Origin of the sequence: Paenalcaligenes niemegkensis (assembly GCF_022230885.1) — a bacterium.
In the GTDB taxonomy this organism is placed as follows: domain Bacteria; phylum Pseudomonadota; class Gammaproteobacteria; order Burkholderiales; family Burkholderiaceae_B; genus Paenalcaligenes; species Paenalcaligenes niemegkensis.
Genome location: NZ_JAKGCT010000004.1, coordinates 858,007 through 915,677, shown reverse-complemented (window position 1 = coordinate 915,677; position 57,671 = coordinate 858,007). Strand labels below are relative to the sequence as shown.

45 protein-coding genes and 8 pseudogenes (2 of these 53 only partly in view) are annotated in these 57,671 nt (G+C 52.3%); 43 read left to right on the top strand and 10 right to left on the bottom strand.

Annotated elements, in window-relative coordinates; all coding sequences use genetic code 11:
- From L1889_RS08425 to L1889_RS08395, 7 genes are all read left to right on the top strand, one after another.
- Positions 1-517 carry the 3' portion of a hypothetical protein gene (locus L1889_RS08425; protein WP_238664768.1) on the top strand. The gene continues 164 nt to the left of window position 1, outside the view, so the window shows 517 of its 681 coding nt (coding positions 165-681); its start codon lies off the left edge, out of view; it ends in the stop codon at positions 515-517.
- Positions 514-957 carry a hypothetical protein gene (locus tag L1889_RS08420; protein WP_238664767.1) on the top strand — a complete coding sequence of 148 codons (444 nt, stop codon included), beginning with the start codon at positions 514-516 and terminating at the stop codon, positions 955-957. The genes L1889_RS08425 and L1889_RS08420 overlap by 4 nt, the downstream gene beginning before the upstream one ends.
- Positions 958-969: 12 nt before the next feature.
- Positions 970-2,703: an ATPase, T2SS/T4P/T4SS family gene (locus L1889_RS08415; protein WP_238664766.1), complete on the top strand. Its 1,734-nt coding sequence runs from the start codon at positions 970-972 to the stop codon at positions 2,701-2,703.
- A 378-nt stretch (positions 2,704-3,081) separates the two neighbouring features.
- Entirely contained in the window at positions 3,082-3,846 is a 765-nt protein-coding gene (locus L1889_RS08410; protein WP_238664765.1) for a hypothetical protein, read from the top strand.
- Between the two features lie 36 nt (positions 3,847-3,882).
- Positions 3,883-4,293, top strand: a complete 411-nt coding sequence (locus L1889_RS08405; RefSeq protein ID WP_238664764.1) for a prepilin-type N-terminal cleavage/methylation domain-containing protein — start codon at positions 3,883-3,885, stop codon at positions 4,291-4,293.
- Positions 4,284-4,523 carry a hypothetical protein gene (locus L1889_RS08400; protein WP_238664763.1) on the top strand — a complete coding sequence of 80 codons (240 nt, stop codon included), beginning with the start codon at positions 4,284-4,286 and terminating at the stop codon, positions 4,521-4,523. The genes L1889_RS08405 and L1889_RS08400 overlap by 10 nt, the downstream gene beginning before the upstream one ends.
- A gap of 5 nt (positions 4,524-4,528) precedes the next feature.
- A complete protein-coding gene (locus L1889_RS08395) occupies positions 4,529-5,623 on the top strand; it encodes a type II secretion system protein (RefSeq protein ID WP_238664762.1) in 1,095 nt (364 codons plus the stop codon).
- 21 nt (positions 5,624-5,644) lie between these two features.
- Here the strand turns inward: L1889_RS08395 and L1889_RS08390 are convergent, their stop codons facing one another.
- Both L1889_RS08390 and uraH read right to left on the bottom strand, forming a co-directional pair.
- The gene (locus L1889_RS08390) at positions 5,645-6,859 is read right to left on the bottom strand and encodes a urate hydroxylase PuuD (protein WP_238664761.1); all 1,215 of its coding nucleotides are present in this window, start codon (positions 6,857-6,859) and stop codon (positions 5,645-5,647) included.
- Positions 6,860-6,922: 63 nt separating this feature from the next.
- Positions 6,923-7,276 carry a hydroxyisourate hydrolase gene (gene uraH / locus L1889_RS08385; RefSeq protein WP_238664760.1) on the bottom strand — a complete coding sequence of 118 codons (354 nt, stop codon included), beginning with the start codon at positions 7,274-7,276 and terminating at the stop codon, positions 6,923-6,925.
- A gap of 192 nt (positions 7,277-7,468) precedes the next feature.
- Here uraH and L1889_RS08380 point away from each other — a divergent pair, with 192 nt between their 5' ends.
- From L1889_RS08380 to trmD, 7 genes and pseudogenes are all read left to right on the top strand, one after another.
- Positions 7,469-8,224: a GntR family transcriptional regulator gene (locus L1889_RS08380; protein WP_238664759.1), complete on the top strand. Its 756-nt coding sequence runs from the start codon at positions 7,469-7,471 to the stop codon at positions 8,222-8,224.
- An 8-nt stretch (positions 8,225-8,232) separates the two neighbouring features.
- Positions 8,233-9,168: an allantoinase PuuE gene (gene puuE / locus L1889_RS08375; RefSeq protein WP_238664758.1), complete on the top strand. Its 936-nt coding sequence runs from the start codon at positions 8,233-8,235 to the stop codon at positions 9,166-9,168.
- 155 nt (positions 9,169-9,323) lie between these two features.
- Positions 9,324-11,948, top strand: a complete 2,625-nt coding sequence (alaS, locus tag L1889_RS08370; RefSeq protein WP_238664757.1) for an alanine--tRNA ligase — start codon at positions 9,324-9,326, stop codon at positions 11,946-11,948.
- A 7-nt stretch (positions 11,949-11,955) separates the two neighbouring features.
- Positions 11,956-12,201 carry a sulfurtransferase TusA family protein gene (locus tag L1889_RS08365; RefSeq protein WP_238664756.1) on the top strand — a complete coding sequence of 82 codons (246 nt, stop codon included), beginning with the start codon at positions 11,956-11,958 and terminating at the stop codon, positions 12,199-12,201.
- Positions 12,202-12,332: 131 nt separating this feature from the next.
- Positions 12,333-12,593, top strand: coding sequence for a 30S ribosomal protein S16 (gene rpsP, locus L1889_RS08360; protein ID WP_238664755.1), 261 nt, complete (start codon positions 12,333-12,335; stop codon positions 12,591-12,593).
- 46 nt (positions 12,594-12,639) lie between these two features.
- A complete protein-coding gene (rimM, locus tag L1889_RS08355) occupies positions 12,640-13,242 on the top strand; it encodes a ribosome maturation factor RimM (protein WP_238664754.1) in 603 nt (200 codons plus the stop codon).
- An 87-nt stretch (positions 13,243-13,329) separates the two neighbouring features.
- Positions 13,330-14,087: pseudogene (gene trmD / locus L1889_RS08350) on the top strand (tRNA (guanosine(37)-N1)-methyltransferase TrmD).
- A gap of 175 nt (positions 14,088-14,262) precedes the next feature.
- Here trmD and L1889_RS08345 read toward each other — a convergent pair.
- The gene (locus tag L1889_RS08345) at positions 14,263-17,118 is read right to left on the bottom strand and encodes a valine--tRNA ligase (RefSeq protein ID WP_238664753.1); all 2,856 of its coding nucleotides are present in this window, start codon (positions 17,116-17,118) and stop codon (positions 14,263-14,265) included.
- A 244-nt stretch (positions 17,119-17,362) separates the two neighbouring features.
- On the opposite strand from L1889_RS08345, the gene ndk reads away from it, so the two are divergent.
- The 19 genes and pseudogenes from ndk to rpoD all read left to right on the top strand — a co-directional run bounded on the left by ndk (position 17,363) and on the right by rpoD (position 38,729).
- On the top strand, positions 17,363-17,788 hold the full coding sequence (ndk, locus tag L1889_RS08340) for a nucleoside-diphosphate kinase (RefSeq protein WP_238664752.1): 426 nt from the start codon (positions 17,363-17,365) through the stop codon (positions 17,786-17,788).
- 44 nt (positions 17,789-17,832) lie between these two features.
- Positions 17,833-18,995: pseudogene (gene rlmN, locus L1889_RS08335) on the top strand (dual-specificity RNA methyltransferase RlmN).
- On the top strand, positions 18,995-19,483 hold the full coding sequence (locus tag L1889_RS08330) for a helix-turn-helix domain-containing protein (protein WP_238664751.1): 489 nt from the start codon (positions 18,995-18,997) through the stop codon (positions 19,481-19,483). The pseudogene rlmN and the gene L1889_RS08330 overlap by 1 nt, the downstream one beginning before the upstream one ends.
- Positions 19,480-20,763 carry a flavodoxin-dependent (E)-4-hydroxy-3-methylbut-2-enyl-diphosphate synthase gene (ispG, locus tag L1889_RS08325; RefSeq protein WP_238664750.1) on the top strand — a complete coding sequence of 428 codons (1,284 nt, stop codon included), beginning with the start codon at positions 19,480-19,482 and terminating at the stop codon, positions 20,761-20,763. Before L1889_RS08330 ends, ispG begins: the two co-directional genes overlap by 4 nt.
- A 38-nt stretch (positions 20,764-20,801) precedes the next feature.
- Positions 20,802-22,091 carry a histidine--tRNA ligase gene (gene hisS / locus L1889_RS08320; protein ID WP_238664749.1) on the top strand — a complete coding sequence of 430 codons (1,290 nt, stop codon included), beginning with the start codon at positions 20,802-20,804 and terminating at the stop codon, positions 22,089-22,091.
- 3 nt (positions 22,092-22,094) lie between these two features.
- Entirely contained in the window at positions 22,095-22,730 is a 636-nt protein-coding gene (locus L1889_RS08315; protein WP_238664748.1) for a YfgM family protein, read from the top strand.
- 2 nt (positions 22,731-22,732) lie between these two features.
- A pseudogene (bamB, locus tag L1889_RS08310) lies at positions 22,733-23,889 on the top strand (outer membrane protein assembly factor BamB).
- A gap of 5 nt (positions 23,890-23,894) precedes the next feature.
- The gene (gene der, locus L1889_RS08305) at positions 23,895-25,277 is read left to right on the top strand and encodes a ribosome biogenesis GTPase Der (RefSeq protein ID WP_238665888.1); all 1,383 of its coding nucleotides are present in this window, start codon (positions 23,895-23,897) and stop codon (positions 25,275-25,277) included.
- A pseudogene (gene hisC / locus L1889_RS08300) lies at positions 25,274-26,364 on the top strand (histidinol-phosphate transaminase). Before der ends, hisC begins: the two are co-directional and overlap by 4 nt.
- Positions 26,365-26,474: 110 nt before the next feature.
- Complete coding sequence (hfq, locus tag L1889_RS08295) at positions 26,475-26,711, top strand: RNA chaperone Hfq (RefSeq protein WP_238664747.1); 237 nt, start codon at positions 26,475-26,477, stop codon at positions 26,709-26,711.
- 72 nt (positions 26,712-26,783) lie between these two features.
- The gene (hflX, locus tag L1889_RS08290; RefSeq protein ID WP_238664746.1) at positions 26,784-27,878 is read left to right on the top strand and encodes a GTPase HflX; all 1,095 of its coding nucleotides are present in this window, start codon (positions 26,784-26,786) and stop codon (positions 27,876-27,878) included.
- The gene (gene hflK, locus L1889_RS08285) at positions 27,853-29,175 is read left to right on the top strand and encodes an FtsH protease activity modulator HflK (RefSeq protein WP_238664745.1); all 1,323 of its coding nucleotides are present in this window, start codon (positions 27,853-27,855) and stop codon (positions 29,173-29,175) included. The genes hflX and hflK overlap by 26 nt, the downstream gene beginning before the upstream one ends.
- A gap of 9 nt (positions 29,176-29,184) precedes the next feature.
- Positions 29,185-30,069, top strand: a complete 885-nt coding sequence (gene hflC / locus L1889_RS08280; RefSeq protein WP_238664744.1) for a protease modulator HflC — start codon at positions 29,185-29,187, stop codon at positions 30,067-30,069.
- Between the two features lie 157 nt (positions 30,070-30,226).
- Positions 30,227-31,396, top strand: a complete 1,170-nt coding sequence (locus L1889_RS08275) for an ATP phosphoribosyltransferase regulatory subunit (RefSeq protein WP_238664743.1) — start codon at positions 30,227-30,229, stop codon at positions 31,394-31,396.
- A 77-nt stretch (positions 31,397-31,473) separates the two neighbouring features.
- Positions 31,474-32,769 carry an adenylosuccinate synthase gene (locus L1889_RS08270; protein WP_238664742.1) on the top strand — a complete coding sequence of 432 codons (1,296 nt, stop codon included), beginning with the start codon at positions 31,474-31,476 and terminating at the stop codon, positions 32,767-32,769.
- Between the two features lie 281 nt (positions 32,770-33,050).
- On the top strand, positions 33,051-33,602 hold the full coding sequence (locus tag L1889_RS08265; protein ID WP_238664741.1) for a phosphoribosyltransferase: 552 nt from the start codon (positions 33,051-33,053) through the stop codon (positions 33,600-33,602).
- 395 nt (positions 33,603-33,997) lie between these two features.
- Positions 33,998-34,210: a 30S ribosomal protein S21 gene (rpsU, locus tag L1889_RS08260; protein WP_238664740.1), complete on the top strand. Its 213-nt coding sequence runs from the start codon at positions 33,998-34,000 to the stop codon at positions 34,208-34,210.
- Positions 34,207-36,177, top strand: coding sequence for a DNA primase (gene dnaG, locus L1889_RS08255; protein ID WP_238664739.1), 1,971 nt, complete (start codon positions 34,207-34,209; stop codon positions 36,175-36,177). The genes rpsU and dnaG overlap by 4 nt, the downstream gene beginning before the upstream one ends.
- Positions 36,178-36,517: 340 nt before the next feature.
- Positions 36,518-38,729, top strand: a pseudogene (gene rpoD, locus L1889_RS08250) (RNA polymerase sigma factor RpoD).
- Between the two features lie 145 nt (positions 38,730-38,874).
- Here rpoD and guaD read toward each other — a convergent pair.
- From guaD to xdhA, 4 genes and pseudogenes are all read right to left on the bottom strand, one after another.
- On the bottom strand, positions 38,875-40,260 hold the full coding sequence (gene guaD, locus L1889_RS08245; protein ID WP_238664738.1) for a guanine deaminase: 1,386 nt from the start codon (positions 40,258-40,260) through the stop codon (positions 38,875-38,877).
- 13 nt (positions 40,261-40,273) lie between these two features.
- Complete coding sequence (gene xdhC / locus L1889_RS08240) at positions 40,274-41,254, bottom strand: xanthine dehydrogenase accessory protein XdhC (RefSeq protein ID WP_238664737.1); 981 nt, start codon at positions 41,252-41,254, stop codon at positions 40,274-40,276.
- Positions 41,254-43,607: pseudogene (gene xdhB / locus L1889_RS08235) on the bottom strand (xanthine dehydrogenase molybdopterin binding subunit). Before xdhB ends, xdhC begins: the two are co-directional and overlap by 1 nt.
- Positions 43,604-45,103, bottom strand: a complete 1,500-nt coding sequence (gene xdhA, locus L1889_RS08230; RefSeq protein ID WP_238664736.1) for a xanthine dehydrogenase small subunit — start codon at positions 45,101-45,103, stop codon at positions 43,604-43,606. The pseudogene xdhB and the gene xdhA overlap by 4 nt, the downstream one beginning before the upstream one ends.
- Positions 45,104-45,259: 156 nt before the next feature.
- Between xdhA and L1889_RS08225 the strand changes: the two genes are divergently transcribed.
- The 3 genes from L1889_RS08225 to L1889_RS08215 all read left to right on the top strand — a co-directional run bounded on the left by L1889_RS08225 (position 45,260) and on the right by L1889_RS08215 (position 48,760).
- Entirely contained in the window at positions 45,260-46,219 is a 960-nt protein-coding gene (locus L1889_RS08225; RefSeq protein WP_238664735.1) for a LysR family transcriptional regulator, read from the top strand.
- Positions 46,220-46,617: 398 nt separating this feature from the next.
- Entirely contained in the window at positions 46,618-47,928 is a 1,311-nt protein-coding gene (locus L1889_RS08220) for an NCS2 family permease (RefSeq protein ID WP_238665887.1), read from the top strand.
- 70 nt (positions 47,929-47,998) lie between these two features.
- The gene (locus tag L1889_RS08215; RefSeq protein ID WP_238664734.1) at positions 47,999-48,760 is read left to right on the top strand and encodes a LamB/YcsF family protein; all 762 of its coding nucleotides are present in this window, start codon (positions 47,999-48,001) and stop codon (positions 48,758-48,760) included.
- A gap of 4 nt (positions 48,761-48,764) precedes the next feature.
- Here the strand turns inward: L1889_RS08215 and L1889_RS08210 are convergent, their stop codons facing one another.
- The 3 genes and pseudogenes from L1889_RS08210 to L1889_RS08200 all read right to left on the bottom strand — a co-directional run bounded on the left by L1889_RS08210 (position 48,765) and on the right by L1889_RS08200 (position 50,567).
- Positions 48,765-48,947: a DUF3008 family protein gene (locus L1889_RS08210; protein WP_238664733.1), complete on the bottom strand. Its 183-nt coding sequence runs from the start codon at positions 48,945-48,947 to the stop codon at positions 48,765-48,767.
- 99 nt (positions 48,948-49,046) lie between these two features.
- A pseudogene (locus L1889_RS08205) lies at positions 49,047-50,257 on the bottom strand (benzoate/H(+) symporter BenE family transporter).
- An 88-nt stretch (positions 50,258-50,345) separates the two neighbouring features.
- Positions 50,346-50,567 carry a DUF3820 family protein gene (locus tag L1889_RS08200; protein WP_238664732.1) on the bottom strand — a complete coding sequence of 74 codons (222 nt, stop codon included), beginning with the start codon at positions 50,565-50,567 and terminating at the stop codon, positions 50,346-50,348.
- Between the two features lie 244 nt (positions 50,568-50,811).
- Between L1889_RS08200 and L1889_RS08195 the strand changes: the two genes are divergently transcribed.
- The 7 genes and pseudogenes from L1889_RS08195 to L1889_RS08160 form a co-directional block, all read left to right on the top strand.
- Positions 50,812-51,189, top strand: coding sequence for a DUF4168 domain-containing protein (locus L1889_RS08195; RefSeq protein ID WP_238664731.1), 378 nt, complete (start codon positions 50,812-50,814; stop codon positions 51,187-51,189).
- A gap of 249 nt (positions 51,190-51,438) precedes the next feature.
- A complete protein-coding gene (locus tag L1889_RS08190; RefSeq protein ID WP_238664730.1) occupies positions 51,439-52,212 on the top strand; it encodes a DeoR/GlpR family DNA-binding transcription regulator in 774 nt (257 codons plus the stop codon).
- A complete protein-coding gene (locus tag L1889_RS08185; RefSeq protein ID WP_238664729.1) occupies positions 52,209-53,309 on the top strand; it encodes an ABC transporter ATP-binding protein in 1,101 nt (366 codons plus the stop codon). Before L1889_RS08190 ends, L1889_RS08185 begins: the two co-directional genes overlap by 4 nt.
- A pseudogene (locus L1889_RS08180) lies at positions 53,212-54,578 on the top strand (ABC transporter substrate-binding protein). The gene L1889_RS08185 and the pseudogene L1889_RS08180 overlap by 98 nt, the downstream one beginning before the upstream one ends.
- Before the next feature lie 12 nt (positions 54,579-54,590).
- Positions 54,591-55,481 (top strand): carbohydrate ABC transporter permease, encoded by an 891-nt coding sequence (locus L1889_RS08170; RefSeq protein WP_238664727.1) that lies wholly within the window; start codon positions 54,591-54,593, stop codon positions 55,479-55,481.
- A 9-nt stretch (positions 55,482-55,490) separates the two neighbouring features.
- Entirely contained in the window at positions 55,491-56,336 is an 846-nt protein-coding gene (locus tag L1889_RS08165; protein WP_238664726.1) for a carbohydrate ABC transporter permease, read from the top strand.
- 106 nt (positions 56,337-56,442) lie between these two features.
- A protein-coding gene (locus L1889_RS08160; protein WP_238664725.1) for a PhoX family protein crosses the window boundary here: on the top strand, positions 56,443-57,671 show its 5' portion. It continues 835 nt past the right edge of the window; 1,229 of the gene's 2,064 nt are visible here — the first part of the coding sequence; its start codon is at positions 56,443-56,445; its stop codon lies off the right edge, out of view.

The following is a 57,671-nucleotide window of genomic DNA, read 5'->3' as shown; positions in this document are numbered from 1 at the left end:
TCAGGTCGACCAATGGCAATTGTCATCCGTAAATTGTGAGTTGAGACACTCGAGGTTATGGACGTGTGCGCTGCAAATGCTTCGTCCGGGGAAGCCGCTAAAAGGCGATGTGCCAGGAATCAAGGGATGGGAGCTTATTTCTCAAAGCGAGACCGAACTCAACTATCGGCGCACCGTGGCTTACTCAGAAGCCGGTCGTCAATCGCAAGCTCAGCCCAATCACGAAGCTGTGACGCTGCAATCACTGTGGCGTAATTATGCCCATGCCTTTAGCCGCTTCCATTCGTTACCGCCTTCCCCGGCTTTCGCCCCCGGGCCAGATACAAACCAGGAAGCTCCAATATGGCTACCCGGATCACAGGTGTTCATTGAGGGGCCCTTGCGTGCACTGGTCCTGGCTCGCGATGCTATTGGTGGCCTTAAGAATCTACAGCTTGAGCTCAGGGTGTCTGCCGAACCCGCTATGCCAAGTCCAAAAAGCCAGTTGATGTTCAGTTTAAGTGGGGTGCAGTTATGAGACGGTTTCACCTTAAGAGAAACAGTGCTGTTGGTTTCTTGTGTTTGGCGTTGCTGCTGATCCAGAAGGACGGGGCTGCTGACAGTATTGACTTTGAGTTGCAAGCCATGCAAGTGCGTGAGCTGTTGGCCTTAGAGCAGCGGCAATTGCGTGAACAGCTTGGCTACTCCGGTGAACCACATTTCCAAAGCACTTCCTTGCCGCCCGCCCCCAGTGAGAATCTACCCAGGCTGTCAGCCATTTATGGCGTCGGTAAACGCTTGCTTGCAGAGTTTTATCTAGACGGAAAAACCTATCTCTATCTACACGATCATGACTTTCCTATCGGATATAAGGCTGGCGCCGACGTATATCGATTAATCGCCCTCTCAGAGCAGTGTGTCACTCTTGGGCGGGAACAGTACGAGTTCACGCAATGCCTGCACGCTGCGCTCAATTAAAGGAATCCTTAAATGCTTAGCCGTCTTATGGTTCGTCGTCGACTATCCGAGCCTGAACTGTCGTTAGCCTTATTGTCTGATGATAGCGAGGCCATTGTTATTGATACACAGGCCGCCTTGCATAGCTTAAGTGCTCGTATCGAGCGGGGCCTTGGTTACGAGCTGGGGGTGCAGGAGATGCACAGCACCCTTTTTCCGGTCATGTTTGAAGACCAAAGTGCTGCAATCCTATGCACCGCCGACTATGCAGATAGCGCTTATGCAACAGAGCTTATACGGCTCATGGCCTCAAGTTATCGCCTGGCATCACCTGCCCGCTATGTATTGAATCTTGCCCAGCTCTTATCGGTGGTCAGATTGTTTCAGCCCTCCAGGCAGGGGGCAGACCTCATTGGCCTAAATCTGCACGAGGAAACAGCCTGGGATCAGGGCGAGTTGTTTATTGCTTTCCTGGCCTTGGTGGAGTGGGGTGTTAAGCAAAAAGCCAGTGATTTGCACATCAATGTGCTGTCCGGACAGACCTGCTCCGAAATCCGCTACACCATTGACGGTCGCTATATCTGCCCGGCCCATTTCCAAGGTATGAGCACTTCTATGGTAATGGCAATGCTTTCTGCCGCCTGGATGAATATAGAAGGAGGAAATGGCGCCGTATTTGATCCGCATGAAGAACAGCAAGGCAGCCTGCAATGCAGTATTCAAGGCATGAAGGTTGTGCTGCGCTGGGCCTCGTTGGCGGCCGAGGCAGGCCCCAGTGTTTGCTTACGCTTGCTGGTAGATGACGCGACCGCTCAGTTGCCTTGCATCTCGTCTTTAGGTTATAGCGCGGCCCAACAGCTGGAGATTGAGCAGGCCATGTTAGCGGACGGTGGAGCAGTGCTGTTTTCCGGTGTGGTCGGGTCAGGGAAGTCGACTTCCCTGGCTGCCTTGGTGGCCGCTCTTCCTCCTTGGCGCAAAGTAATAACAGTTGAAGATCCAGTCGAACAGCGTATCCCCAATGCTGTGCAGAATTCATTGTCGCGGAATTTGGCGGTAGACAGTCACAACGGCTTTGCCTCCAAGCTTCGGGCCTTGAAGCGTTCTGCCATGACCGACGTGCTTCTGGGTGAAATCCGGGATCACGAAACCGGTCGTGCATTTAGCGATTTAGCCTCAGCTGGAGTGCGTGTTTACTCTACGGTTCATGCAGGTTCCGCGGCTCTTATTCCCCAGCGGCTGGCTTCTGACTTTATCGGGGTATCACCGCAGCTGATGGCTGCTCCCGGAATTCTCCGTCTGCTGATCCATCAGATGCTGGTATCTACTTTATGCAAGGAATGTGCCCTGCCTTTGGCCAGGCTTAAAAGCTATCCTTCGTGGTTACCGGCCCGGGTCGCTCATAGTCCGGATTTACAGCAATGGCTATGCAATTTCGAAAGAGCGGGTGGTTCAATCAAAGATAATTTTGTCCGTAATACAGCGGGTTGTCCGCAATGTCGGCGCGAGAGTGTGCCAGACCTTAACGGCTATGCAGGCCGTACCGTTGTTGCGGAAGTCCTGGACCCAAATCAGAACAGAACTTGGCTAGAGCAAATCGGCAGACTACCCAGTGTGGCAACTTCTGTTCTTTCAGTAAAAGAAAGCGCTTATCAACTGCAGTACGGATCGGGCAGTCTCGTTGAGGTGGGCCTGCAAAAATGCAATACCGGGTTATTAGATGCATTCGACCTGGAGCAGCGCATTGGTGGCTGGGGGCAGCATGCTTAAGGGGGTCAAGGTCTGGCTGAGTCACTATAGCGGAGATCGCTATCAGCAACAGGACCGCTGGAGACAGAGCCCTGGCACCGACAGGCAACGGTTTGCTGCATTTCAAGTGGAGTATTTTTCTTACTTGCACCACATGTTGTCAGAACTGAAGGGTAGTCGTACGCTGCGAGACGTTTTTTTATAGACGCCGAACGTTATGGGGGAAACCATTGGCGCGGGCGTCTTGCACAGCGCTGGCTGCTGCGTTACGAGCACTCTGGTGGTGATCTTCATGCTACGTGGTTCGACTGTTGCGATATCGAAACCCTGTCGTTACTCAGGACAGCCCAGGCTCACGGTGAGCGGGCACTGATTATTGCCTTTAAGCAAGTTGCCGAAGTGCTTCGCACCAAACGCCAAATTCGCCGCGCTTTTTTGCAAATGGTAGGGCCGGGAGCATTCGCAGCCCTGATCCTGATGGGTATGCTGGCTGTAGTACCTCTATATACCGTACCTCAATTGTTTTCAGCATTTGGCGATCTGCCAGATATCTATCTGGGGCCATATAGCCTCGCCTTAAGGCGATTCTCCGAGCATCTGCTTAGTTACGGCGTTGCCATCATCGGGTCTTTTCTCTTCTTGATCGTTCTTATGCGTTTGAGCTTACCGAGGCTGATAGGGAAAATAAGAAATCGCCTGGAAGCCGTCCAGCCCTGGAGCAGCTACCGTCTTTATCATGGATTCCGGGTTTTTATACTGCTCAGTCTTTTGTTACGTGTGCACCCAGCGTCACAGCGTCTGAGTGTCTGTCTGGATTCTATAGAAACCGATAACAATGCCTGGCTGTTTTGGCGACTGAGTATCACCCGTCAGCGCCTACGCGATGGCTCATCATCCTATGCGGCTTTCGATCAAAACTTTCTACGCACCAAAGACGCCTGGTATTTCAGCGACATCGCCTCGGCACAGGGGCTGGAAGAGGGTTTTGCTGCCACAGCGAGCCACCTGCACGAGCAACTGCTGGCGATCTTTAACCGATATAGCCAGATCCTGAAATGGGGCTTGCTTATTGGCAGCGTCGGGGCGCTTGTTTCCTTAGGGCTTTGGCATTTCGTAGCCATCAATGAATTACGCACTGGCTTGCTCTTGTTCCATTCAAGTTAAGGTTTTTCTAAGTTTTTTATGATTACAGGAGAATGTATGTTTACGCACGAATCAAAATCAGTATCGAACCATTTCGGGGGATGCTCCGTAGCAGCCAGATCCGCAAATACAGCAGCGCAGGCAGTTGCACTTCAGCGTCAAGGTGGTTTTTCCTTAGTCGAAGTATCACTAGTGACAGCCATTGTTTTATTGCTAGCGGTCATCGCCGTTCCGGCGATCAATAATTATGTGATTGAGAACCGGGTGCCTAAAGTGGCGGAGGAGTTGGCGCGCTTTATGTTGAATAATGAAATCTCTGCACCGACTTCGGTCTCGAACCCCTATAACGGTATTAATCTCAACACGCTTGCTCACTACGTATCCGAAAGTGGAGTTCTGGATATTCGTGGCCAAGGGGGGCAACCCGAATTTTGCACGGTTTGGGAAGGGACGGCCAAGTGCTATTAGAATCCGCTGAACAGGGAGAGCGTTACAAATTGGTGCTCGATAAGGTGAACCATGCAGCATGTCCGGGAATCGCCTCCGTTTTGCAGCGAATCAGCCATCATATTGAAATTGTGGGAGACAGCGGTGCAGCAACTGTTGTTAAAGGCAACGGCATTGACTATAACGCCGTGGTGGCGCGTGCCGCCTGCTCTCGTGGCGATGTTAATTCTTTTAGCTTTGTAGCAGGTTAGAGAACGTGCGCAGACTTATCGCTACGCTGGGATCAGGCCTTGGGGCCGAGACTCTATCTGATTCGGGCTCCACGCATTCGAAAGTGCCTCATGCCGCACCTAAGGTCGCGCAGCAAGGGGCCTTATTAATAGAGTTAGCCCTTGTGCTGAGTGTCATTCTGTTAATGGCTGTGCTTGCCGTCTCGTCATTTAACCATCGGAATGCCGAATTACGCATGCAAAGCCTGGCATTATGGATGGGCTCTGTGCATCACGCCTTGCAGCGCTACATTAACGATCACGGGATCGAGCTTGCCGAAGCGGGCTATCTGATTCTCGGCGTAAACAACCCTCGTGAGCCCACCGTAGCCGAACTAAAGTCAACCGGATACCTGGCGGCAGATTTCCCTCTGGGAACAGCGCAGAAATACAGTGTGAAAACAAGCGTGTTTTCAGAGCCGGGCTGCAGTCAGCCTCCTTGCGGGATCTATGGCTTGATCTGGGCACCAGGAGTGGCGAAGAGCAATCACGATCTGGCCTATTGGCGTGTAAGTACCGCAGCCAAGGGCGCAATTATCACCCTGGAGCGTCCGGGCTATATAAGTGCAGCAACTTCTGAGCTGAACAATCCTCCACATCCGGACGTGGCTTTCATACCGGGAGGCAGTGTGGCTCTGGTAGTCACACCCGATACACTCGGCCTGGCTTACTTAAGGGTCGGTGACGAGCGCAATCCGGATTTTAAGAATAATGTGCATTTAGGAGGCGAGCTAAGGGTCAGGGGTATGGCTTATCTGCACAGCGGACTGCACATCGCTGCTGTGAATGTTGCACAAAGTTCGTGTGCAGCGCCAGGTTTGGTGAGTAAAAATAGCGAATCAAACGGACTGCTGATTTGTAGTGGACGGCACGAGTGGCAAGGCTTGGACTCCTTGGCCGGGGGCACTTTTACTATCTCCGGCAAGGGGCAGTGCGCCCATCCGGTATTGGGCAGTACAGTGCACCCTCTAACTAAAGCCTGCACTTGTCCTACCGGTTACCAAAACGTATTGATTTCTATCAGCGGTAATCACGCAGATGATATGTACAGCACATTCGCCTGTAGCCCATCAAATTATTAATGGACTACAGGCTTCGTGAAATTAATCTGCCGTACCGCTCCAGGCTTCAATAAGCTCACGTTCTTCTTCAGTCATTTGGGTGATGTTACCCAAGGGCATATAGTGATTTTGCACAACTTTTTTGACTTCTGCTGCGTGAAGCAAGGTCTGGTCCTCGCTGTCGAGCAGCATGCCAACGGGAGCTGTGGTGAAACCGTAGCCCTCGGGACTGACTGCGTGGCACTGGATGCACCGGGCGTCCATGATGCCCTGAACCTGTTGTAGCGTGACTGCCGCCTCGGCTGATACATCGCTACCGGCTGTTTTCTGTGCGGGGGCGGCCAGCCAGCCTATTACCAAAATGAGCAGGACGCCTGCCACCGGATAACCCAGCTTGTTCTGACCGGTATGCAGCAGAACGAAGTACTGACGAATCAGTGCGCCGGCAAAGATGAAGAGCGTCATAATAATCCAGGCGTACGGACTATTATAGGTAAATGAATAGTGATTGCTCAGCATCAGCAGTACGACAGGTAAGGTGAAATACGTGTTGTGCACTGAGCGCTGCGTACCACGTTTGCCATCAAGAGGGTTTGGCGTACGCCCAGCCTTCAGATCGGCAACCATGCGCCGCTGTCCGGGAATAATCCAGAAGAAGACATTCGCGGACATGCTAGTGGCCATTACGGCGCCCGTAATCAAAAATGCTGCGCGGCCAGAGAAAATATGCACGCTTAAGTAGGCAACCAGAACCATCATGATGGCTACAGCAACACTTAAGATGCCATCGCGGTCCATGTTGGGACTGATGCGCTTACAGAGCTCGTTGTAAACGACCCAGCCTGCAATCAGGAACAGAATGGCAGCGATATTCGCCTCGGTTCCGCTCATGCTCGCCGCCCACTCCCATGGGCTATTGGGATTGGCCAGGTAGAAGGTCGGCTTGGTCATATACAACAAGGCAAACAGCGCAAAGCCTGATAGCCAGGTGGTGTACGATTTCCAGAATGACCAATGCAGATCGTCGGGTAGCTCTGCAGGGTTGGTCAGGTACTTTTGATTATGATAGAAACCGCCGCCGTGAACCGCCCACATTTCGCCGAATACACCGCGTTTTTTGCTTTCTTCGCTGGTCGGTGCACGCAGACTGCGATCAAGCATGACGAAATAGACGGATTCACCGATCCAGGCAATGGCTGCTATGACATGCAGCCAGCGCAGCAGCAAGTTGGCAAATTCCAATAAATACGCTTCCATGATTATCCTTGTGTTCTGATATCAGTTCTTGTTTTAGCTTCTGTAGGCAGAGGCATATTGGAATTAGCTGCCGCGGTAAGTGGACCATGACCATGGTGTAACCACTAACGGTACATGATAGTTGCCACCATCTTCGGAAATTCCGAAGTGGATGGATACCTGGTCAACGAAGCGCGGGGAGGGCAGATCAAGCCCTTTTTCGGCGAAATAATCGCCTGCATGAAAGACCAGCTCATATGAGCCTTTAACGACATCGCTACCTTGTAAAAGAGGTTCATCACAACGGCCATCGCTATTGGTTTGGGCATTTTTAACGAGAGTGCGTGTGCCATCTTTTAGCGAGTAAAGTTCAATTTTTACGCCTTGTGCAGGACGACCGTGTGTCGTGTCAAGAACGTGGGTAGAGAGTTTTCCCATGTGTGTCTCCGGTTTTTGGTTTCCGTGAATACAAGAAAATTCCAGCGAGCCCAGTTTTGGGAACCGGCCGTGGGGCTAGCGGTGCAAGGATCAGTGCGCTGGGATTAGCCCCAAAAATTATTGTCAACAATTTGTGTTGACGATTTTGTTCGGATATCGAATAATTGTCAAGGTTTATGACGAGGATATTTCATGCTCCAGATTGGTCGGTATGGCAGCAGCCATTTAGATACTGATGCGCCATCAGCATCTTCGTTACTTGAGGGCGCTAAGCCAGACTCTGACATAGGGCGCGTATACAGCGAGATTTTTGACGCTGTTATGGACCGTCGCCTGTTACCCGGAGCCAAGCTTACTGAAACTACCTTGTGTGACATTTTTTCGTGTTCCCGAACGGTAGTCCGAGGTGCCTTGGCAGCTTTGGCGCATGACAAAATCGTCAGTATCGAAGCCAATCGCGGTGCCTTTGTCTGGAAGCCCGAAGCCAAGGAGACCATGGATATCTTTGAGCTTCGTCGCGATGTTGAATGCTTGATTATAGAAAAACTGCTTAAACTGCCTGATTTAAACGAAAAGCTGCAAACACTCTATGCCATGGTAGCCCGAGAGCGTGATGCGTTCGAGAGCGGAAAACGTATAAGCTGGATTCGTTTATCGAATGCTTTTCACGTGGAAATGGCAAGACTGTTAGACAATCAGGTGCTTACTGAGCTGATGCACATGCTTTGTGCACGGACATCGCTCATTATTGCCTACCATGACACACCCGGAGAACGAGCCTGTTCGTTCTTCGAGCATGAAGATATATTAAATTTGCTTAGCAACTATGACCGTGACGGGGCGTTGCGGGCAATGCAACATCATCTGGAAGCTTGTGAGCATCGAATGAGTGATGTAGACGAGGTTCAGCCGGACCCGTGGCAGGCTTTTAGCGTTCAGCGTACTTAGGAGATCTTATGTCCGACACCTCGCATTACCCGCGCGACCTTGTGGGTTATGGCCGCACTGTTCCCCATGCTAACTGGCCAGATAAAGCACGTATTGCAGTTCAGTTTGTGCTGAACTATGAAGAAGGTGGTGAAAACTGTGTGTTGCACGGCGATCCGGCGTCCGAGCAGTTTTTATCTGAAATAGTCGGCGCTGCGGCCTACCCGGATCGTCACAAATCAATGGAGTCCATATACGAATATGGTTCCCGCGCTGGCGTATGGCGTATTTTACGTGAGTTCGAACGCCGTAATTTACCACTCACGGTGTTTGGCGTGGGCATGGCTCTTGAGCGCCATCCCGAAGTGGCCCAGGCCTTTGTGGAGTTGGGCCACGAGATTGCCTGTCATGGCTACCGCTGGATTCATTATCAGGACAAGCCAGAGAGTCTGGAGCTTGAGCACATGGCGCGTTGTGTCGAGATCATCAAGAGCCTGACCGGACATCATCCTGAAGGATGGTATACCGGGCGGGACAGTCCCAATACGCGGCGTTTAGTCGCTGAGAATGGAAACTTCTTGTATGATTCCGATAACTACGGCGATGATTTACCGTTCTGGGACGAGGTCAGGGTTAGCGACGGCTCAATAAAGCCACAGCTGATAGTCCCTTATACCCTTGACACCAACGATATGCGTTTTGCTACGCCCCAGGGCTTTAACACCGGTGATCATTTCTTTCACTTTCTTAAAGATGCCTTCGATGTGCTGTATGAAGAGGGCGAAGAATTCCCGAAAATGTTGTCAGTGGGTCTGCACTGCCGTCTGATCGGACGTCCTTCACGCTTTAAGGGTTTGCAGAAATTCCTTGATTACGTTCAAAGCCACGAACGTGTCTGGGTAGCGCGTCGGGTTGATATTGCCAGACACTGGGCTGAGCATCACCCCTATCAGGCGAAGAAGTAGCTACAGTACTGAAGCGAAAATAGGCCTTTGGTGTTTGCCAAAGGCTTTTTTGTTTTTTAGATGTCGTAATCGCACATCGGGCGAGCCTACTGTTAGGCGTAGAGCTTATCTATCACTATAATGAGTGGTTAACTATTTTTATCTCGCTGCTTTCAATGAAGACATCCGAAATACGTCAGAAGTTTCTTTCTTTCTTTGAGTCCCGTGCTCATCAGATTGTACCTTCGTCCTCGCTGGTGCCGGGCAACGATCCAACTTTGCTGTTCACCAACGCCGGGATGGTGCAGTTCAAAGATGTCTTCACCGGCAAAGAAACACGCTCTTATAACAGGGCAGTGTCTTCGCAGCGCTGTGTACGCGCAGGCGGCAAGCACAATGACCTCGAAAACGTAGGCTATACCGCTCGCCACCACACCTTTTTCGAAATGCTGGGCAACTTCAGCTTCGGAGACTACTTCAAGCGCGACGCCATCCAGTTTTCATGGGAACTGCTCACCAGGGTCTACGGCTTGCCGGCTGAAAAGCTTTGGGTAACGGTCTACCAGGAAGATGACGAGGCTTTTGACATCTGGAATAATGAAATTGGCGTACCTGCCGAGCGCATCGTTCGCATTGGCGATAATCACGGTGCGCGTTATGCCTCGGATAATTTCTGGCAGATGGCAGATACCGGGCCCTGTGGTCCGTGTTCGGAAATCTTCTACGATCATGGCCCAGAGGTCTGGGGAGGGCCCCCGGGGTCGCCTGACGAAGACGGTGACCGCTATATCGAGATCTGGAACCTGGTCTTCATGCAGTTTGATCGCGCCGCTGACGGCACCATGAATCCTTTGCCGCGTCCGTGTGTAGACACCGGAATGGGCCTTGAGCGCATAGCCGCTGTACTGCAGCACGTGCATTCCAATTACGAAATTGACCTTTTTCAGGCGCTGATTGCAGGTGCGGCCCGAGAAACCGCCTGTACTGATCTCAGCAACAATTCATTAAAAGTTATAGCGGATCACATACGGGCCTGTAGTTTCCTTATCGTGGATGGGGTCATTCCAGGAAACGAAGGGCGTGGCTATGTGTTGCGCCGGATTATTCGCCGTGCCTTGCGCCATGGCCATAAGCTGGGTCAGACGCGCCCGTTTTTCTATAGGCTGACTGCTGATTTGGTGGCGCAAATGGGTGAAGCCTATCCCGAGCTTGCTACCCAACAGAGCCGCATCGAGCAGGTGCTAAAGCAGGAAGAAGAACGTTTTATCGAAACCCTCGAGCATGGCATCAAAATATTGGACAGTGCATTGTCAGCACTGTCCGAGGGCCAGGTGCTTGATGGCCAGACCTTGTTCACCTTGTACGACACCTACGGTTTTCCCGTCGATTTAACCGCTGACATTTGCCGCGAACGTGAGGTCGAAGTTGATCTGGAGGGCTTTGAGGTCGCAATGCAACGACAGCGTGAACAGGCTCGCGCTGCCGGTAAATTTAAAGCAACTGCCGATCTCGTTTACGAGGGCGTGCAAACACGCTTTGAAGGTTACGAAAAACTAGATATCGATGCGTCAGTAGTGGCGCTGTACGTAGACGGCCTCTCGGTGCCATCAATTCAGGCAGGACAGGAAGCGACTGTGGTGCTGGACGTCACTCCTTTTTATGCAGAGTCAGGTGGTCAGGTCGGAGACTCAGGGGTATTGCGCAGCGATGCGGCATTATTCACTGTCAATGACACCCAGAAAATTCAGGCGCAGGTTTTTGGCCATCAAGGTGAGCTCACGACCGGCACCCTGTCTGTGGGCGATACTGTTGCTGCCCAGGTCAATACCCGCCTGCGTCAGGACACCATACGCAACCACTCCGCTACGCACCTCATGCACAAGGCGTTAAGGCAGGTACTCGGTGAGCATGTTCAGCAACGGGGGTCGCTGGTCGACGCACAGAAAACCCGTTTTGATTTCGCTCACGATAGTGCGTTGACAAGCGAGCAAGTTGCTGAGGTTGAGCGTATAGTTAATAGCGAAGTGCTGGCTAACGAGCCGGTTGCTGCTCAGCTTATGTCATACGATGAAGCTGTAGAAGGCGGCGCTGTCGCCTTGTTTGGTGAAAAATATGGCGATCAGGTCCGTGTGCTTGATATCGGATTCTCTCGCGAGCTTTGCGGTGGGACTCATGTTTCCCGCACTGGCGATATCGGTTTGTTCAAGATTATCTCAGAAGGTGGTGTTGCAGCAGGAGTACGGCGGGTTGAGGCCATTACTGGCAATAATGCCGTGAACTGGGCTCTCAGCACCAATGCCATGCTGGTTAACGTTGCATCGGCATTAAAAACTCAGCCTGATGCTGTAGTGTCACGCGTTACTCAATTACAGACCCAGTTGCGCGAACTCGAGCGCGAGCGCGACCAGCTAAAAGATAAGCTGGCGAGTTCAGCCGGGCTTGATCTTGCTGCCAAGGCGATAACCCTGGCAGGCGGGGTGCAACTGCTGGTTGCCGATTTGCCCGGTGTTGAGGCGCGTTCCTTGCGTACAATGGTCGATCAGCTTAAAGACAAGTTGCAAACAGCTATTGTTTTACTCAGTACCAGTGCCGATGATAAAATCAGCCTTGTGGGTGGCGTAAGCAAGTCCTTGACTACGCAGCTGAAAGCTGGCGATCTGGTAGCTCATGTAGCCACTCAGGTGGGTGGCAAGGGTGGGGGGCGTCCAGATATGGCAATGGGTGGGGGTTCCGATCTATCAGCCCTGCAGCCAGCGCTGGCGTCGGTTCAAAAGTGGGTCGAGCAGCGTTTGGCGAACTGATTACATTATGGTTAATTCTACAATTCCAGAATTTCAGCTTGAGGTTGACGCCTCAGGCCTGAAGTGCCCACTTCCAATTTTACGTGCAAAAAAAGCACTTTCTCAAATTGAAAGTGGGCAAGTTTTAAAGGTGGTGACTACCGATACGCATGCAATTACTGATTTTCAGGCTTTTGCACGTCAAACCGGGAACACCTTGATTAAGCAAGAGGAAAGCAACGGCGTTACTGTGCATTTTTTACAAAGACGCTAAGCAGCTCATTTTTGCCTATGTTGTTTTTATTCGTGTTTATCACCTCTTGGCGGTAGTTAAATTACCGTTTCCATAAAGATGGTGGTAGAATCTTTCGTTTTACACATTTACCTAACAAAAAGGGATTATCAATGGTGGTAATTCGCCTGGCCCGTGGTGGCTCGAAGAAGCGTCCGTTTTACACTGTAGTAGCCGCCAACCGTACCGATCGTCGTGATGGTCGTTTTATTGAGCGTCTGGGCTTCTACAACCCCGTAGGTGGTGAGAACCAGGAAAACCTGCGTTTACAGCTAGACCGTATTGAATACTGGACAGGAAACGGGGCACAAATGTCGCCGGCCGTTAGCCGTTTGGTTAAAGAGTACGCCAAAGTCGTTAATACGGCTGCTTAATTATTAAAACCCGTAGCGCTTGCCACATCATTTTGTCAAATAACTAATGTCCGCTGTTCCAAACGATCTTGTTGAACTTGGACGTATAGTCTCCGCTTATGGTGTGCGTGGTTGGGTTAAAGTCCAGCCACACGCGGCTGGTGGCGATACGCTACGTGCAGTTAAGCAATGGTGGTTAAAAGCGCCCGAACCTAATTCTAAAAAGGTGGGCGTTTTTTCGTCTGCAGTGCCTTTTGCCGTTGACGAGTCCCGTTTGCACAGTGGTACGGTAGTGGCATTGTTTGATGGTTTCAATGATCGTGATCAGGCAGAGCGCCTCAAGGCACACACCGTGTGGGTGTCTAGGGCCAGCTTTCCTGCTACCGATACTGAAGAGTATTATTGGGTCGATCTTATAGGCTGCATGCTGTATGGCGAGCTTAACGATCAGCCTGCCTTATTGGGCCGCGTAGCAGGCGTGCTTGATAATGGTGCACACGCTGTGCTTGATGTCGAGTGCGGAACGCTCACTCCCGAAGGCGATTTTAAAGTTGCTTTGACCGCACAGGGAAAGGGTATCAGAGTTATGGTGCCATTTGTCGAGGCGCATGTGCATACGGTGGATATTAAACGCCAACGTCTAGAAAGTAACTGGCCAGTCGATTTTTAAATCGTTATCCTTTTTGCTTGCGTGCGTTATCACGTCCGTATGCTAATTAAGGATTTTTGGCGTTAACTCGTCAGAGGGCCGTGCATAATGCGTTTCGATGTCATTACTTTATTTCCAGATATGTTCTCTTTGCTCGCCGAGCAAGGGGTAACTGGCCGCGCCCATCTGAAAGAGCTATGGGCCCTGCGCACGTGGAATCCACGTGATTACACCAGTGACGTGCATCGTACGGTAGACGACCGTCCTTACGGCGGGGGCCTGGCATGGTCATGCTGGCTGCTCCGCTTGATGCCGCGCTTGATGAGGCGATTCTGACTAGAAGGCAGCAAGGTTATGCCGAGCCGCCCGAAGTTATATTGCTCAGCCCTGTGGGTGAAGTCTTTAATCAAGATTACGCCCAGGCGTTGTCTGAAAGCGAAGGCGCTATCTTTGTGTGCGGTCGCTATGAGGGTATTGACCAGCGATTTATTGATGCCCGTATAACTAAAGAGGTCTCCTTGGGGGACTTCGTTTTGTCGGGAGGGGAAATTGCTGCATCGGCGATTATCGATAGTGCTGTGCGTTTACTGCCCGGCGTCCTGAACGGGGCGCTGTCCGCGGCCCAGGATTCTTTTCACGAATCCATTGATGGCTTGCTGGATAGCCCGCATTACACTCGTCCTGAGTCTTATCATGATGTGACGGTGCCCGAGGTTCTGCTTTCCGGCAATCACAAGCACATTGAGCTATGGAGGCGCCAGCAGTCATTGCGTCTGACGGCGCAGCGCAGGCCCGATCTGCTACAGAAGGCACGAGGCTTGGGCTTGCTAAGCGTTGCTGACGAGGTCTTTTTGAAGCAGCTGTAAATCTGGACTGTGATCACAAAAGTAGACCTGTCTAAATTGCTGCGTTGCGGCTAATCCTGGTTTAGATGCTGAGCTGTATTCAGCCATGGAAAAACCCCAAGAAGTTGGATAGCTTTCCAGCCTTTTGGGGTTTTTTTATTGCGAACTGCTTGCTTTCCTCGAAAGCGTTAGAGGCTTAGGTGCTTAGACGCTCAAGCTGTGCTTGCACCTTGCTTAAGGTTTCACCGAACTGGGTCAAGCGCAGGCGTTCTTGCTCAACGACAGCGGCTGGCGCGCGTTCAACAAAGCTCGCGTTGGCCAGTTTGGCTTCGGCTTTAGCCATTTCACCACGCAGCCTTTCTATCTCTTTGCTTAAGCGGGCTGTTTCGGCCTCTACGTCGATTTCCACGTGCAACATTAATTGAGTGGTGCCTACAACCTGTACAGGTGCGCCCAGATCAGGCAGTCTTTCGTGAACCTCGACGCTGTCGAGCTTGGCCAGCGCCCGCAGGTAGGGACTGTTGCGAGTCAAGGTGCTTTCATCGCCCTGAGCCAGAAGGGGGACGCGTTCGGCAGGCGATAAATTCATTTCACCGCGTAGTGCACGTATAGCATCCACCTGTGCTTTCAGCTCTGTTATAGCTGCTTCTGCGGCCCCATCAATTTTCGAACTATTGGCAATGGGATAGGGCTGCAAGCTAATGCTGGTCTCTTCATCGGGACGGCGTTTACCAGCATCAACAGCGACTTTTTGCCATAGCTCTTCAGTGATGAAGGGGATGATCGGATGCGCAAGACGCAATACGGCTTCGAGTACGTTGATTAATGTACGTCGGGTGCCAAGTTGCTGTGCAGGGCTTCCTTGCTGAATTTGTACCTTAGCAAGCTCAAGGTACCAATCGCAATACTCATCCCATACGTAGTGATAGATCGCGTTGGCGATGTTGTCAAAGCGATATTCATTGAAGCCACGTTCTACATTGCTCTCAAGTCGCTGCAACTGGCTGATGATCCAGCGATCGGCGACGGATAGCTCGCTTTCGCCCTGCTGTTGATCGAGAGCATGCCCTTCGGTGTTCATCAGTACGAACCGCGTCGCATTCCAGAGCTTATTGCAGAAATTGCGATAACCTTCGCAGCGTTTCAGGTCGAAGTTGATGTTGCGGCCCAGTGTAGCGTAGGCTGCCATGGTGAACCGCAGGGCGTCGGTGCCGTAAGCGGGGAAACCGTCAGGATAGTCCTTGCGTGTGCGCTTCTCGATGCTTTTGGCTTGACGAGGGTTCATCAGGCCAGTCGTGCGTTTGCGAATGAGCGTCTCGATATCGACGCCGTCGATCAAATCAACAGGATCGATGGTGTTGCCACGCGATTTGCTCATTTTTTTGCCTTCCATGTCGCACACCAGGCCGTGTACGTAAACAGTATGGAAGGGGACTTTGCCTGTCATGTGCATAGACATCATGACCATTCTGGCAACCCAGAAGAAAATGATGTCAAAACCGGTGACCAGCACGCTTGATGGCAGGTATTTATCGAGATCGGCAGAGGGCGCAGGCCAGCCCAGGTCGGTAAAAGGCACCAGGGCCGATGAGAACCAGGTATCGAGCACATCTTCGTCTCGACGCAAATTTCCAGTGATGCCTGCAGCCGCTGCCTTTTCTTTGGCTTCGCTCTCGTTGCGTGCAACGATAATCTGGCCGTCGTCGCTGTACCAGGCGGGGATCTGATGTCCCCACCAGAGCTGGCGCGAAATGCACCAGTCTTGAATGTTGTTAAGCCATTGGTTGTAGGTGTTGGTCCAGTTTTCAGGGTAAAACTGAATACGTCCGTCGGCGACGACTTCTAATGCCACTTCAGTAATGCTTTTTCCGGGGTGCAAGCTGTCGGCAGGGGCGGGTTCGCTCATGGCGACAAACCACTGGTCGGTAAGCATGGGCTCAATGACAGTGTCAGTGCGGTCGCCACGAGGTACCATGAGTTTGTGCGGTTTGACCTGCTGGAGCAGGCCCATTGAGTCCAGGTCGTATACGATCTGCTCGCGGGCAGCAAAGCGATCCAGGCCGCGATAGGCTTCCGGCGCGTTATCGGAAATCTTGGCGTCCAGAGTTAAAATATTGATCAGCTCAAGATTGTGGCGCTGTCCTACCGCATAGTCATTGAAGTCATGCGCAGGGGTAACTTTTACGACACCGGTGCCAAAATCTTTTTCTACGTAGTCGTCAGCAATAATGGGTATTTCCCTGCCTACCAGCGGCAGAGTGACGGTTTTCCCGATAAGATGGGCGTAGCGCTCGTCGTCGGGGTGAATCATGACTGCTACGTCGCCCAGCATGGTTTCAGGGCGGGTAGTGGCAACGACCAGATGGCTTAAGCCTTCTACTGGCTGAGTCAGCGGGTAGCGGATCTCCCACATGTGGCCGTCTTCTTCTTCGCTGACCACCTCAAGATCGGAGACTGCAGTGCCCAGTACCGGATCCCAGTTAACCAGGCGTTTTCCGCGATAGATCAGGCCTTGTTCGTATAAGCGGACAAAGACTTCGGCAACCCCTGTTGAGAGATTGCTGTCCATGGTGAAGTATTCGCGTTCCCAGTCGCAGGAGGACCCGAGGCGACGAAATTGCTCGGTAATGGCACTACCGGATTTTTCTTTCCATTCCCAGACTTTCTCTACAAATTTTTCGCGACCCAGGTCATGACGTGAAACGTTTTGAGCATCCAGTTGCCGTTCAACCACAATTTGCGTTGCAATGCCAGCGTGGTCGGTGCCCGGAATGAATGCTGTATCGTCTCCTCGCATGCGGTGATAGCGAGTGAGACCGTCCATGACAGTTTGATTAAAAGCATGGCCCATGTGCAGGGAGCCGGTTACATTCGGAGGCGGAAACTGAATCACAAAAGGCTGGCTTTGATGCTCTGGGGCGGGTTCTACGTGCTGGCCACTATTAAAAAAGCCGCTACGCTCCCAGTGCGCATACCATCGAGCTTCGATCTCGCTGGGCTCGAAACTTTTTGCGAGTTGGTCTGGACTAAGGTTAGGAGATGTTTTCGTCATTGTGTTGCGAATAATAGCAGCACAGCTTTTCACGCCAGAGGGCGCTTATGTGTGCCGAAAAATAAGGTACAAAAGTGATCATTTTATGATGCTGCGGTACTTCGTGGGCGTGGTAAAATGTCCGGTTGTCGTAAAAGCATTAAAAGTGTTTGTTTTTATTGGTAAAAACAAACACTTATATTTAGTCGGTCGTTTTTCCACTCCGGATCAACGACTATACACTTAGTTTATTCTGGAATTTTACATGGCTATTGAACGCACACTGTCTATTATCAAGCCCGACGCTGTAGCAAAAAATGCAATTGGTCAAATTGTTGCCCGTTTTGAGCAAGCAGGTCTTAAGATTGCCGCTGCTCGCATGGTACATTTGTCACGTGCTGAAGCTGAGGGCTTCTACGCCGTGCACAAAGAGCGTCCTTTCTTCAACGACCTCGTCGAGTTCATGATTTCCGGTCCTGTATTCGTACAAGTGCTGGAAGGCGAAAACGCCATTCTTACAAACCGCGACCTCATGGGTGCTACCAACCCTAAAGAAGCGGCTGCAGGCACAATTCGTGCCGACTTCGCAGAAAGCATTGATGCCAACGCTGTTCACGGTTCTGATGCCGCTGAAACTGCTGCCGCTGAAATTGCCTACTTCTTCCCAGCTAGCCAGGTTTATAGCCGCTAATTGCTGAAAACGCGCTAGTTTTCCGCGCCTTTATTGTTTGTCTTATGTCTGATACTACTATCTCTCCTGTTAATTTGTTGGGTTATGCACCTGACCAGCTGGCCGAACTCGTCGCCCAGTGGGGTGGCAAGCCGTTTCGTGCCCGGCAGCTACAGCGTTGGATGCACCAGCGGGGGTGGATGATTTTGAGCAGATGACAGACTTGGCGCGGGACTTCCGCCGGCAGTTGTCAGAGCACTGCTCCATTCACACCTCCGAGGTCGTGCTTGAGCAGCGCTCTGCCGATGGCACCCGTAAATGGCTATTCGATGTGGGCAAGAACAATTCGGTCGAAACGGTGTTTATTCCCGAAGACGATCGCGGCACGCTATGTATTTCCAGCCAGGCGGGCTGTACCGTGGCGTGTCCTTTTTGCTCCACGGGATACCAGGGTTTTAACCGAAACCTTAGTGCCGCCGAAATTATCGGCCAGCTATGGCACGCCCGCCGCGCGCTCATGAGCGACCCTGCAAGTTCACGTATTGATGGCGAAGCCTCAAGTGGCAAGGCTCAGCCACATCGGGTGGTCAGCAATGTGGTCATGATGGGAATGGGCGAGCCCCTTCTTAATTACGATCAGTTGCTTATTGCCTTGCGCTTAATGCTCGACGACAACGCTTACGGGCTTTCGCGTCGCAGGGTAACCGTTTCTACTTCCGGAGTGGTCCCCATGATGGACAGGCTGGCGCAAGATTGCCCTGTTGCGCTGGCGGTCTCTTTGCATGCGCCTAATGACGAGCTACGAGACAAGCTTGTGCCACTGAACCGCAAGCATCCTTTGCGCGAGCTTCTTGATGCCTGCAATCGATACCTTGAGCATGCACCGCGTGACTTCATCACTTTCGAGTACATTATGCTCGATGGTATTAATGATAGCGACCTGCACGCCAGGCAACTGCTTGATATCGCAGCTCAGGTCAAGTGCAAGTTCAACCTGATCCCCTTTAATCCTTTTCCGCAGTCCGGGTTAAAGCGCTCTTCCAATCAGCGCATCCGCGATTTTTCGCAGCGTCTCATTGAAGGGGGCGTCATCACTACTGTCCGTAAAACCCGTGGTGACGACATCGATGCAGCTTGTGGCCAGCTGGCGGGCGATATCCGTGACCGTACCCGCATCGAACAGCGCTTGCCCGAACGTGGCACTATTATTCTCAAGCAGGAAGCCTAATGAGCCAGACTCCTATTGTTGATGTCGAGTCTCCTCCAACGTCAGCTTTTAGCAATGTGGGTGGTTTTATACGCCAATTACGTGAGTCGCGCGGCTTGTCTATCTCTGACGTGTCTGCGCGCCTGAAATATTCGGCTGCACAAATTAATGCACTTGAAGCCGACGATTTTTCTCGCCTGCCACAGGGCGCCGCATTACGGGGCATGGCACGTAACTATGCGCGATTGCTGGATGCCGACGAAAGCGCCGTGCTTTCCATGCTTGACCAGCAGGCGGGCACTGCACCGATGCCCGCTGTGGCTCGTAGCGCAGATGGTTCATGGGTTAGCGCCGACATGCCTCTGTATGCAGAACCTAAGCAGCGTCCATGGGGATGGATACTAATCATTGCTGTATTGCTGCTGGTCGTGGTGTTTTATGCACTCGACCGGGGCTGGATTCCCGATTCCTGGTTATTATTTGATTGGCTTAAAGACCTTAAACAATGACGCAATCCATCACACCTTTCGCTAATGACGCGCCTTTGCGTGTGGGGGCGAGCACTCCACGTCGAACCCGTCCGGTTACGGTGGCATGGGGCGACCATAAGGTATTGATAGGCGGAGACGCTCCGGTCGTCGTGCAGTCCATGACTAACACCGACACAACGCAAGCCATTGCCACGGCCATACAGGTCAAAGAGCTGGCTTTGGCGGGTTCCGAGCTCGTGCGTATCACGGTCAATACCCCTGAGGCGGCTAAAGAGGTACCGGCTATACGAGAGCAGCTTGATCGCATGGGTATCAATGTGCCGCTGGTCGGCGACTTCCATTACAACGGTCATAAGCTGCTTAGCGACTACCCTGATTGTGCCCAGGCATTGTCCAAGTACCGTATTAATCCGGGTAATATGGGCGGCGGCAAGCGCCGGGATGATAACTTCGCGCGCATGATTGAAGTCGCATGCCGTTATGAAAAGCCCGTCAGAATTGGCGTTAACTGGGGAAGTCTTGATCACGAGCTGATGGCCAGAATGATGGACGACAACAGCAAGCAGCCCAAGCCCTGGGATGCTCAGGCTGTAATGCGTGATGCCCTGGTTATCTCCGCTATTAGCAATGCGCAGCGTGCTGAAGAACTGGGCCTCTCACCCAATAGCATTATCCTGTCCTGCAAAGTCAGTCATGTGCAAGATCTCATCACCGTGTATCAGGACTTGTCTGCACGTTGTGACTATCCCTTGCATCTTGGGCTGACCGAAGCCGGCATGGGCAGCAAAGGCATTGTGGCGTCAACCGCGGCACTCTCGGTATTGTTGCAGCAAGGCATAGGCGATACGATACGCATCTCGCTTACGCCCGAACCCGGTGGTGATCGCACGCGTGAAGTCATCGTGGCCCAGGAAATTCTGCAGACCATGGGGCTGCGCGCATTTACGCCGATGGTGGTGGCCTGTCCTGGTTGTGGGCGCACAAGTAGTACGGTCTTTCAAGAGCTCGCGGACGATATTCAAAACTACTTGCGCGAGCAGATGCCTGTCTGGAAAAACCATTATCCTGGTGTTGAAAGCATGAATGTTGCCGTAATGGGCTGCGTGGTTAACGGGCCAGGCGAAAGCCGTCATGCCGACATAGGCATCAGCCTGCCAGGTACAGGCGAAGTGCCTTCTGCACCGGTTTATGTTGACGGCGAGCGGGTAGTTACATTAAAAGGCGATACTATCGCTAAAGAATTTCAAGACATCGTGCTTAACTACGTCGAACGTAGATACGGCAATCAGCAGGCGTAATCCTTGCATTACGTATTAAAAATACATAAAGAAGAGTTATGACGCAGTCGTTTCAAAAGCTTCGCGCCCTGACGGGCATGAAAGACATACTTCCAGACTCCAGTAGTCAATGGGAGCAGTTGGAAGAAACCGTACGCCAATGGCTGGCCAGTTATGGGTATCGCAATATGCGTACTCCGGTGCTCGAGCACACACAGCTTTTCGCACGTGGTATTGGTGAGGTTACTGATATCGTCGAAAAAGAGATGTACTCGTTTACTGATTCGCTAAACGGTGACAAGCTCACCATGAGGCCAGAGTTTACCGCCGGCATGGTGCGGGCTGCGATCGAGCACAACTTACTTTATGACCGTCCTCATCGGGTGTATGCAATGGGGCCTGTATTCCGGCACGAACGCCCCCAGCGCGGCCGTTATCGACAATTTCACCAGATTGACGTTGAAGCGTTGGGTTTGCCAGGTCCTGACGTAGACGCCGAACTCATAGTTATGTTGGGCCGGCTCTGGAAAATCCTTGGGCTAAATGACATACGTCTTGAAATCAACTCACTGGGCCAGGCAGAGGAACGTGCTGCCCACCGTGAGGCGCTGGTGACGTACCTTGAACAGCACAAGCATGTACTCGACGAGGAAGGCCAGCGCCGCATGTATTCCAACCCCTTGCGTGTACTGGATACAAAAAACCCTGCCATGCAGGACATGGCAAACAATGCGCCTAAGCTCTTCGAGTTTTTAGGCGAAGAATCGTTGGCTCATTATCGTGGCGTCTGCGACCGCCTTGACGACGCAGGTATTGCCTACACATTAAATACCCGTCTGGTGCGTGGGCTTGATTACTACAATCTGACGGTATTCGAGTGGGTAACAGACAGGCTCGGAGCCCAGGGTACCGTCTGCGGTGGCGGCCGCTACGACGGGCTCATCGAACTGCTGGGCGGTAAGTCTGCACCTGCTGTGGGATTCGCCATTGGCGTTGAGCGCCTCCTCGATCTGTGTTCGCAGCAGGATCAGGCCCAGAGTCTTCCTGAATGCCAGATTTACATGATTCATCAGGGCGATGCAGCGCAGCGTCAAGCCTCATTACTAGCCGAGCAGCTACGGGATCACGGTTTGCGTGTGCTCGTGCATGCGGGCTCTGCGGGCTTTAAATCGCAATTCAAGCGGGCCGATAATAGTGGGGCGGCCGCAGCGGTGATTCTTGGCGAGAACGAATTAAGCGCAAAGACTGCCAGTGTTAAATGGCTGCGTGCTGCCGATTTACCGGCAGAGCAGCAACAGCAAAGCATTGCATTTGATCAACTGGCTACAGAACTGAAAGCAAGGATTTAAAGCATGGCCTATGATTTAGAAGAGCAGGAAAAGATTGACGCCATACGCGACTGGTGGGGGCGTTATGGCACTCTATGTGTGATTCTCGCTTTTGTCGTGGTGGCTGGCGTTCTGGGCTGGCGTGGTTGGCAGTGGTATCAAAACCATCAGAACACGCAGGCAATGGGCTATTTTGAGGCTCTGGAAGGCGCCAGCCGCCAAGACTCACCTGAGGCCTACGCGCGCATCAAAGCGGCTAGCGAGACTTTACGAGCTGATTTCCCGCAATCCGGCTATACCAGTCGTGGTGTGTTGATCGCGGCATGGGCCCTCCAGGAGCGTGGCGAAACTGAAGAAGCCAGAGAGCAGCTCGAGTGGATAATCAGCAGTGGCGATGATCAAGCCTTGATACCGCTGGCACGACTGCGTTTGGCGGGGGTGTTGCTTGAACTTGGCGATCACGACCAGGCTCTTGCGCAGCTAAGCGACGCACCAGCTTCATTTGCGGGCTTATATGCCGACCGTCGCGGTGATGTCTATGCCGCTCAGGGTAAAAAAGCTGAAGCGCAGGCAGAATGGGAAAAGGCCCTTGAGGCGCTGAGCGGTGAAGCCGTTTCGCAAATCATTCAGCTTAAACTTGATGCAACCGGAGAACGCTAAGGATGGCAACGTACACACTAAAAGGCACGCTGAAGCTAGCCGCCATCGCCTTAAGTTTATCGTCATTGGCTGCTTGCTCAATGTTCTCGAGTAAAGATCCCCGCTACGAACCTGCACCGCTGGAAAAATACGAAGCCGGTGTCAGCGCAGCCGTGCGCTGGTCCGTTTCGCTAAGCGGGGGGCCGGCTACGGTTTTGCACCTCATGTGGCCAATAGCTCGGTTTACGCGGCATCGCAAGGCGGTCAGGTCGTCAAGGTTGACCTTGCCAGTGGCCGCACCCTGTGGTCCGTGAATGCAGCTAAGCGGCTCTCGGCTGGCGTGGGGGCCGATGGCACCACAGTGGCGGTCGCCGCGGCGGATGGCACGGTGATCGCGCTAAATGACCAGGGAGTCGAGATGTGGACTGCCAAGGCAGCCAGTGAAATCACCGTGCCTCCTGTAGTCGGAAGCGGAGTGGTGGTGGTGCGCAGCAGCGATTACCGCATTCAGGCTTTTGACGCTCGCAATGGTAATTTGCTCTGGAGCCTGCAGCGTCCAGGCCCTGCCTTGGCGTTAAAAACCAATATTCAAATGGAAATGGTCGATGGGCTGCTGATCGCAGGCATGCCAAATGGTCGGGTGATGGCAATTGATGCGCGCAGTGGGGCGGTTCAGTGGGAGGGGACCGTTGCTGTATCTAAAGGTGCTACCGACCTTGAGCGCATCATTGACGTGGTGGGGGCTCCGCAAATGCAGGGGCCGCTATTATGTGGCGCAGCTTATCAGGGCCGTATCGTATGTTTTGATGTCTCTCAGGGCGGTGTGCCTGTGTGGGACCACGAGTTTTCCAACAGTGTCGGTCCTGCCTCTGACGCACAGTTCCTATACGCCTCTGACGGTAGGGACATAATGCATGCCTTCAGCCTGCGTGATGGTACTCCCGTCTGGACGCAGGAAGGCCTGAGAAACCGTAAACTTTCTGCACCTGCTGTAGTGCCCCAAGCTGTAGCTGTGGGCGATTACGAAGGTTTTGTGCATTTACTATCTCGCTCTGATGGGCGGCTCTTGGGCCGCGTCAGTGTAGGCGGTGGTGCAATAACTTCCCCTCTGGTGGGAACTGACCGTGGTGTGCTGGTTCAGGCACGCAACGGCAATTTGGTATTGGTTGGCGTCAATTGAATCGCATAGCTTTCAAACCTGTTATTACCCTGGTAGGCCGGGCCAACGTTGGCAAGTCCACGTTGTTTAATCGCTTGACCCGGTCCCGTCAGGCCCTCGTGGCCGACTTTCCTGGCCTGACACGTGATCGCCATTATGGTGAGGGTCGCATGGGCTCCCGTCCTTATCTTATTGTAGATACAGGAGGCTTCGAGCCTGTAGCCAAAGAAGGCATGCTTCGGGAAATGGCCCGACAAACCCATCAGGCCATAGCCGAGTCCGATGTGGTCATTTTTCTAGTTGATGCCCGCGAAGGCCTCAACCGCCTGGATTACGATATTGCGCAATTGCTCCGTCGTTCCGGTCAATCTGTAGTGCTGGCCGTAAATAAAGCGGAAGGAATGCGCTATGGCGCCGCAGCAGTCGATTTCCACGAGCTGGGCTTAGGCCAGCCCCATTTGATATCAGCTTCTCATGGCGATGGGGTGGGTGAGCTCATCGAGGAAGCGCTAGAACGCGTGCCCGCACCGGCTGGCGAGGCAGATGACGAAGAAGAGCCTGACTTTGATCCTGATGCCGATGAAAGCAGCGATCCCAAGCACCGTATCAAACTCGCTATCGTGGGTCGTCCGAATGTGGGTAAGTCTACATTTATTAATACCTTGCTTGGTGAAGAGCGTGTTATTGCTTTCGATCAGCCAGGCACTACGCGTGATGCCATTGAGATTGAGTTCGAGCGTGAGGGGATCCCTTACACCCTGATCGATACCGCGGGCTTAAGGCGTCGTGGCAAAGTCTTTGAAACAATCGAAAAGTTTTCGGTAATCAAGACATTGCAAGCCATAGAGGCGTGTAATGTCGTGCTGCTGATGCTGGACGCACAAACTGAAATTTCTGATCAGGACGCCAGTATTGCAGGCTTTGTTCTTGAAACAGGCCGGGCATTGGTGGTGGCAATCAACAAATGGGATAACCTCGACAGTTATAAGCGAGAATGGGTGCAGCGCGAGTTTGATCGCAAGCTGCGATTCTTGAATTTTGCCAAGGTCCACACTACGTCTGCGCTGAAAGGTCAGGGTATTAATCCTGTCATGAAGTCGGTGCGCAGTGCCCATGCGGCGGCTTTCCGTCGCCTCTCCACGCCCAGGCTGACACGCGTGCTGCATGATGCCGTCGAGCAGCAGCAGCCGCCGCGCAAGGGTATCTTCAGGCCTAAACTGCGTTATGCGCATCAGGGCGGACAAAACCCGCCACTGGTCATTGTGCACGGAAATGCTCTTGAAGCTATTTCTGATTCATATCGCCGGTACCTCGAAGGGCGTATTCGCGAGGCCTTCGACCTCGAGGGCACGCCATTGCGTATCGAGATGAAATCCTCTCGCAACCCTTACCTCGTGGAGAAAAAGTGAGTCGTTTCCTAAGTGATCACCTGAGTTCACTGCAGCCCTATGTGCCTGGCGAACAGCTTAAAATGGAAAATCTGCTTAAGCTCAACACCAACGAGCATGCTTATGGTCCTTCGCCCAAAGCGATCGAGGCCATACAGGCGGCAGCCAATAACGATTTGCGTTTGTATCCCGATTACGACGGCCATGATTTGCGTGAAGCTATTGCACAGCTGCATGGCTTAAGCCTGGATAACGTCTTTATCGGTAATGGTTCAGACGAAGTGCTTGCTCATATTTTTAGCGCTTTGTTTTTGCGAGGGGATTAAAGCTGCTTGTGCCTGATGTCAGCTATAGTTTCTACACAACCTATTGCCGTTATTACCAAGTGCCATTCGAGGTAATGCCTCTTGCTGAAGACTTCAGCATTAATGTTAGCGACTATCTGCAGCCACGAGAGCAGGCGCCGGTAGGTATTTTGCTTGCTAATCCCAATGCGCCTACAAGTTTATTGCTGGGTCTGAGCGAGATTCAGAAAATTGCGTCGGCAAACCCTGAGTCGGTGGTCGTAATTGACGAAGCCTACATTGATTTTGGAGGCCAGTCCGCCATTTCGCTGGTTAATCAGTACGACAACATAGTGGTCGTACAGACCTTGTCAAAGTCGTATGCTTTGGCCGGCTTGCGTGTAGGCTTTGCTGTTGCCAGCCCGGAGATCATCGCCGGCCTGGTCAGGGTTAAAGATAGCTTTAACTCATATCCGCTTGATGCACTGGCTTTGGCAGGGGCGGCCGCGGCGATTAAAGATCAGGACTATTTCCAGCAGGCATGCCAGAACGTGATCAGTTCGCGTGATGAGTTAAGCAAAAAACTAAGTACAATTGGTTTTAAGGTTTTGCCGTCCAGCACTAACTTTGTTTTTGTGACGCACCCTGAGCATGATGCAGCACAATTACAGCAGGCATTACGCGATAACGGTATTTTGGTGAGGCACTTTTCTCAAAGCCGCATACAGAATTATTTACGCATTACTGTGGGAACTCCCGACCAATGCGACCGTCTATTTACTACGCTAGCGACTATAATTCATAAAAAGCAGTTGAATAAGTAAAAGCAATACAGCGTACGTGATCAACATGGGTGCGGTTTGCGGGAAAACCCTGTAAAGTGTACACCTACGACAGATTAATCTGAAATAACAACATAATTGGAGCCTAGCCAATGAGCAACAAAGGGCAAGTATTACAAGACCCATTTTTAAACGCCCTGCGCAAGGAACATATCCCTGTTTCTATTTATCTGGTAAATGGAATCAAACTACAGGGACAAATCGAATCTTTCGACCAATATGTAGTATTGCTGCGTAATACCGTTACACAAATGGTATATAAACACGCGATATCTACAGTTGTACCTGCGCGTCCGGTCTCTCTAAAATCGGATGAAGACGCTGAATAAGCGTCAGTCGTACTCTCAAGCACCCGCTGACCTTAATCACAGGTCAGCGGGTATTTATTTTGAGGTCCAGCCATGAAAGCACTGATTATTAGTGTGGACATGGGTGAACTCGATTACCAGGCACACGCAGAAGAATTCGTCATGCTTGCAGAAGGGGCCGGAGCGGTCGTCGCCGATATTGTGGTGGTGAAGCGCAGTCGTCCTGATGCAGCCTATTTCATCGGTGTGGGCAAGTTGCAAGAAGCTTTGCTGCTGGCCGAAGAGCATGATGTCGATGTGGTTCTTTGTGATCAGCCCCTTAGTCCGGCACAGCAACGCAACCTAGAGCGTCGATTTAATCTTCGCGTGGTTGATCGGGTAGCGTTAATTCTCGATATTTTTGCATTGCGTGCACAAAGCCATGAAGGTAAATTGCAGGTAGAGCTAGCTCAGCTGCAACATTTGTCCACGCGATTAACGCGCATGTGGACTCACCTGGACAGGCAGGGTGGTATCGGTATGCGAGGGCCGGGTGAATCTCAACTCGAGCTTGATCGTCGCATGATCGGCGATAAGGTTCGCAAACTTCGTGAGCGTCTTCAAAAAGCGCAGCGTCAGCGCAGTACTCAGCGTCGATCACGAATGCGCAGCGACACCTTGACGGTCTCGCTGGTGGGATACACTAATGCAGGTAAATCGACTTTATTCAATGCCTTAACACGTGCTGATGCCTATGCAGCAGATCAGCTGTTCGCCACTCTTGACACCACCACGCGTCGCGTGTGGATTGAAGGTGCCGGTCAAGTTGTAGTGTCAGACACGGTAGGGTTTATTCGTGATCTTCCTCCTACCCTCGTTGCGGCTTTTCGAGCCACTCTCGAAGAAACCATTCATGCCGGCTTATTGCTGCACGTGGTTGACGCGGCTAGTCCGCAGCGCGATGAGCAGGTTCACGAAGTCCATAAGGTATTGGAAGATATTGGTGCGGATCATATCCCTCGTGTATTGGTTTATAACAAAATAGATCAAGCCGGGTTCGAACCTAGAATCGAGCGCGACGAGCATGGTAAGATTGCGCGAGTCTTTGTAAGCGCTTTAAAGCGGATCGGATTGGATGATTTACGTGAAGTTATCGTCGAGTCAGGTCAAATTCCGGAAAATAATGCGTTCAATGTCAAGAATTTATAATCTGAATGACCCCGGTTGGGGGCGAAATGGCGATAAAAGTGGTGATCAGCCCCCTCGTCGACCCGAATCCAAACCTGATGGCCCACCAGACCTCGACGAGGTCTGGCGCGATTTCAATAAGCGCCTGGGTTCTATGTTTGGACGCAAGCCAGGTCGTGGAAACCCGCCACCCGGTGGCGGTGGTTCAGGCCCAACGATGCCGCGTCTACCCAAAGGGTCTCCAAAGATCGTATTGGGTGGTGCTATAGCAGTAGTGGGCTTATGGCTGGCCAGCGGTTTTGTTATTGTCGAAGAGGGGCAGGTTGCTGTAGTAACCCGCTTTGGCCAATATACTAAAACCCTGGCTCCTGGTTTGCAATGGCGCCTGCCCGCACCTATTGAAGCGCATGAAGCGGTCAATATCGCCCAGTTGCGTACTTTCGAAATCGGCTATCGCGGTTCATCCCGTAACAAGGTGCTGCCCGAGTCGCTGATGCTGACTGCCGATGAAAGTATTGTCGATGTGCAGTTTGTGGTGCAGTATCGCCTGCAGCCCACCGGTGCACCCGACTACATCTTTAATACCAATCAGCCCGATGAGGCAGTGCGTCAGGCAGCAGAGACCGCAATGCGTGAAATCGTAGGCCGTAAGCCTATGGATTTCGTGTTGTATTCGGGACGTACTGAAGTCGCCCAGGAAGTGCACCGCCTTGCGCAGAGCATTCTTGAGCGTTATCGAACCGGTATTGAGATCAGCACGGTGGCAATCCAGAACGTTCAGCCCCCAGAGCAAGTGCAAGATGCGTTTGATGATGCCGTCAAGGCAGGGCAGGATCGCGAGCGTCAAGTTAACGAAGGTAATGCATACGCCAATAAGGTGCTACCTGAAGCTCAGGGTCAGATCGCCCGTATGCTTGAAGAGGCAGAGGGTTTCCGCGCTACTGTCGTGGGTGATGCCCGAGGTGACACCGCGCGCTTTACCAGTGTTGAAAACGAATACATCAAAGCGCCTGGCGTAATGCGTGATCGTCTGTATCTGTCTACCATGCAAGAGATTCTCGAAAGCAGCAGCAAGGTCATGGTCGATGTACCTACTGGCAACAATATGCTGTATTTGCCATTAGATAAAATCGCCAGTCAGGTGGCTCGTCAGCCGCAACAGCCGAGTTCTGGAAACAGCAGTAATTCTGTCAGCTCTGCTGCAGGCGCCGGGGCAGCCGCCGCGACCACATCGTCGAGCAACAATGGCTCTACACCGTCTGTTCCGTCTTCGCTTGGCAATAGTTTAGCGAACCCTTACTCACCTTACGCACGCTAGGAGGTCATGATGCAACGTCTGTTCCCTGCTCTGATCGCCCTGGCTATCGCCTTGGCGGTGTTATCGTCCTCTATCTTTGTCGTACGTGAACGTGATCTTGCGTTGGTGTTCGCTCTGGGTGAGGTTAAAGAATCCATAAGCAAGCCGGGTTTGTACTTCAAGCTTCCGCCTCCGTTTCAAAACGTGGTCTTTTTAGACAAGCGTCTACAAACGATTGAAAGCAAAGACCCCGAACGTATTCAAACGGCCGAGAAGAAAAACTTACTCATCGACTCCTACGTCAAGTGGCGCATTGCCGATCCACGCCTGTTCTACGTTACCTTCGGGGCAACTGATCGTGGTGCTGTCGAGCGTCTGCAAGCGCAAATTCGCGACGCACTCAATGCGTCAGTTAACGTTCGCACCGTCAAAGAGGTCGTGTCTGACCAGCGTGATGCCATCATGCGCGAGATCCTCACTGCGGTAGAGGCTCGGGCAAGGCCCTTGGGTGTAGAGGTCATTGATGTACGCTTGCGTCGTCTTGATTTCGCTCCTGAAATTTCCGAGTCGGTTTACCGCCGTATGGAAGCCGAGCGTAAACAAGAGGCCAACCGCTTGCGCGCAACCGGTGCGGCTGAAAGTGAGCGTATTCGCGCTGCAGCTGATCGTGAACGTCAAGAGCTATTAGCTGATGCCTACGCCAAAGCACAGGCCATTCGTGGTGAAGGCGAGGGTGAGGCAGCAGGTATCTATGCTTCAGCTTATGGCAATAATCCTGAGTTCTATCGTTTCTATCGCAGCCTGGAAGCCTATCGTGGTTCGTTTAGCTCACCAGACGACACCTTGGTGATCAGTCCTGATTCCGAGTTTTTCCGTTTCTGGTCACAAACCGACGAATCCGAGACTAACCGTTAAACGACACTGAGTTGGCATGGCTTGCCAACTTGGGCCGCGATTCGTTTATACTAACGTGTAAGTTAATTACACCATATCGCAAGCGACTTGGCAGGCTTACGCCCCAAGTCGCTTTTTGTTTGTCCGCTGCATCGACAACGCAGCACGAGGCTGATACATGTCTAATTGGTTGTTGCCCGAAAGTCTTGCTGATATTTTGCCTACCGAGGCAAGACGCATCGAAGAGTTGCGTCGCTATTTGCTCGACCTCTATCGTACCTATGGCTTTGAGCTGGTCGCTCCTCCTTTGGTCGAGTACCTGGAGTCGCTTCAGGCGGTCTCAGGTACAAAGCTGAATCTGCGCACGAACAAGTTGGTAGACCAACTGTCGGGGCGCACCATGGGTGTGCGTGCCGATATTACGCCTCAGGCTGCACGTATTGATGCACATTTGCTCAATCGCGAAGGCGTAACTCGTTTATGCTATTGCGGCACAGTCCTTCATGCGCGTCCGGCTGGTTTGCTGTCCGACCGCGAGCTGTTGCAGATTGGTGCCGAAATCTTTGGTTATGCAGGTGTTGAGGCCGATATCGAGATTATTCAGCTGGCTCTGGCTAGCGTCGCACGGGCTGGCGTACAGCAGGCCCGTCTTGACCTGAATCTTCCCGCTATAGGCCACGCGCTTATTAACCATGACAGTGCGCTAGTGCCTTTTGCATCCGAGATTTTCGACTTGCTGAGTGCCAAAGATGCTCCGGGTATTCACGAATTAAAAAGTCTGGCGCCTGGCTGCCGTGCAGACAGTATTCAGTATTTGCTGACGCTCACCAACTTATATGGCAACGGTAGTGAAACCATTGCCATAGCGCGCGAACGCCTGCCTGGGCTGCCTGAAATCACCAGTGCGCTGGATGGCCTTGAAAGCCTGATCGCCGCCTTGTCCGCAGAGAATCTCACTATTGATCTCGCCGATATGGGCGGTAGCTATGGCTATCACTCAGGCGTGGTCTTCTCGGTGTACGCTCCGGGCTGGCATGATGCCTTGGTTAGGGGCGGTCGCTACGATGGCGTGGGCGCCATGTATGGTCGTTCACGGCCAGCAACCGGCTTTAGTTTAGATTTACGCAAATTATCCGGTGGGCTGCCACCCGCCGAAGCTGCCCGTGCTATACGGGCGCCGTGGGGCAAAGATGCCTCGCTCATCGCCATGCTCGAACAATTACGGGAAGCAGGCGAAATTGTGATTCAAATGCTGCCTGATCAGCCGCACGCACTCGATGAGTTTATTATCGATCGAGAACTCGTGCTGCACGATGGCTTGTGGCAGGTGAGGGCGATTTCTGCGTAGTTTTCTGCGCGACTTCGTATAATTATTGATTATTCATCAGGCTGTTATGGCCTGGTCAGACTTTTTAAGTACGCAACATGAGCAAAAACATTGTGGTGATCGGCACCCAGTGGGGTGACGAAGGGAAGGGTAAGATTGTTGATTGGCTAGCTGAATCAGCACAAGGCGTAGTGCGCTTTCAGGGCGGACATAACGCGGGTCATACTCTTTGGATTAACGGACAAAAGACGGTATTGCGGTTAATACCTTCAGGCATTATGCATGCACATGTCACTTGTTACATTGGTAACGGTGTGGTGTTGTCGCCTGAAGCGCTATTATCAGAAATTGCTGAACTCGAAGCTGCCGGCGTAGATGTGCGTGGCCGTTTGCAAATTTCTCATGCGTGCCCCTTGATTTTGCCTTATCACATTGCTGTTGACCAAGCGCGAGAAAAGCGCAAGGGTGAAGGCAAAATCGGTACTACCGGCCGTGGTATAGGCCCGGCATACGAAGACAAGGTTGCCCGTCGCGCCTTGCGTGTGCAAGATCTTTACGATCCCGAGATATTTGAAGAAAAACTCGGCGAGGCCCTCGACTACCATAATTTCGTGCTGACTAACTATCTGGGTGCAGAAGCTATTTCTGCGGCGCAGGTACTCGAACAGGCTTATGCCTATGCCGAGCAGTTAAAGCCCATGGTTGCCGATGTATCCAGCAATTTGTATGCGGCGAAAAAAGCCGGTCATAAGCTATTGTTCGAAGGTGCGCAGGGTGCGCTGCTTGACATCGACCACGGTACCTACCCTTATGTGACCAGCAGTAATTGCCTGGCAGGTGCGGCTTCTGCTGGCGCCGGCGTAGGCCCTCAGCAGCTAAGCTATGTGCTCGGTATTGCCAAGTGCTACACCACACGCGTGGGCGCAGGGCCTTTTCCTACCGAGCTACTCGACGATACCGGTGCGCGTCTGGCAACCGTAGGCAAAGAGTTCGGCTCGGTTACAGGACGCGCACGCCGTTGTGGCTGGTTTGACGGAGCCGCCATGAAACGTTCAGCCATGATCAACGGCATTACCGGCTTGTGTATTACCAAGCTGGATGTGCTCGACGGGGTAGAGCAGCTCAAGATCGGTGTGGGCTATCGCTACAAAGGTGAGTTTCTTGACGTGTTGCCTTATGGCGCGCACGCTGTAGCAGAGGCCGAACCCGTACTCGAAGAAATGCCAGGCTGGACAGAGTCCACCGTGGGCGTCACCGAATACGACAAACTGCCTATTAACGCTCGCCGCTACCTCGAGCGCATTGCTGAAATTTGTGAAATTCCAATCGATATGGTGTCTACCGGACCAGATCGTAACGAAACTATCGTACTTCGCGATTCATTTACAAAATAAGCGGACAGCGCTAAAAACGGCTTCATTGTAAAATGAGGCAGGTTTTTTGCCGAACAAGCGACTCTTAGTAGTCGCTTGTTTTATTTCATGGCGCAGGTCTGGAAATGAAGAGCAGAGTCTCGACTTCACGCAGCCTTTTTTATGAGCGCCTATCGTGCTTTACGGGTAGTGACGAAAGAGTCTGTATTTAGTAAGTTGTTGTATTACAGGGTGCAGGACTTTCGTCTAATGTCGTAAAGGTATATGATTACGCACCTTTAGCTATTCAGTCAGGAACTGTTATGAGTCTGCCACCAAGTACCGATAGCGACCTTTGGGTCAGCTGGGAAGATTATCATCGCCTTGTCGAGCGTATGGCGTTGCAAATTCACGAGTCGGGTTGGAAATTCGACAAGATTGTTTGTTTGGCCCGAGGTGGCATGCGTGTAGGCGATGTGCTGTCCCGTATTTACGATGTACCATTAGGTATTTTGGCGACCAGTAGCTATCGTGAAGCAGCCGGCACAGAGCAGGGCAGCCTGGATATTGCACAGTTTATTACGATTACCCGGGGCACACTGGACGGAAACGTTTTGCTGGTTGACGATATGGTCGATACAGGCATGACATTCATGCGGGTACGTGACCACTTACGACAGCAGTTTCCAGCCATCACTGAATTGCGCACTGCTGTATTGTGGTGGAAAGAACGCTCAGAAGTAGAGCCTGATTATTACGTGGATTATTTGCCCACGAATCCCTGGATTCATCAGCCTTTCGAAGATTACGACAGTATTCGCCCTCACCAGCTTGGGTCCTGGATTCGCAAAGGCACCAGCCCTGCGCATTCCTGATGATATCGTAAGGGCGCGGTTCAGCGCCTTTGCTCAGCCGATCAGGAGAACGGGCTTTGATCCGTTGTTTATAGGTGTCGTTACCTGAGCTTGAGGTCCGAATATTTGTTAGGTTTTCGTGTTTTATGTTAACCTTACGGGCTAACCTATTTATTTTGCCGGTTTTTGCAAATGCGGCTGGATATCAAGGTTTTAGACATACAGCATAATTTTCAAGTGCAGGCTTAAGCACAGGTCCGGGTTTCTATGCCTGAAATTGCTTGTGGAAAATAGTTGCGTGCAATCACAATGTAGTACGTTCGCAATATATGCAATGTTTAAACCATTTTTAGCCGCTTTTTGATTTTGCAAAAAGCACTTTTATTACTTATTTATTTACAAGGCTTTACGACTACATGCCTATTGTTCGCCTAAAAGAGAACGAGCCTTTCGAGGTTGCGATGCGCCGCTTCAAGCGCACTATCGAGAAAACTGGTTTGCTGACCGAACTGCGTTCACGCGAGTTCTACGAAAAGCCAACTGCCGAGCGCAAACGTAAACATGCTGCCGCAGTTAAGCGTCACTACAAACGTATTCGTAGTCAGCAGTTGCCTCCGCGCTTGTATTGATACCTGAGTCCTTCATTCAGGAGTTGCTCGTACGCGTCGACATCTCTGATGTCGTAGGACGCTACGTGCAGTTGCGAAAGGGTGGGGCCAATTTGCTTGGTCTTTGCCCCTTTCACAACGAAAAATCCCCATCGTTTACAGTTAGTCCCACCAAACAGTTTTATCACTGTTTTGGTTGTGGTGCACATGGCAGTGCGGTGAGTTTCTTGATGCAGCACACAGGGGCCACATTTCCTGAAGCTGTACGCTCCTTGGCCAGCGAAGTCGGCTTAACCGTACCTGAGGCGCCACGAAGCCCGCATCAGCGGGCGGCAGATCAGCGTCGCAAAGCAGAAGTATCACAGCACCAGCAAATACTTGATGCAGCACAAGCCCATTATTTACGCGAACTAAAGCGTAGTGATGATGCAAAAAATTACCTCAAGCAACGCGGCTTAACGGGTCAGATTGCTAAACAGTTCGGATTGGGCTGGAGTGGAACCGAAAGGAGAGGCTTAAGCAGCGTCTATCCGAATTACGAGGATCCTCTGCTGGTTGAGTCAGGTCTGGTCATTGAGTCTGACGATGCTCGACGTTACGATCGCTTCCGTCGGCGGATCATGTTTCCCATTCGTAATACGCGCGGGCATGTGATCGGTTTTGGCGGGCGCCTTATCGAGAAAGGCGAGCCCAAATACCTTAATTCACCGGAAACACCACTGTTCTCCAAAGGCCATGAGCTTTATGGCTTATGGGAAGGCAGGCAGGGGATCCGTCACGAAGGCTTTGTCGTGGTGGTTGAGGGCTATATGGATGTGGTGGCCCTTGCTCAAAGTGGATTGCAAAATGCAGTCGCTACGCTGGGTACAGCGACAACCGAATTTCATATAAAAAAACTGGTACGGGCCAGCGATCGTATTGTGTTTAGCTTCGATGGCGATCGGGCGGGCAGACAGGCGGCGTGGCGGGCACTGGGAACTTGTTTGCCTTTAGTGCGTGATGATGTCGCCATGCGATTTTTATTTCTGCCTGAAGGTCATGATCCGGATTCCTATGTTCGTGAGTTCGGCGCAGACGCTTTTCGTGAAGCGGCGGGCCAGGCCAGTGCCTTGTCGACCTTTATGCTCGATGAGTTAGCAACTCGGCACCGCATGGATGAAGCCGAAGGCCGTGCTGCTTGCGTTCATGAAGCCTTGCCCTTGTTAAAAACACTGGCTGACACGACTTTGGCTCTTCAGATTCAGCATGAGTTTGCAAAGCTCGTGCAACTGACTCCAGACGAGTTGCAGCAACGGCTAGACGGCTTGACTTCGCCACGTACGTTTACCGAGCAAGCTCCGTCGAACGAAGCGCCACCCCGTTCTTTTGATGATATTCCGCCCGATTTCTCAATGGGTTACGATCCTGCAGAGACTTATTTTGATGGACCTCCGAGCGATTATGGGGCGGCCTCCTCAGAGCCTTCCGCCGAACCATGGACTAAAAAGAAACGGGGCAAATATAAGAAGCGCGGGGAGTTTGAGCAAGGTCCGGGTTTAGGGCGACAGAAGCGAAGCGTGACACCGATTGCCAAGCGGTTATTGCGGCTTTTAGCTGCTTATCCGCATTTAGTTGACGGTTTAGCTGATCAACAGCTTGAAATAATCGTACAAAGCCCTAATCTAATATTAGTACAAGAGTTAATCGCGTTAATTAACGTTAGTGAGGCCAGGCACTCCGGCGCATTGTTAGAAGCTGCCGACCCTGAAAACGAGGTAGGTGCCCTATTGATATCACTGACGACTGAAATACTTGATGATGAAGAGCTACCTGATCCGCAGGCTGAATGGAATGACGCATTACGGCATATCGAACTTGAACTTATCAAGTCGGAGCAATCAGAGTTAATAGCCGCCGGGCTGCCCGATGAGGCCTCCCGACGACGATATCAAGAACTAACGCGACGTATGGCCCTGCTTAATGCTGCGCCGCTGACTCAACTGAAGTAAAATATAAGGTTTACGTAATAAACGAAGTTATTATCGCTGCCACCGCTGTAAATCACGGTGTCGAGCAAAGAGTTAGTTCTTTTTTAAGCATCATCTGGTGCCGAGCATGACATAGATTACATCTGCCCTTGAGCGCAATCGCTAGGGAATCTACTTACCTGAATCTGTGCTGTCACACCAATGATATTTAGTTAATAGTAGTAGTTATTACGCAATTACGTTTTGTCCTGCATCACACAACATTTAGGTGCATTATGTGTGTTTTGCGTCTATGGAATCCACTATGACACAAACGACTGGTAAAAAATCTGCGACGACAGCGCCCGCGACTCCGTCTGCTATGGCTGCGGCCACAGGCTCCGACAGCACTGCGGTGAACGTCGAGGAAACGGTCCAGGGCGCGGCGGCTAAGAAGGCCGTCAAAAAAGCGGCAAAGAAAGCCGCACCTGCCAAAACAGCCGCTGCAAAAAGGCGGCTCCGGCCAAGAAGGCGGCTGCAAAAAAGCAGTAGCTAAAAAGGCAGCTGCCAAGAAAACAGCCACTAAGGTCGCTGCTAAAGTGGCAACTGGTGGCCGTCGCGGCCGTCCGGCAAAAAATACCAATTTTGATGACGACGACGACAATCTGCATGACAGCGACGAGGTTATTCCAGATCTCAAGCCTGTTGCCAAGAAAGGCGCCAAACGGGGTCGTGCCGAGCGCGATGTGTTTGGCGGTCGCGGCCAGTTGACTCCAGAAGAGCAAGAGGCCCGCCGCAATCGCTTGAAAGCCCTTATCAAACTGGGCAAAGAGCGTGGTTACTTAACCTATGGTGAAATTAACGATCATCTGCCTGATGATCTAGTCGACGCTGAAGCCATTGAAGGTATTATTGGCACATTTAGCGACATGGGCATCTCGGTCTACGATCAGGCTCCTGACGCTGATACTCTGCTCATGAGCGATAACGTTCCTGCTGCTTCCAGCGATGACGACGTCGAAGATGAAGCCGAGGCAGCACTCACCACCGTAGATTCCGACTTTGGCCGCACCACTGATCCTGTGCGCATGTATATGCGTGAAATGGGCTCTGTCGAGCTGCTTACGCGCGAAGGTGAAATTGAAATCGCCAAGCGTATTGAAGACGGCTTGAAGCATATGGTGATGGCGATCGCAGCGTGTCCGACCACCGTCAACGAAGTGCTGGCCTACGTGAATGAAGTACGCGAAGGCACCATGGAAATCGACGATGTTGTCGATGGCCTGATCGATGACGAAGGTGAAGAATACGCGGGCTCAGGTGTTACTCGCGACGAAGACGACGAAGGGCCGGCAGGCGGCATGAGCAGCAAGCAGATCGAACATTTGCGCACCAAGTCACTCAAGAAATTCGAGATCATCGGACAGTGGTTCGAGAAAATGCGTAGTTCCTTCGAAAGCGAAGGCTACAAAAGCCCTGGCTACATCGAAGCGAAAGAGTCCATTCTTGAGGAATTCATGGGTGTGCGCTTTACCGCTAAAATGGTAGAGAAGCTGGCTGACACTATGCGTGCAACGGTAGCTGAGGTTCGTGCACACGAGCGTGAAATTCTGCAAATTTGCGTTAACCGTGCAGACATGCCCCGTTCGCATTTTATCAAGAGCTTTCCAGGCAACGAAACCAACCTTGACTGGATTGTTAACGAAGTATCGTCGAACCCACGTTATGCCGTAACGCTTGAGCGATATGTACCGGCTGTTCAGGAAATCCAGCAAAAGCTGCTCGATTTACAAGCCAGAGTGGTATTGCCGCTTAAAGACCTCAAAGAGGTTAACAAGCGCATGCTTACCGGTGAAGCCAAGGCACGCAAGGCCAAGCGTGACATGACCGAAGCTAACTTGCGTCTGGTTATTTCTATTGCCAAGAAGTACACGAACCGGGGTCTGCAATTCCTGGATCTGATCCAGGAGGGTAACATTGGCCTCATGAAGGCGGTAGACAAGTTCGAATACCGTCGTGGCTATAAATTTTCAACCTATGCTACCTGGTGGATTCGTCAGGCGATTACGCGTTCGATTGCCGATCAGGCACGTACGATTCGTATTCCTGTTCACATGATCGAAACGATCAACAAAATGAACCGGATCAATCGTCAGATCTTGCAAGAGACAGGGGTTGAGCCTGATCCGGCCACCTTGGCACAAAAGATGGATTTACCCGAAGATCGTGTACGGAAAATTCTGAAAATTGCCAAAGAGCCTATCTCGATGGAAACGCCTATTGGTGACGACGATGATTCGCACCTGGGTGATTTTATTGAAGATAACAATACGGTGTCTCCATCTGATTCGGCATTACATGGTTCGATGCGTGATGTGGTCAAAGATGTGCTCGACTCCTTGACGCCACGTGAAGCGAAAGTTTTGCGCATGCGTTTCGGTATAGAAATGAGCACTGACCAGACCCTGGAAGAAGTCGGTAAGCAATTCGATGTAACGCGTGAGCGCATCCGTCAAATTGAGGCCAAGGCGCTGCGTAAACTGCGTCATCCTAGCCGCGCCGACAAGCTGAAGTCTTTTCTTGAAGGCCAGTAATAGTCTGTTCACGGGGCCATTTAGTGGCTCCATGGTATAGCCTATGTTTTGCACTTAAGATTAAAGCGCAGTAAAAAAGCCCAACGACAATTTGTCGTTGGGCTTTTTCTTTGCCTTATTGTTCTTTGCCTTATTGTTCTTTGCCTTATTGTATTGTAAGGACGATGTCTGACTCTGGGGCCTTGCGGGTGTCGTCACGATCGTGCAGGCAGACACCGGCACCATAGGTGGCCTGTATGCTTCGATCATCGCCTAGCAGGGCAAAGGCAAAGAGCAATTCTTCCAGGCTGTTGGCGCTTGCTGTACGTCGGGCCAGCAAAGGGGTAGCGTTCGGATCGAGCACGATAAAGTCAGCTTCGGTGCCCGCCGCGAGGCTCCCGATTGTGCCTTCCAGATCAAGCGCCTTGGCAGCACCTGCGGTGCTTAGGTAAAACATGTTCTTGGCGTCTAGATGATAGGCATTCAGGCGCCCAATCTTATGGGCTTCATCCATGGTGCGCAGCATCGAGAATGATGAACCGCCCCCAACGTCGGTAGCTACCGTATATAGCATCTGGCTTTCATCGGCGGCAGCAAAGTCGAACAGGCCGCTGCCCAGGAACAGATTAGAGGTAGGGCAGTGTGCGGCTACCGATTGCGTATCACGCATGCGGCCCCGGTCCGTTTCATCTAGCCAGATGCAATGGCCATACATCGAGCGTGGTCGCAATAAGCCGTATTGATCGTAAATATCCAGGTAGCTGCGGTAACCGGGGAACAGTTCGCTTACCCATTTCAGTTCAGCTTTGCTCTCGGCCACATGAGTTTGTAAATACACCTCGGGGTAAGCCTTGGCCAGTTCGCCACAGGCACCGAGCTGCTCGGGTGTGGAGGTGGGGGCAAACCGGGGAGTCAGGGCGTAGAGTTGTCTGCCCTTACCGTGCCATTGTTGCAATAGCTCTTCGCTGTCTTTAGCGCCATCTATGGCTGTGTCTTTGAGAAAGTCGGGGCAGTTACGATCCATCATTACCTTGCCGGCGATCATGCGTAAATTGCGTTTACTGCTTTCGGTGAAGAAAGCATTGACCGAGTTTTTGTGTGAGGTGCAGTAAACCATGGCACTGGTCGTACCGTTGCTGAGCAGCTCATCAATAAAAAACTCGCTGACTTCTGCGGCATGTTCAGGATCACTGAACTTTCCTTCGGTAGGAAAGGTATAGGTGTTTAGCCATGGCAGCAAATCTGGAGCGGGTGAAGCAATGATATCGCTTTGCGGATAGTGTATATGCGTGTCAATAAAGCCCGGCATAATGAGCTTGCCTCGCCAGTCATGAACCACGGTTTCGCTGCTTAGCGAAGAAACCAGGCTGCGATAGTCGCCGGAAGCGACGATTTTTCCGTCGGCGACAATCAATAAACCGTCAGCATGATAGATGACGTTCGGGTCTTCTTCCGCAGACAATGCAGTCGATGGACGGCCAGTAAAATAAAGAAGGCCTGCTCGATACGCAACGTGGGGTGCATCCTGCTTTAGGGACGAAGCAATAGTCATAGATAACGTCTCGTTAGATATTCTTGGTGATGTGTAATTCGTTCAGGCGCAAGAGTTCGGCTGTGATGGACACTGCAATGGCGGCCGGGTCTTTACTGTTGATACCATCAATACCGATCGGGCAAACCAGTGAGTTGATGACTTCCTCGCTGATGCCGCGCTGGCGGAAGCGACGCTCGAACTGATTTCGTTTGGTTTTTGACCCGATAAGGCCGGCATAGCAAAAGTCGTTGCGCTGCAAAATCAGCTGGCACAGGCGCTGGTCCAAATCGTGGCGGTGAGTCATAACAACGTAGTAGCTATTAGCCGGAGCCTGGTCAACAGCCTCCTCGGGGGTGTCTGTCATATCGACCTGGACATTGCTTGGGATGAATTCCGGAAACTCGGATTCGCGCTCATCGACCCACGTTACTGTACATTGCAGGCTGCCTAAAAAGTGGATCAGAGCCTTGCCCACATGGCCTGCGCCAAAAAGTACCACGTGCATAGAGGGCGGGGCCAATTCGTCGACGAACCACCGAGTTTCCTCTGAAGGCTGGTCGAAGGTAATTTCTGTAGAGGGCCGATCGAGTTCAAGCAAGCTGACCGCAGTGTTTTCGACCTGCCCGAAGCCTACGCGGCGTTGTGCTGTTTTACCCTGGCTAAGAATACTGGCGAGTTCTTCCAGCCATGGAAGATCGGTGGTGCCCAGTAATTCGAAGACCAGAGTGACCGCACCACCGCAACATTGGCCCAGGCTTGGACCTAGCGGGTAGTGTTCGACTTGGCGTACCGATTTTCCAAAACCGTGATTGGCAATCAGTTCGCGGGCGAGGGCGGCTGCCTTCCATTCCAGATGTCCGCCGCCAATGGTCTGCCATTGGCGGGTCTGGCTAACCAGCATGCGCGTGCCGGCATTGCGGGGTGTTGAGCCCCTGGACTGGGCTACCGTCACCAGCACGATTGCCTCACCGGCGTCCAGACGCTGACGGGCTTGACGAATGAGTTCCGGCATTAGGCTAGGCTCGACTCACGAGTTTGGTTGAGGGTCTCCACTGCTTTAAGAATTGCTTCAGAGGTGGCTGGCGCATTGAGCTGTGGCTGCGCTTCATAATTTGAGACACTTGAGACCGCGTCACGAATTGCATTGAACACACTGAAGGGCAGCAGCAGAGGGGCTCTCCTACGGCTTTGGAGCGGTGTACCGATGCTTCAGCATCCTGGTTGTTAAACAGACGGATATTGAAGTGGTCGGGGCAATCGCTAATAGCCGGAATTTTGTAGGTTGACGGCGCATGAGTCATCAAGCGGCCTTTGGCGTTCCACCACAACTCTTCAGTGGTCAGCCAGCCCATACCTTGAATAAAGGCACCTTCGACCTGACCAATATCGATGGCCGGGTTCAGTGAACGCCCCACATCGTGCAGCGCATCGACGGCGAGCAGTTTCCATTCGCCGCTGAGGGTGTCGATAATGACTTCAGACACAGCGGCGCCGTATGAGAAGTAATAAAATGGATGGCCTGTCATGGTGGTGGGATTCCAGTGCAGGCCTGGCGTGGCGTAAAAACCATCAGACCATAGCTGGATACGTGCTTGATACGCCATTTCCACCAGTTCAGCGAAGCTGACAGTCTGGCCTGCCACGCTGACCATTCCGTTGGCAAAGCTGACCTCTGCGGCATCTGCATTGTGCATCTGGGCCATCAGCCCGGATAAGCGTTCGCGCAGCTGCGATGCCGCATTTTGGGCGGCCATTCCGTTGAGATCGGTGCCTGTAGATGCTGCGGTAGCAGACGTGTTTGCCACCTTGGTAGTATCGGTAGCGGTAGAGCGTACGTGATGCAGATCCACGCCCAGTTCATGCGCCACGACTTGCGCCACTTTGGTGTTCAGGCCCTGGCCCATCTCGGTACCACCGTGGTTAAGCAGAACCGAGCCGTCACGGTAAATGTGCACGAGCGCACCCGCTTGGTTAAAAGCCGGGACGTTAAAGGAAATTCCGAATTTAACGGGGGTGAGGGCAATCCCTTTCTTAAGAATGGGGCTGCTCGCATTGAACTCGCGGATGGCATCACGACGTGCCTGGTAGCCTGAATTGATGCTCAGTTCGCTGACCAGTTCGGTGATGACGTTATCGCTAATAACCTGTTGGTAAGGGGTAACGTTACGTTCGGTCTTTCCGTAGAAGTTGCGCTGACGAATAAGGAGTGGATCGAGCTTAAGATGGCGGCCTATATCATCCAGGATGACTTCCATCATTAGTGCGCCTTGTGGGCCACCAAAGCCCCTGAAAGCGGTGTTCGATTGCGTGTTGGTACGTCCGCAAAGAGCGCGAATGTCGACGTGCTCAAGGTAGTAGGCATTGTCAAAGTGACACACCGCTCGCGTTGCTACGGGTCCTGACAGGTCGGCAGAGTATCCGGAATTGAGGGTCATGTCGAGCTTGGCGCCCAATATGCGGCCTTCGTCGTCAAAGCCGATTTCCCATTCGTAGTAAAAGCCGTGGCGCTTGCCAGTAATGGTGAAGTCGTCTTCGCGGTCAAGGCGAAGCTTGACTGGTCGACTGAGCTTTGTTGCGGCAATGGTAGAAAGGCAGGCGTATAAGGCTGACTGCGACTCTTTACCACCAAAGCCGCCACCCATCCGCCGGCAGCTTACTTCGACGCGGTGCGACGGCCAGTTCATGGCACGTGCGACTAAAGTCTGCATCTCGCTCGGGTGTTGTGTTGAGCACCACACTTGTATGGATTCATCGTCGTTTGGAATCGCGTACGAGATTTGGCCTTCAAGGTAAAACTGCTCCTGTCCGCCGCACTCGAAAGTACCTCGCAGGCTATGGGGAGCTGAAGCTATCTGCTCGTCGGGCTGGCCGCGCTTGAGCCCCATTGGGGGCAACACGCTTTGACCTGCTTTCTTGGCCTCCTGTGCCGTCAGGATGGCAGGCAGTTCTTCGTACTCGACGGTGCCAGCGCGCACGGCTCGACGGGCGGCATCATGTGACGTAGCGACGACGGCAAATACCGGCTGGCCCACATAATAGACAAAGTCGTCCGCGAGGATAGGGTCGTCTTCAATGATGGGACCACAGTTGTTGTTACCGGGAATGTCGGCAACCGTTAAAATGTCGACCACACCCGGCATGGCGCGCACCGCATCTAGATCCAGGCTGAGAATTTTTCCGTGCGCCACGCTTGATAGGCCCAGAGCCATATGCAGCGTGCCGTGCCGCTCGGGAATATCGTCAGTGTAAATGGCTTTACCCGTCAGATGCCGTTCAGCAGATTCGTGAAAGTATGAGACCCCTACACGTTCGCTTTGGGCGGGAGTAGGTTCTAGATTAAGAAAGGTATCGGCAAGTTTATTCATTTGGCGACTCCGTGGTGCAGTTGGCGAGACGCTTCGAACACATTGAGCTGTCCGGCACTTAAGGGTTGCTCGGTATTGGTTTCCAGATAGAAACGTTTCAGCAAGTTGGCTGCTGAGCGCGACCGGTATTCAGAACTGGCCCGCATATCGCTAAGGGGCTGGAAGTCGTCGCCCAAGGCGTGCATGGCCAGCTCAATATTTTCAAGCGACCATGTCTTGCCCAGCAGGCAGGCCTCGGCTTGCCTGGCACGCGCCGGAGTCGCCGCCATACCGCCGTAGGCAATGCGAACGTGTTCGGCCACATTATTTTTCAGCACCACCGAGAAGGCGGCGCACACTGCGGAAATGTCCTGATCGTGGCGCTTTGAGAGTTTGTAAGTGCGGAACGTCAGTTCAGGCTGGTTTAATGGCACGCGAATGCCTTGAACGAACTCACCTTCGCTGAGAGCGGTCTTTTGGTAGGCCAGGTAGTAGTCTTCCAGGGGCATTTCGCGTATTTCATCGCCTCTGCGCAGTACGATTTTCGTGCCCATCACAATGAGTACCGGCATGGAGTCGCCGATAGGCGAACCGTTGGCGATGTTGCCGCCCAGCGTACCCGAGTTACGTATGGGATAGGAGGCAAAACGCTGATGCAGTTCGTGCAGTTCCGGATAATGCTCGATCAGGGCCTCGTAGGCAGGGTTTAGCAGCGCTCCGGCGCCGATGTAAAGATGGCCGTCGTCTTTGTGAATTTCTTTGAGTTCGGCTACCTGACCCACATAAATGAGATGGGGTAGTTCGCGGAATTGTCGTGTCACCCACAGTCCGATGTCGGTAGAGCCGGCCAACAGGCGAGCCTGGGGATAATCAAGGCGCAATTGGGCGAGTTCGGCCAGGGTGCGTGGCGCGTCAAAACGCTGCTTGTCATGCTGATAGCTGAATGTGTCAGGACGCTGCAGGCTTTGAAGGGTGGTGTGTAACGCTGCTTTGCTGAACTGAACCTTGGGCAGTTCGAACATGCGTACACAGGCATCAATAATAGGTCTATAGCCCGTACAACGGCATAGGTTGCCCGACAGGGTTTCGTTGATTTGCTCTCGCGTCGGCGGGGTGTCGGCATCGCTGTGCTGTAGATACAGTCCCCACATAGACATCAGAAATCCTGGCGTGCAGAAACCACATTGTGAGCCGTGGCAGTCGAGCATTGCCTGTTGCACAGGGTGCAGACGCTGCTGCTCCAGTTGTAGGTCTTCGACGCTATAGATGGCTTTCCCATCCACCGAAGGTAGTAGTTGTATGCATGAGTTGATGGCACGCATTTCGATTTCATTATCGGCGTTTAGTTCAGCCACCATCACCGTACAGGCTCCGCAATCGCCCTCTGCACAGCCTTCTTTAGTGCCTGTAGAATGCAGGTCTTCCCGCATGTGCTGTAATAAGGTACGCGTTGTGGGTGCATGGCTAACCTCATGCACTTCACCGCGGTAATAAAAGCGAATCGCTTGTGTCTCCATAACTCAGCCCGAATGTAGGTTAATAGTTTGATTGTTACCAGAATAACAGCGCTATCACAGAAAGGTATTCTCCTGTGGTGATGATCACTATCATCTTAACTTCATGAGGGAATTTCATAGCTGGACCCCGAGGGAAAGCCCTTACATAATGGCGCTATGCAAAGAACACGTGAACCCCTAGATACCTATTTATTACGAGTGCTTCATGCCTTGCTCACCGAGCAGAGCGTATCTCGTACCGCCTTGCTGATGGGTCAATCCCAGCCCGCCATCAGCAATGCTCTCCGCCGTTTACGGGAAATTACGGGCGACCAGATATTGCTGCGTGGCAAGTCTGGAATGGTGCCTACCGCGCGAGGGGAAGAACTGCTTACTTATGCGAACGAGGCCTTGGCGGCTATCGATCGTATTGCAAACCCGCCTATTGAGTTCAACCCTGCCACCTCAGAGCGCGAGTTTCATATTGCGGCTCCGGATTACCTGGATGCGGTGTTCTTACCGAATATTGCTGAGCGCCTGCGTCGTGAAGCCCCAAATACGCGATTAATTATCCATCCTATAAGTAATGACTTGAATTATGCAGCCTTGCTTGAAGAGGGCACCTTGGACGTGGTCATCGCTAACTGGCTTGAACCGCCTCAGCAATTGCATATGTCGCGGCTGTTCGATGACGAAGTAGTCTGTATGCTGGGTTCGCATCATCCCCTGGCCGAGCGCGGGATCAGTTTGAAGCATTTTCTCGAGTTGCCCCACCTGGCTCCCACGCCTTATATAGCACAGCGTAAAAATTTTATTGATGGCTGTCTGGCTGAGCAGGGGTTACGCCGTAAAGTACAGATGGCGGTACCTTATTTTGGTTTGGTGCCTTATGTGCTGATGCGTACCGATATGGTTTTTACGACCGGCCGTCAATTCGCTCAGCACTATGCCAATTATTTGCCCATTACCGTCTTGCCGTCGCCTTTTGAGTTTCCTCCGATGCGCTTTTATCAGCTGTGGCACCGCCGTTCGCATAAGGCTTTGGATGTCATTTGGCTGCGTCGCCGCATTGCCGAGGTTGCTAATGCGTTGCTGAAGCGTACTGCGCCTGAGGAAGAGGAATCCAGCACTGACTAAGTATAAATCCTAGGTAGTATGGCAAGCTGTTGAATGTCGGGTAAATGACTGGTTTTTAATTTTTTTAATTCAAGTAAATAGCAGATAAAACAATAGGTTGGCACTATTCAGTTAAAAGAGTAGTGCCTTTTTTGTATCCGGCACATCACACACATTTGATAACGCTCATCATGAAGTGATCCAGGTCAATCCAGTCTCCATTTTTACAATGAAGCAGCACTAATTATTCATAACACGAAATAGGCGTTTCGAATCCTGGTAAAAATGGCACTCCGTTATTTAGGCCGTCTTGCACAGCGCTTAGGTTGACGAAACGCATCCACGGAGACAGCAAAATGACCCAAGCCCATGTGAAGGCATCCCCCTCTTTGGCCGAGCCGCGTTCGAACAGCTCATGGATGCAGAATTATTTTAAGCTACAGGAAAACGGCAGCTCAGTGCGCCAAGAGGTAATAGGGGGCGTCACTACCTTTTTAGCGATGGTGTATTCGGTTTTCGTTGTGCCGAATATGCTGGGCCAGGCTGGTTTTGATACCGGTACGGTATTTTTAGCGGTCTGTTTCACCAGCGCCATTGGCTCGCTGATTATGGGCTTCTGGGCCAAGTTGCCCATTGCGGTCGGCTGTGCCATCTCGCTTACGGCTTTTACCGCTTTTGATCTGGTGCTGGGCAAAGGGTTGAGCACTGGTGTAGCCCTGGGTGCCATCTTCTTGATGGGGGTGATCTTTACCCTGATCTCAGCCACTGGTGTACGTCGCTGGATTTTACGCAATTTGCCTGCGGGGGTGGCTCAGGGTACGGGTATAGGCATTGGGCTGTTCTTGTTCTTAATTGCGGTGAACAGCATTGGCCTGGTGATCAAGAATCCGGCTCCTGGCTTACCGGTGACGTTGGGCGACATCACAGCATTGCCGTCTTTGCTAAGCTTGCTTGGACTGGCGGTTATTTTTGGACTTGAACGTCGCGGAGTGCCTGGTGGTATTCTGCTGGTCATCGTAGCGTTGTCGGTGTTTGGCGTAATCTTCGATCCGCAAGTGCAATATGGCGGTGTGATGGCCATGCCGTCCCTGGCAAAGATTACCGGGGGCGTACATCATATAGACATCATGGGTGCACTGAATTTATTGGTGCTTCCCAGTGTTCTGGCGCTGGTAATGACCGCCGTATTTGACGCGACTGGCACCATACGTGCCGTTGCTGCGCAAGCAAAACAGCTGGACTCCGAAGGCCAGATTATCAACGGCGATCGCGCCTTGACCACCGACTCGGCCATGTCCATAGTCGCCTCAGGACTAGGAGGTTCACCTGCTGCGGCCTATATAGAGTCGGCAGCAGGCGTGGCAGCGGGAGCGCGAACCGGGTTGTCGACTGTGGTAGTCGGATCGCTCTTTTTAGTGATGGTGTTTTTATCACCGCTGGCAGCCTTGGTACCCAGCTATGCTACAGCTCCTGCCTTGATGTATGTGGGCCTGCTTATGCTCAGCAATGTGACGCAGCTAGATCTTAACGACAAAGTTGATGCCTTGTCGGGCATGGTGTGTGCCGTGTTTATCGTGCTGACTTGCAACATTGTCACCGGCATTATGATCGGCTTTTGCACATTGGTGATCGGTCGGGTGGTGGCAGGCGAAAGCCGGAAACTGAATTTTGGTACGGTCGCCATTGCTCTGTCTTTGGCAGTGTTCTATATAGGCGGTTGGGCTATTTAGCTGGTGGTGTTTAACGGTACACTGGGCTCATCTGTTGGTTTTACTGATCAAGCTAAGGCAGGGCGAATCGATGAGCTTATTTTTAGATCTTAATTGCGATCTGGGCGAAAGTTACGGGGCCTGGACTATGGGCAATGATGAGGCTGTATTGCCCCTGATAACCTCGGCAAATATTGCTTGTGGCTACCACGCTGGCGATCCGGGCGTCATGCGCCGTACTGTGGCGTCGGCTATTCGTCATGGTGTGGCGCTGGGAGCGCATCCGTCGTTGCCCGACCTGATGGGCTTTGGTCGACGTGAAATGGCCTTAACTGCCGAGCAGGTCTATGACATCGTAGTCGTGCAAGTCGGAGCGCTACAGGCGGTGGCAGCGTCGCAGGGGGCCAGGATTCATCATGTCAAGGCGCACGGTGCACTTTATCATATGGCATCACACGAATCACAGTATGCCCAAGCGGTAGCCCAGGCTGTGCACGATATCGATTCAAGTCTGATTTTATATGCACTTGCTGGAAGCCAGCAGCTTAAGGCTGGCCGTAATATGGGCCTGCGGGTGGCTGAAGAAGTGTTTGCTGATCGCAGTTATCAACGAGACGGCACGCTTACCCCGCGCAATCAGCCCGGCGCCTTGATCGTAGATATCGAGGCAGCTATTGCACAAGTGCTGCGCATGGTAACTGAGTCTACCGTCAACACGCTTCACGGCGATCAAATACCTATACATGCCGACACCTTGTGCATTCACGGAGACAACCCGAATGCACCCGCCTTTGCTGCCGCAATTCGTGACGCCCTTGAGAAAAAAGGCGTCACGTTACGGGCATTTCTGTAGTCGGTTAATCTTTGTGTTCGGGCAGGTGGTCATGTGAGGTTGCGGCAAAGTCCTCGAGTTCCTTTGCGGTCATAGACTCATACATGTCCTTGGCAGCACCCTGCAGTTCGCCTACTTTGATTTCTTTACGTTTGGCTGCGAGCGCCATTCCAGCTGCTTTTTGCTGGGCTTTAGATTCGGCAGGCATAGTGTGACTCCTGTGAATGATGAAGAATCTCTAGCTTGGCATAAGGCGCTGCCTACATTGCGTATCAATGCGTGTATAAGGGTAGCCTGTCACCGCTCTCTAGCTATGCCGCTTCTGCTGCCAGTGCCCAAAGTGGTGCAGCAGCATTCCAAGTAATAGCCCCCAGAACGCACTGCCGATATTAAAGAGTGCCAGCCCGGAGGCTGTACACAAAAAGGTAATCAGGGCGGCCTCGCGTCCGGCGGATTCATCAAGGGCAGTATGCAGGGAAGTAGCAATTGTGCCTAACAAGGCAATGCCCGCAATGCTGGCAACCAGTTCTACAGGAAAGGCGCTAAACAAGCCCACGACGGTGGCCCCAAAAAAGCCCGTCAGCAAATAAAAAATACCTGCCCATACGCCTGCTTTAAAGCGCTGTGCCGGATCTGGGTCTGCATCGGGTGTCATGCAAAGAGCGGCTGTTATGGCAGCCAGATTAAAGGAGAATCCCCCAAAGGAGCTAAGATGACGCCTAAAACGCCGGTACCTGCGATCAGGGGATTGGCCGGAGTTTGATAGCCATTAGCCCGTAAAACGGCCAGACCCGGGATGTTTTGCGAGGTCATAGTGACCATGAACAGGGGAATGCCTACCCCTAGCAGTGCCTCCAGCTTGAATTCGGGAGACATGAAGACAGGAACGGCAGGTGTCCAGTTAAGCAATTCGAGGTGCAGTTGATTGCTGAAAAACGCATAACTGATACCCACAGCAAGCGCCAATAATACGGCGTAGCGGGGCATAAGCAGGCGGCTGAGCAGAAAAGCTGCCAGCATACTCAGGCTCATGGCCCACTGGCTCTGCATCGAGCTAAAAAGACCCAGGCCAAAATGCAACAAAACGCCTGCCAGCATAGCTGAAGCAATATGCCGGGGCACGACTTGCATAATCTTCTGAAACCAGCCTGTAATGCCAGTCAGGGCAATGAGTGCTGAGCTAAAAACAAAGATGCCTATAGCTTGTTCCATACTTAAGCCTTGCAAGCTGGTCGCCAACAAGGCGGCGCCGGGCGTTGACCACGCGGTCAAGATCGGTGCGCGGAAAATAAGTGACGGTATGATACAGCTCAAGCCCATCCCTATACCTAGCGCCCACATCCACGAGTTTAGCTGTTCAGGTGTGGCGCCGGCGGCATGGGCTGCTTGAAAAATGATGGCCACCGAACTGCTATAGCCCACCAGCACGGCAATGAATCCGGAGCTGAGATGGGAAAGCTGAAACCATGAGGCTGTGGGCGGCGCAGCAGGAGACGGGGAGGGCGAAGGGTGAGTCATGTATAGAAGGCGCGTTAAATAATAGAGTTATATTCAGCTTGTCATGGGCACGAGTAACCGTCTGATCGCTACGATAGCCCATAATGGACTAGTCAGGCGGGAAGCGCCGTAACGGGTCAAGCAGGGCGCGTAAATCGTTATGATCCAGCTCGTACATCAGGGCAAGCAGGGTACCTATCTCACCTTTAGGAAACCCATTGCGGGCAAACCAGGCCAGGTAATGGCCGGGAAGATCGGCAATCAGTCGATCCTCGTATTTGCCAAAAGGCATCTTTAACTCTACGAGACGTTCCAGGTCAGAGGCTTTCATGAGTGATAAATCAGTAAAAGAGGGGGTAATGGTAAATGCCTGATACAAAATAAAAAGAGGGGCCAGGTGCCAGGACCGATGCCCGGGACGGCGCTAGGCGCACAGCTAATGATACTTTGTCTTTAGTGAAGCGGGGGTGTAAGGGTGGCAGCTAGACACAGGAACTCACACAATGAAACTTGAAGGCCGCGGCGCTTCCCCGCATGATGAAGCTATCACCGATCACGATTAGGAGAGTTAGCTTATGAATTCATCTGTCAAAGCGTTTTTAGCCACAGCCGTTATTTCTTTAGGCTTAAGCGCCCCTATCGCAATGGCTCAGACAGCCCCGGCAGCCCCGGCTCCTGCGCCACAAGCGATCCAGCCTGATTCAGCGCAACTGAATAATTACGCTAAAGCCGCTAAACGCGTCTCTACCGTCGTTGCCGAATACCAGCCTAAGCTTGAAGGAGCTCAGGATGACGCCACGCGTCAGCAGATACTCACCGAAGCTGATTCGAAAATGGTCAGCGAAGTTGAAAGTTCGGGCATGAGCGTGCAAGAGTATAACGGCATCAGTGTGGCCGTTCAGCAAGATCCTCAGTTGCGCAAACAAGTCGAGGATATGGTCGGATCGATGTAGAAGTTTTTTCTGCAGTCTGGCCTAAGGCAATTGGCTTGGTCTGGATTACTGCTTATTTTCATGATGCCTCCTTCCCTGGAAGCGCCATTTCTAACCCGCTACTGCGTAGCGGGTTTTTTTGTGCCTTGAATATAGCTATGCATTTGTGCTCGCATGTTCTGTCATTTAACTTTCATATGCGCTTCATGCCGATGTAATCCCTTCTTTCTACACTCTTGACTGTTCGAATGAATATTAAGAGTGAATGAAATGAACTTATCCGCTCGACAAGGCGGGATTGTCTCGTTGTTGAATGTCAACGGCATGGTGTCGGTCGATAGCCTGGCACTCCATTTCGGCGTGACTCCCCAAACCATACGCCGTGACCTGAATTTTTTGTACGAAGCGAACCTGCTGAAGCGGCGTCACGGCGGGGCCGAGCCTGTTATTCGCCATTTAAATGAACCTTTCCATGCGCGGCGAATTTCTCACTTGCATGCGAAGGCGCAAATTGGTGCAGCGGTTGCCAGCTTGATACCGTCAGGATCCAGCCTGCTGATTGGCTTTGGGACTACACCAGAGCAAGTGGCTTTGGCGCTGGCCGATCACACTGATTTAACAGTCGTCACCAATAATTTGTGTGCTGCATTGGCGCTGACTCAAAATGTCAGTAACAAGGTCGTGTTACCAGGCGGACAGCTGCGTCAGCCTAACCCTGAAATACTGGGGCCTGAAGCAGAGCAGCTCTTCTCTGATTTCAAGGCGGACTTTGGTATCTCGGGTGAGGGTGGCTTTGACACTGATGGTGCTTTGCTTGATTTCGACATGGATGAGGCAAACTGCCATCGTGCCCTGCGTAGCAATTGCAGGCAACGTATTCTGGTGCTTGATCACTCCAAGTTTGGCCGCCTGGCGCCTGTACGTAGCGGCTCTCTCGCTGATGTTGATATTCTCGTCAGCGAAAAAGTATTGCCAGCAGCGTACCAAGCCGTTATTCCGGACCGTATACAGATAGTGATTGCTTCCGAGGCTGCTACGTCATGACTTCAGTGGCAATCGAACTTCGTGACCTGCGTAAATCGTGGGGCGACCAGCAAGTAATCAAGGACATTAGCTTAAGCATTCAAAAGGGCCGGTTTACTGCTCTGCTGGGTCCTTCCGGCTGTGGGAAATCCACATTGTTGCGCATGATCGCCGGCTTGGAGCGTCCCGATTCCGGACAGGTCTTCATCAATGGCCAGGATGTCAGCAGCGCCGAGCCAGCCAAGCGGCAGCTGTCGATGGTGTTTCAATCCTATGCCTTATTCCCTCATCTGTCGGTACGCGACAATATTCTTTTCGGTCTTCAGGTCCGTCGCCGACCGAAGGCTGAGCAAAAGAGCAAGCTCGCCGAAGCGCTGCGGCTGACCAACCTGGAGACACTGGCCGACCGTAAGCCAGGGCAGCTATCCGGAGGCCAGCGACAGCGAGTCGCCTTGGCCCGCAGCATCGTCTCGGGCCATGACATCTGCCTGATGGACGAGCCGCTTTCCAACCTTGATGCCAAGCTGCGCCATTCGGTACGGCATGAAATCAGAGATCTGCAGCAGCGCCTGGGTTTAACCGTTGTCTATGTGACGCATGATCAAACCGAAGCCATGGGCATGGCCGATCACGTGGTGTTGCTGCGTGAAGGTACGGTAGCGCAACAGGGTACGGCCCAAGATCTTTATGAGCAGCCCAGTTGTATATTCAGCGCCGAATTCATTGGCAGTCCTCCCATGATGCTTATCCATAGTGACGTGGTGCCAAAGGCGTTATGGCTGGATCGGACAGCTTTTGACCAGCCGCACACAGTTAGCATCGGTATCCGCCCTGAAAACCTGCGTCTGCAAGGCGACTCCGGAAACGCCGTATCGGTAGTCGTTGAGCACCAAGAGTTCCAGGGCGCTGAATCCTATGTTTATGTGCGACTGCGCAACCAGCAAAAACTGATTGTCCGTACGGTAGCCGCACACAACTTCATCGCCGGGCAGCGCTACGGATTAACGTGGGCACCTGAGCATGCCTACAACTTTGATCTACGTACTGGCGCGCGTCTTCGCGAACCCACCTATCCGGTGGATGCCATTGCTTCACTTCACGAATCACTCACGATTTAAAAGGCATTTTTCCATGTTTAAGAAACTTCTGTTGGCCACGTCATTAGGCCTGGCTTTTAGTGCTGGCACCTATGCAAATACTGAATTAACCATGTATTACCCGATTGCGGTGGGTGGGCCATTGACGGAGGTGGTTGACGGCTATATCAGCGAATTTGAATCTGAGCATCCGGACATCAAGGTGAAAGCAGTGTATTCCGGCAACTACGACGAAACACGAGTGCGCGCCCTGTCAGCCCTGCGGGCGGGCGAATCTGTGCAGCTGTCAGTGCTGGGTGCGCTGGATACGCACGATCTGGTTGAGCAGGGCCTGGTTGAGTCGTTTAGCGATCTGGCCATTTCGGATGAAAATCGTCAGTGGCTTGAAGGTTTCTATCCCGCGTTAATGGCAAACGGGACGCTTGAGGGAAAGGTCTGGGGGATTCCATTTCAGCGCTCTACCATCGTCATGTTTTACAACAAAGAGCTATTCAAGGCAGCCGGCCTGAATCCAGAGCAGGCACCTAAAACATGGGATGAGATGGTAGAGACGGCCCAAAAGCTGACTACAGATAATCAGCATGGCCTGATGATCCCATCCACCGGATATCCCTACTGGATGTTTCAGGCTCTGGCTTTGCAAAATGGTCAGCAACTGATGAACCCAGAAGGCACCGAAGCCTACCTGAATACACCCGCTGCAGTAGAGGCCCTGACCTTCTTTCGCGACCTGGCTGAGAAGCACAAGGTCAGTCCTAAAGGCACCATCGAATGGGGCACACTGCGCCAGGCTTTCGTGCAAGGACAGACTGCCATGATGTGGCACACCACGGGTAACCTCAGTGCCGTTAAGGAAGAAGCTAAATTCGACTTTGGCGTCGCCATGCTGCCTGCAAACACAACCCCGGCCTCTCCAACGGGGGCGGAAACTTCTATCTCTTTAAAGGCGCCAGCGACGAGCAAAAGCAAGCCGCCGTGAGCTTTGTGAAATGGATGACAGCACCTGAGCGCGCCGCGGACTGGTCCAAAGCCACCGGCTATGTGGGAACCAGCCCCGCTGCTTATGAAACCGAGACACTGGTTTCTTATGCTAAAGAGTTCCCGCAGGCTCTGGTTGCACGTGATCAATTAGCCGTGGCTTCGCCTGAGTTCGCTACCTACGAGACAGCACGCGTACGTGAGCTGGTCTCCAACGCTGTGCAGTCTGTGCTGACTGATGCCGCTACGCCACAAAAAGCGCTGGACGATGCCCAGCAGGCTGCTGAGCGTTTGCTGCGTCCTTTTAAGTAACCGGAACACTCCATGCTTCTAGCTCGCCGTATGTTCAACCGTGACTCTGCACATGCCTACTTGCTGCTGACGCCCTTATTTGTCTTGCTCAGTTTGTTTGCGTTTATTCCCACGGTGCAAACGGTGTGGTCGAGCTTGTTCAGTAAAGGCACCGTCAGACGTCCATCGCAATTTGTGGGACTGGATAACTACAGTGCGGTGATGGCCGATCCCACTTTTTGGCTGATTCTCAAAAATAATTTGTGGTATGCGGTGATCACCATTCCGGCTTCCATACTGCTGGCCTTGCTCATGGCCCTGTGGGCAAACCAGGCGATGAGCATGAGGGCGTGGGTGCGCTGTGCTTACTTCACGCCTACCATGCTGCCCATGATTGCAGCGGCTAATTTATGGCTGTTTTTTTATACGCCTGAACTGGGCCTGCTGGATCAGATATTCGGCCTGTTCGGGGCAGCATCAACGAACTGGCTGGGTCAGCCGCAAACGGCTTTAGCTGCGGTCGTTGTGGTGACCATCTGGAAAGAAGCCGGCTTTTTTATGATTTTCTACCTTGCTGCGCTGCAGACGGTGTCACCCGAACTACGTGATGCGGCGAGACTGGAAGGCGCTAGTCGCTGGCAATACGGCAAACGCGTGCTGTTGCCCTTATTGGCGCCTACCACGCTGTTTATTCTGATCAACGCCCTGATCAACTCGGTAAAGCTGATTGATCATCTTTTTATTCTTACCAAGGGCGGCCCGAATAACTCTTCAAAATTGCTGCTGTACTGGATTTGGGAAAATGCTTTCGCCTATATGGATACACCCAGTGCGGCCGTTCTGACAGTGATGTTGTTATTCGCTCTTGGCGCCGTTGCGGTATTTAAGTTTAGCTACGCTGAAAAGCGGGTGCATTACCAATAAGTTTTAATTATGCGTTTTTTATTTGCTCGTGCCGGATCAATTTCCCGCAGGCCAGCTCCGTTAAACCTTGATGTATTAGGCGCCTACTTGTTGGCATTGCTTTGGGTGGCTCCTCTGTTATATGCAGCCTGGACAGCTTTTCGTGAGCCAGCTGCTGTTTTTAATCTCGACCTGAGCAGTGGCTGGACGCTCAACAATCTTGCCCAGGCATGGGGCGGGGCGCCGTGGCTTATCTACATACGAAACACGATGTTTTTAGTGGGAAGTATTCTCATTGGACAGTTTGTACTTTGTACCTTGGCGGCCTACGCTTTTGCGCGTTTCAGTTTCAGGGGCAAGGGGCTGCTGTTTTCCCTCGTGTTGCTGCAATTGTTTATTTTGCCCGAAGTGCTGATTGTCGAGAACTACTCGATGGTGTCACGTTTGGGATGGAGCGATTCGGTCTGGGGCATGGGGGTGCCTTATATGGCAAGTGCCTTTGGCGTATTTTTATTGCGACAAGCTTTTAAACAGGTGCCTACCGAGCTTGAGGATGCGGCACGCATTGAAGGCTGTGGACGGCTGGCGGTGCTGTGGCGCGTGTATGTCCCTTTGGCCAAACCCGTGTACTTGGCTTATGCCTTGGTTTCGGTTTCGACTCACTGGAACAATTTTTTATGGCCGCTGGTGATCAGCAGTTCAGTCAGCACCCGACCTTTGACAGTCGGACTCTCGTTGTTTGGCGCACCGGAAAGTGGGGTCAGTATTTCCCTGATCAGTGCGGCTACTTTGCTGACCATGCTGCCTTTGTTACTGGGCTTCTTGCTGTTTCAGCGTCAGTTTATGCAAGCCTTTTTGCGCTCTGGCTTACGTTAGCCAGCAGTTGTTGTCATGAGCCTGCAATATGCCTTGCTCATGCTTAGTGATGTAGGGCAATAGCGCCAAAGCTATTGCATGTTTTTTCTTTAGCCAAAGGTATACCGTGACTAAATTCGATCTGGATGATGTTTCAGCCAACCCATCAACGGCCATCAGATTTAACGAGGTCGTCGACCACGTCAGCTCCAGACGCCGTTTTTTGAAAACAGGCGCAGGCGTTGGTGCATTAGGATTCTTAGGACTGGGTGCAACTAAAGCCTTTGCTGCTCCAGACGAGCCGTCGAGAGTCGCAAAGCAAATCAGTCTCGCCTTTGAAGCCGTGGCCCCCAATACCGAAGACGCCATTACGCTTCCTTCGGGTTACAGGTCTCAGGTTATTAACCGCTGGGGCGATCCTTTATTCAGTTACTCGCCTGCTTTTAAGGGTGATGCCACCGATGGTGGTGAGGCCCAGGCCATGCAAGTGGGATACAACCACGACGGCATGCACTTTTTCCCCATTGATGGGGTTAAGGGCAAGGCGGGCAGCAGCACTGAAGGCTTAATGGTAACTAATCACGAGTACATCACACCGCATTACTTTTTTCCTAAAGATGTGGTGCCGGGTCAAAGCAACTGGAATGAAGACTGGGTAAGAAAATCCCAGCATGCACAAGGTGCTTCTGTGGTACACATGCGTCTGAATGCTCAAAAACAGTGGGAGCCGGTTCTGGATTCGCTGTTTAATCGTAGCATCAACGCCAACACACCTATGGCTGTAGTCGGGCCGGCGGCAGGACATGCCTTGATGCGAACCAAAGCGGATCTTAGCGGGAAACTCGTACTCGGCACCTTTGGTAACTGTGGAAACGGATATACCCTCTGGAATACCTACCTTAGCTGTGAAGAGAATTTCACTGACTATTTTGGTGTCGGTGAAGCAGATCCCGCAAAGGCCGAATTTATAGACGAAGATCATCAAGCCCATCAGCAGCGCTACAAAGGCAGCAGTAAGGCAGCCGACGATAGTTATCGCTGGGACACTCACGATACGCGCTTTGACTGGACGCAAGAGCCCAACGAGGCGAATCGTTTTGGCTGGATTATCGAAATCGATCCTTTCGACCCTCACTCTGCACCTAAAAAACTCACCGCCCTGGGACGCTTCAAGCACGAAAATGCCGCCATGACCCTGGCCGACGACAATCGTGTCGTGGTCTATATGGGGGATGACCAGCGCAGCGAATACATTTATAAGTTTGTTTCAAAGCGCCAGTTCAATGTCGATACCCCCGCCGAGAACCGCTTGTTGCTAGACGAAGGAACACTCTATGTAGCGCAATTCAGCTCGCA

Coding starts and splice junctions, on each gene's coding strand:
- L1889_RS08420 (WP_238664767.1), top strand. CDS start 514: ATGAGACGGTTTCACCTTAAGAGAAACAGTGCTGTTGGTTTCTTGTGT.
- L1889_RS08415 (WP_238664766.1), top strand. CDS start 970: ATGCTTAGCCGTCTTATGGTTCGTCGTCGACTATCCGAGCCTGAACTG.
- L1889_RS08405 (WP_238664764.1), top strand. CDS start 3,883: ATGTTTACGCACGAATCAAAATCAGTATCGAACCATTTCGGGGGATGC.
- L1889_RS08390 (WP_238664761.1), bottom strand. CDS start 6,859: ATGGAAGCGTATTTATTGGAATTTGCCAACTTGCTGCTGCGCTGGCTG.
- uraH (WP_238664760.1), bottom strand. CDS start 7,276: ATGGGAAAACTCTCTACCCACGTTCTTGACACGACACACGGTCGTCCT.
- L1889_RS08380 (WP_238664759.1), top strand. CDS start 7,469: ATGCTCCAGATTGGTCGGTATGGCAGCAGCCATTTAGATACTGATGCG.
- puuE (WP_238664758.1), top strand. CDS start 8,233: ATGTCCGACACCTCGCATTACCCGCGCGACCTTGTGGGTTATGGCCGC.
- alaS (WP_238664757.1), top strand. CDS start 9,324: ATGAAGACATCCGAAATACGTCAGAAGTTTCTTTCTTTCTTTGAGTCC.
- L1889_RS08365 (WP_238664756.1), top strand. CDS start 11,956: ATGGTTAATTCTACAATTCCAGAATTTCAGCTTGAGGTTGACGCCTCA.
- rpsP (WP_238664755.1), top strand. CDS start 12,333: ATGGTGGTAATTCGCCTGGCCCGTGGTGGCTCGAAGAAGCGTCCGTTT.
- rimM (WP_238664754.1), top strand. CDS start 12,640: ATGTCCGCTGTTCCAAACGATCTTGTTGAACTTGGACGTATAGTCTCC.
- L1889_RS08345 (WP_238664753.1), bottom strand. CDS start 17,118: ATGACGAAAACATCTCCTAACCTTAGTCCAGACCAACTCGCAAAAAGT.
- ndk (WP_238664752.1), top strand. CDS start 17,363: ATGGCTATTGAACGCACACTGTCTATTATCAAGCCCGACGCTGTAGCA.
- L1889_RS08330 (WP_238664751.1), top strand. CDS start 18,995: ATGAGCCAGACTCCTATTGTTGATGTCGAGTCTCCTCCAACGTCAGCT.
- ispG (WP_238664750.1), top strand. CDS start 19,480: ATGACGCAATCCATCACACCTTTCGCTAATGACGCGCCTTTGCGTGTG.
- hisS (WP_238664749.1), top strand. CDS start 20,802: ATGACGCAGTCGTTTCAAAAGCTTCGCGCCCTGACGGGCATGAAAGAC.
- L1889_RS08315 (WP_238664748.1), top strand. CDS start 22,095: ATGGCCTATGATTTAGAAGAGCAGGAAAAGATTGACGCCATACGCGAC.
- hfq (WP_238664747.1), top strand. CDS start 26,475: ATGAGCAACAAAGGGCAAGTATTACAAGACCCATTTTTAAACGCCCTG.
- hflX (WP_238664746.1), top strand. CDS start 26,784: ATGAAAGCACTGATTATTAGTGTGGACATGGGTGAACTCGATTACCAG.
- hflK (WP_238664745.1), top strand. CDS start 27,853: ATGCGTTCAATGTCAAGAATTTATAATCTGAATGACCCCGGTTGGGGG.
- hflC (WP_238664744.1), top strand. CDS start 29,185: ATGCAACGTCTGTTCCCTGCTCTGATCGCCCTGGCTATCGCCTTGGCG.
- L1889_RS08275 (WP_238664743.1), top strand. CDS start 30,227: ATGTCTAATTGGTTGTTGCCCGAAAGTCTTGCTGATATTTTGCCTACC.
- L1889_RS08270 (WP_238664742.1), top strand. CDS start 31,474: ATGAGCAAAAACATTGTGGTGATCGGCACCCAGTGGGGTGACGAAGGG.
- L1889_RS08265 (WP_238664741.1), top strand. CDS start 33,051: ATGAGTCTGCCACCAAGTACCGATAGCGACCTTTGGGTCAGCTGGGAA.
- rpsU (WP_238664740.1), top strand. CDS start 33,998: ATGCCTATTGTTCGCCTAAAAGAGAACGAGCCTTTCGAGGTTGCGATG.
- guaD (WP_238664738.1), bottom strand. CDS start 40,260: ATGACTATTGCTTCGTCCCTAAAGCAGGATGCACCCCACGTTGCGTAT.
- xdhC (WP_238664737.1), bottom strand. CDS start 41,254: ATGCCGGAACTCATTCGTCAAGCCCGTCAGCGTCTGGACGCCGGTGAG.
- xdhA (WP_238664736.1), bottom strand. CDS start 45,103: ATGGAGACACAAGCGATTCGCTTTTATTACCGCGGTGAAGTGCATGAG.
- L1889_RS08225 (WP_238664735.1), top strand. CDS start 45,260: ATGCAAAGAACACGTGAACCCCTAGATACCTATTTATTACGAGTGCTT.
- L1889_RS08220 (WP_238665887.1), top strand. CDS start 46,618: ATGCAGAATTATTTTAAGCTACAGGAAAACGGCAGCTCAGTGCGCCAA.
- L1889_RS08215 (WP_238664734.1), top strand. CDS start 47,999: ATGAGCTTATTTTTAGATCTTAATTGCGATCTGGGCGAAAGTTACGGG.
- L1889_RS08210 (WP_238664733.1), bottom strand. CDS start 48,947: ATGCCTGCCGAATCTAAAGCCCAGCAAAAAGCAGCTGGAATGGCGCTC.
- L1889_RS08200 (WP_238664732.1), bottom strand. CDS start 50,567: ATGAAAGCCTCTGACCTGGAACGTCTCGTAGAGTTAAAGATGCCTTTT.
- L1889_RS08195 (WP_238664731.1), top strand. CDS start 50,812: ATGAATTCATCTGTCAAAGCGTTTTTAGCCACAGCCGTTATTTCTTTA.
- L1889_RS08190 (WP_238664730.1), top strand. CDS start 51,439: ATGAACTTATCCGCTCGACAAGGCGGGATTGTCTCGTTGTTGAATGTC.
- L1889_RS08185 (WP_238664729.1), top strand. CDS start 52,209: ATGACTTCAGTGGCAATCGAACTTCGTGACCTGCGTAAATCGTGGGGC.
- L1889_RS08170 (WP_238664727.1), top strand. CDS start 54,591: ATGCTTCTAGCTCGCCGTATGTTCAACCGTGACTCTGCACATGCCTAC.
- L1889_RS08165 (WP_238664726.1), top strand. CDS start 55,491: ATGCGTTTTTTATTTGCTCGTGCCGGATCAATTTCCCGCAGGCCAGCT.